This window comes from Niallia oryzisoli (genome assembly GCF_043641075.1).
GTDB lineage: Bacteria > Bacillota > Bacilli > Bacillales > Cytobacillaceae > Bacillus_BD > Bacillus_BD oryzisoli_A.
Window position 1 is genome coordinate 575,480 of record NZ_JBHZRC010000001.1, and the last position, 57,671, is coordinate 633,150.

Consider the following 57,671-nt stretch of genomic DNA (forward strand, 5'->3'; position numbering starts at 1 on the left):
GGCTTTGATTGGAATTATACTCACCCTAGTGAAATTTTTGCGGAAATGGCAAGTCTAACTCCTTTCTTCAGCCAGTGTAGCTACGATGTTCTTGAAGGGTGGAACAGCTTCCATTGGGGTTCTCCTGATGGCGCAGATACGCCGTTGCTTTATCAAAATGGCTTTAACTTCCCTGATAAAAAAGCACGATTTGGTTTATTTGATTATGTACCGCCAATGGAGTTTCCATCAGAATTTGATCTCTCATTAGATAATGGACGTCTATTAGAGCACTTCCATGAAGGTAACTTAACGCATAAATCAAAAGGACTTAATTACAAATTCCCTAAAGTCTTCGTGGAGGTATCCCATGAGCTTGCAGAAGAGCGCGGTGTAAAGGATGGTTCACTTGTACGTCTTGTATCTCCATACGGGGCAATTCGCCTTCCGGTACTCATTACAGACAGAGTGACAGGTAAGACAGTGTATGTTCCAATGCATTCCACAAGCCATGAGAGTGCTGTTAATCTGCTTACTGGAGGGGCTGTAGATGTGGTGACAAATACCCCTGCATACAAACAAACCAAAGTACGGATGGAGATCCTTGAGCTTGACGGAGAAAATCCGCTGCCAAGGTACAATCCACGAAATGCAACCCGTACTCCGCAATTGGGTCTTGAAATCTACCGTAAGTGGGAACGCGGTGATTACGTTCCAATTACAAGTGTGAACGAGCATATTAAGCCTGGTTTCTATGACAGGAGGAATGCGTAATGGCAAGACCAATTCAGACCATTCAAAAAATAGAACTTACAGAGGAACAAAAGAAAATGCAATCCCTGGAGAATCTTCTCTCCGGGGTTGCAGAAAGTCAGGATTCGTTGCTCGAAACGCTGAATTTGCTCCAGGAATTGTATGATAGCGGAATAATTGATGCTCTATATAGTCTTCTCAAAGCAAAGGAAAGCGCAGCTAAAATTGCTGTTGATCAACTTACGCGTCAGCCTGTTACAAACATGATTAATAATGCGATGGCGGCTGGCGGTATCTTAACCGAACTTAACCCAGAAACAACCGGTAAACTCGCCAAAAGCCTAACGACAGGATTGAAAAAGGCAGAGCACGGATTAAAAGACAATAGAAAGATTGGACTCTTAGACTTAATAAAAGCCATAAAGGATCCTGATATTAATCGCGCTTTTGGATTTGGATTTAACCTGTTAAAAGGGATTGGGGAAGGCTTAAAAGAGTAATATAAATAAAAAGCCCAAAACCCATTCGTTCAATTTGTAATGAATGGGTTTCCTTTTAGGAATGAAACGAATCGATTCGGAACGAGGAGGGACGTAAATGTCAAAGAACATGGAGCATCAATTTAGTATGCTTGTTCGCGAAATTAGAAAAGAATATGTAGGAAATGGCCCTAAGGAAATTACCACTAAATTCATCGGTTCCTGGGCAGTCAGTGAAATGAAAGGCAATCTGACAAATGTAGAAAAATTTATGATTCATAAAGAACAGGGAAAGCAGATGGTCCATGAAACCAGAACAAGATTTGTGAAGGAAATCTATAAAATGCCGCAGGTCCTATTAAGATTTGAAAAGTTAATGGATGCGAAGGTTGTACGGCTTTTTTCCGATATTAACATTGATGAAGATATTGCCATGACTGTATTCGTATTTGACCAGCCTATTGAGAAAAATAACTAGGAGGAAAAATGTATGAATCAGCCGATGAAATTGCAAAGCCATGTATGGCGGTACGAGGAAGGAGCCATACACAATGTTACAGATACAATCGTTACAGAATTCCCCATTACCATCATTCTAAACGGCCAAGAATTCGCTACTCTTGTATGCAGCCCTGAACACATAGAAGAGTTAATCATTGGCTTTTTGGCATCGGAAGGGATTATCCACCATTATAAGGAAATTAAAGAGCTTACCATTATTGAAGCAACAGGTCGTGCGATTATAGAAACGCATAAAATTAACAAACTGAACGTATTATTTCACTCCAAACGAATTATAACCTCTTGCTGTGGAAAAAGCAGGCAAAGTTTTTATTTTTATAATGATGCCCGTACAGTTAAGCCCATTGACAGCGTAAATGTAAAGATATCGATTGAACAATGCTTTCATTTAATGCAGCTAATGCAGGAATCGTCCGATATTTTCCAGGATACAGGAGGGGTACATAATGCAGCCTTATGTGACAGAAACGGCATCATCATCGCCAGAACAGACATAGGACGACATAATGCTTTGGATAAAATCTATGGTCATTGTTTGCAGCGTTCTATACCCCTTTCAGATAAAATCATTGTTTTTAGCGGTCGTATTTCCTCGGAAGTATTACTAAAAGTAGCCAAAATCGGATGTGGGATTGTTCTATCAAAATCAGCTCCAACCGAATTAGCCCTCCGTCTAGCAGAAGAGCTTCATATTACAACTGTTGGTTTTTTACGCAGCCATTCATTAAACATATATACAAAACCAGATCGTATTGATTTTCAGAATATATAACGGTAAATGGTTTATATGTGGTAAAAGATCAAAGTTTATAGAATAGTTATTTTAAAGAGCCATGAGATTGATCCCATGGCTCTTTTGAATTTTTTATAATAGGGTAATCGAATGAATCTTTAGAAACGGTAACATTGCGACTTTCTAGATATTTGTATTTATGAACCAGGAAAAAATTTATACAAAATAGATAATTCGTATAAATTCGACAAATTAATAGATTATGATAGACGAAGTAAGGTATAATAGTGTTCAAAGGTTTTGCTTAGGTCTAAAATTGTATTTCTACTGTTGTTTTATTTGAAACAATCAGCTTTTAAATCGATAAGTATTGCTATATAATATAATTATAAAAAAATATTTTAATATTTAAACAATAATGATACACTATAATTTGGTATTACTTGGTCCAGAAATGATGTGTGACTAAGTCGCGCCCTGGCTTGCTTGATTTCTAGTAGGGAGCGCTTACATCCTTTCTGTAAATCTTTAGGGTTAGGGATGGTTGAATATGAGTAACAGACAAACAAAGACAGATGTTATCTTAATTGGTGCTGGAATTATGAGTGCAACCTTAGGATCACTTCTGAAAGAATTAGTACCTGACTGGGAAATTACAGTATTTGAAAAGCTTTCAAATGCAGGGGAAGAAAGCTCTAACGAATGGAATAATGCCGGAACAGGGCATGCAGCATTGTGCGAGCTTAACTACACCGTTGAAAAGCCAGACGGATCTATAGATATTAAAAAAGCCATAAATATTAATGAGCAGTTTCAGGTATCCATGCAGTTCTGGTCCTACCTTGTAAAGAGCAAGCTTATCCGTAATCCACAGGACTTTATCATGCCGCTTCCACATATGAGTTTCGTACAAGGGGATGAAAATGTTTCATTTTTAAAGAAACGTTTTGAAGCGCTATCAAACAATCCATTATTCCAAGGGATGGAATTTTCTGATAACCCAGAAAAATTAAAGGAATGGATACCACTTATGCTGCAGGATCGTACTTCGGATGAACCGATTGCCGCAACAAAGATCAACACGGGTACAGATGTTAACTTTGGTGCTTTAACCAGAATGCTGTTTGATCACTTAGAGAGTAAAAACGTCAAAATTAATTACAACCATAGCGTTGATAATATCAAACGAACTAATGACGGCTCTTGGGAGTTGAAAGTGAAAAACCTAACCAGCGGTACAGTTGAACACCACACAGCAAAATTCGTCTTTATCGGAGGAGGAGGAGGAAGCCTTCACTTACTCCAAAAAACAGGAATTCCTGAAGGAAAGCATATAGGTGGATTTCCGGTAAGCGGACTCTTTATGGTTTGTAATAACCCAGAAGTTATTGAGCAGCACCATGCAAAAGTATACGGAAAAGCAAAGGTTGGCGCACCACCGATGTCTGTTCCGCATCTTGACACAAGATTTATCGATAATAAAAAATCATTGCTATTTGGACCATTTGCCGGCTTCTCACCAAAGTTCCTAAAAACCGGTTCAATGATGGATTTAATCACTTCCGTCAAACCAAACAATGTCTTAACAATGCTTGCGGCAGGGGCAAAAGAAATGTCCTTAACAAAATACCTCATTCAACAGGTTATGTTATCAAAAGAGCAGCGTATGGAAGAACTGCGTGAGTTTATCCCTAACGCTAAAAGTGAGGATTGGGATTTAGTCGTAGCAGGTCAGCGTGTACAGGTTATTAAAGATACTGAAGCAGGAAAAGGTACGCTTCAATTTGGTACCGAAGTTGTCAGTGCAGCTGATGGTTCAGTCGCTGCATTACTAGGTGCATCTCCGGGGGCTTCGACAGCTGTTTCCGTTATGTTGAAAGTAATAAACAAATGCTTCCCGCAGCATATAAAAGCTTGGGAACCGAAGATAAAAGAAATGATTCCTTCTTACGGTTTATCACTATTAGAAAATCCGAATCTAATTGATGAAATTCATACCTCAACAGGACAAGCACTTGGTTTACTTGATAAGAAACAAGAAAAAGAAGAAAGAGTACTTGAACTGGTCTAATAAGTATTTTTAGCCCTTGCTTGCGAATTTTGTTATATACAGTCGAGCTTGTTTGCGTTTTCATTGCGAAATTTGTAGATTAGTCGTTGTTTTCTGTGTTTCAGTTATCATTTTTGCTGGTTTAGTATAAAACTAGTTTTAAATACGAAACGTTAAAAAGTTGGAAATATATAGAATGAAGTTTGATAAAAAACTGCACCCAATAGTTAACATCGTTAACTAATAGAGGTGCAGTTTTTTTAATATGTAATGAGCAGATCAAAATTTAATTAATCTAATTTTGGTATTAAAAGTCTAAAATTAATAGAATATTTTTGATTTAATTATCTAAAAAGTATTGTCAAATAGATTAAATTACAATATAATAACCCTAACAAATAACATGTTAGAAAACATAACATTAATGCGAGGGGAAATGTGACATGACAGAAACGTTAATTGTGAATGAAACCGTGATTGTTAAAAAAATCAAAGAAACAATAAAAGAAAAAAGTGTTGAATTATTACATTTGCAATTTGTGGATATTGAGGGGATATTAAAGCATGTTACAGTAACAGCTGAACAATTAGAGGATGTAGTGGAAGGCAAAATCATGTTTGACGGCTCATCAATAAAGGGGTTTTCACCTATTAATCGCTCAGACCTTTATCTAAAGCCGGATATTCATACATTTGCCGTTCTTCCTTGGTCAGTCGAAGCTGGCTATTCAGAAGCACGTTTTCTATGTTCAGTAACAAATCCTGATGGAACGCTTTTTGATGGAGATACAAGAAACGTCTTAAAGAAAACAATGGAACGAGCTGGTGATAATGGATTTACCATTTCCGTTGGACCCGAGTTAGAATTCTTCCTATTCAAAACAGACGATAAGGGGTATCCAACACTAGAAATCAGTGACAAGGGTGGCTACTTTGAACCATCTCCCCAGGATTTAGGCGAACGTGTTCGTTTAGAAATTTACCGCGCTTTAAAGGCAATGGGCTTTACAATTGAAGCTTCGCACCATGAAGTGGCAGAAGGCCAGCACGAAATTAACTTTAAATATGCTGATGCACTAACTGCGGCAGACCTTGCAACCACCTACAAATGGGTTGTTAAGACCATTGCACAAAAGTTTGGTCTACATGCAACCTTTATGCCAAAGCCGGTATTTGGAATTAACGGATCTGGAATGCATGTCAATATGTCTTTCTTTGAAGGGGATGAAAATGCATTCTTTGACCCGACAGATAAACTTCAATTATCCGAGAAAGCATATCAATTTATTGCAGGAGTATTAGAAAATGTGAAAAGCTTTGCTGCTGTAACAAATCCACTCGTGAATTCTTACAAGCGTTTAGTTCCTGGCTATGAAGCACCTTGCTATCTTGCATGGTCAGCATCAAATCGTTCAGCACTGATTCGTATTCCAGCTAAAAAAGGACTTGCCACTCGTGTAGAGCTACGCTGTCCCGATCCATCATCAAACCCTTACTTAACATTCGCAGTCATTGCTTCCGCAGGTTTAGATGGTATCGAAAAAGGTCTGAATGCTCCAGCTCCGATTAACGAGGATATTTTCCATATGTCAGAGGAAAGAAGAGCAGAGCTTGGAATTACAAATCTGCCAGGCAGCCTAAAGGAAGCCGTAACGGAATTAGAAGCAAGTGAATTCACCTCTAAAACATTAGGTGACCACGTATTTACCGAATATGTTTCAATGAAAAAAGCAGAATGGGACAGCTATCGCACAGCTGTTCACGCTTGGGAAATCGAAAACTATCATTCTAAATTCTAAAAAACTTATAATCTCAGGAGGCCGGCTGCAGGCCTTCTGAGTTTTTTTATCTTGAAAAAGCCACTAACACTCCTTTCAAAAAAAATCATGATTCATAAGATCAAAGCGTATATAAAAAAAGAAGGAGGATGTTATGGAGCTATCGTTATTATTGGAATACGGTTGGGTTTTACTTATTTTGATACTCTTAGAGGGTCTTCTATCTGCAGATAACGCTTTAGTCTTAGCTATCATGTCTAAACATCTATCGAAAGAACAGCAAAAAAAAGCAATCAATCTTGGCTTATTACTTGCTTTCGTATTCAGGATTGGAGCTATATTTATCATTTCGTTCCTTTTCCATGTGTGGCAAGTGCAGGCTATCGGAGCCGGTTATTTAATTTTCATCTCGATCAAACACTTACTAAAAAAGGAAAAAGGAGAAAAGAAAAAGAGACAGACAAGCTATCGCATGACAGTTGCGCAAATAGCCCTAGCGGACATGGCCTTTGCAATCGATTCCATTTTAGCAGCAGTTGCACTGGTCATAGCTCTGCCGGATACACCATTAGTCACTATTGGCGGGATAGATGGAGCTCAGTTTATCGTCATTCTAGTAGGAGCCATTGCAGGCTTGATTGTGATACGGTTTGCAGCCAATTTTTTCGTCAGGATCCTTGTAAAAAGACCTAGTTTGGAAGCAGCGGCCATGATTATCGTGGGGTGGGTAGGGGTTAAATTATTGATGCATACATTCGCGCATCCATCTGTACACTTGATTTCTCATGAGTTTGTTGAGGGTCCTATTTGGAAAATCATCTTTTGGTCGGTAATGCTTCTGATTGCTGTAGGAGGTTGGTTTTTATCGAAAGAAGAAACTAGAGGGAATACATGAAGCAACTTAGAAAGAAGAAAAAAACGGGGGACATTTCTGTCCCCCGTGTATGATTGGAAGCAAGAGAACCGTCCCTGTGCTTATCTTACAAGCTCAGCTTCTTTTTCCTTTACAGGCTCTGCGTCTACCATTACTGGGTTAAAGTCTTCTTTCCATGGTAATCCCCATTTGTTTAGGGCTTCCATGAACGGATCTGGATCAAATTCTTCGATGTTGAATACACCTGGCTTGTTCCATTTTCCAGTCATCATCATCATGGCACCAATCATTGCTGGAACACCTGTTGTGTAAGACACTGCTTGTGAGCCTACTTCACGGTAGCATTCTTCATGGTCACAAACATTATATACGTAGTACGTTTTTTCAACGCCATCTTTCTTGCCTTTGAAAATACAGCCAATGTTTGTTTTACCTTTCGTACGAGGTCCAAGAGAAGCTGGGTCTGGTAAAACAGCTTTCAAAAACTGAAGCGGAATGATTTGTTTTCCTTCGAATTCAATTGGTTCGATCGAAGTCATGCCAACATTTTCTAGCGCCTTCAAGTGAGTAAGATAGCTTTGGCCAAATGTCATGAAGAAACGGATACGCTTAAGTCCAGGAATATTTTTCGCAAGAGATTCAAGCTCCTCATGGTACAATAGGTACATATCCTTTTCTCCAACTTCATCAAAGTTATAAACACGTTTGATTTCCATTGGATTTGTTTCAATCCATTCACCATTTTCCCAATATCTACCGTTTGCAGACACTTCGCGGATATTGATTTCAGGGTTAAAGTTTGTTGCAAATGGGTAGCCATGGTCTCCGCCGTTACAATCAAGAATATCAATTGTTTCAATCTCATCAAAATAATGTTTTAATGCATAGGCAGAGAATACGCCCGTTACGCCTGGGTCAAATCCGCTTCCTAGAAGTGCTGTAATGCCAGCTTTCTCAAAACGCTCCTTGTATTCCCATTGCCATTTGTATTCAAATTTCGCTGTATCTTCAGGCTCATAGTTTGCTGTATCCAAATAGTTCGTTTTTGTTGCAAGGCAAGCGTCCATGATTGTTAAATCCTGATACGGAAGCGCCAGGTTCATGACGATATCTGGTTTTACTTCTTCAATTAGGGCAATTAGTTCGTCCACATTGTTTGCATCAACTTGCGCTGTGGTAATTTTAGTTTTTCCGCCATCTAATTTTTCTTTTAACGCATCACATTTAGACTTTGTACGGCTAGCGATACAAATTTCTTCAAATACCTCACTGTTTTGAACGCATTTGTGGATAGCTACTGATGCTACTCCGCCACAACCAATAATAAGTGCTTTTCCCATTTTCCTATCTCCTAACATAGTAGATTTTGAAGTGCAGGGAGGAGGACGATTGAAAACTAGTAAAAAAGTTATTGGGCGAACTCCTCGAACGAATGATTATTTTCTAACAAAAAAAGCAAGTGCAAACGCCACATCGTGCATTTCACTTGCTTTTGATATATTTAATATTAAAAAGTATGTATAGCTATGACATGCCGTCATAAGTATACGTCTACGAAAAGTCCGAAGACATTTTAGCAGAAAGCTCTTTAATATTCGAATATATCATCATAGGATCAGAGTCTATATAGCAAATAATCACTTTTACCACTCTTATTGACCGTTTCACAAGTTGATGTGCAGATGCACTGGTTATAAAGTAACCAACTTATAAAATTTGAGCTTTTAACTCAATCAATAAGGCAACTAAAGTTGCCAATCGGCGCTTGACCCGGCTGTCCGTATGGCCTTAACTTCCCGTAGGAGGTGGTCAAAATTATCTGCTTGGAAAGATCCCGATATACTCAAATAGCAGCTTTCCAAATCACGTTTTTTATAATAACAAGCCTTTTAAAAAATATCAATAGAAATTTTACTACTTTTTTAAAAAAATTATTAGAGTTAGAGTTACATCATCAATTGGGATGGGTATTATGGCAGCCAGCCGATATATTCAGAAACTGTCATAAGAATTTCAATTACAATCAAAATGACGATAATCCATTCAACAAAAAGCCCGCGAATCGAATGACTTATGTTAGAAAAACCATCCATAATATTATACAAAGTCTCCGTTTTGCTCTTTAGAATTGTATAGCGATCATTAAGTTCAAAAAACTCAGACATTTTATCATAAAAATCATTTGCATCATTGCTGGTCCACGTAATATCTGGCTTATCTAGAATCATGATATAGGCATGGGTATTATATTCATGACGGACGATTTCTGCTGTCATTTTGGCCAGTCTCTTATTACCAACTCTCATTCTTCCTTTTTCAAGGCGATCAATCAACACTTCAAGCTGGTCATTAATTTTCCCAAGATGCTCTTCTGTTTTCTCGAGCGCAACAGATTTGGCAAGAACAGTAGAGATGATTTCAGGGTAAAATGACTCATATTCTGGAATTACGACAAATTCATCTGTCAGCTCGATTTCCTTAGTCTGTTCGATTTGCAGGCTGTAATCGTCCGTATAGGTATAGGCATGGGCAAGGTTTACTTCTGGTTCAAAGGATTTAATGTACTGAAAAAAATCCTTCATCTCATCTGCATGGGTTTGATTGATAAACACGACACTGCCGAAGGAGAACACGAGGATATATTGTGAATCGCCGACCTCACGGTTAAGAATTGATTTTAGAATATTTCCTTTCAAAATGAGTGGCTCTTCCCAAGTGAATTTTTTTGGTATCCCGCATTGAACAGCAATCTTATTTAGGTCAATTTCGTTTGTAATCGAAAATGCCTTAAACTTCATTTCCCTCATTGTTTCACTCTTTTCTAAATTGTTTGATAGAATATAAAAATATTTTAAAATTAAACCGATAATTTCTATTAATAATTTTACCACGAATGAATCATTGGAATGGTGCGAACATTTTAAAAAGATTAAAAAATATTGAAGGAACTATTCAGTGAAAGAGTTATGGCAAAAGAAAACAGACACCATCCGAAAGGGGACGATGTCTGCATTCTTTCTTAGCTATTATCTTGTAGCGACGATTGATTTCCTTCTATAAAACCAGGCTCCTAAAATGAATGTTACCATTCCCCAAACAACTAAAATCCCAATTCCAAGCCAGAGTGTACTAGAAAAAATACTAGTAGAATAAACCATGCTGTCTCTTAAGCCTTCAACAAAGTAGGTGAGCGGCAGGATATTCGATATAGGCTGTATCCAGTCTGGAATGGTTTCAACTGGAATAAAGATCCCGCTTAAAAACATCATCAGGAAGCTGACAATATTAGCCATCCCCATATAGGCCTCAGTTGTTTTACTGAACGAAGAAAAAAAGTAACCAAGTGCATTAAAGGAAAGTGCCCCTAATATGAAAACAACCAGCAGACTTGGGAAGTTGATGTAGAGCTTTGCACCAAAAACAAATACACCAATTAGTGATAATAAAATAATTTGAACAATACTAAATAACAAACGCATCACCATATCACTAAAGCCGAAGATATTCATGTTAGCAGGGGTCATCCGTAAACGTTTGATTAACCCTTTACGATTCATATCGACCAAATCAACCATACCGAACATACCAGCCTGTGCAATGGATAAGGCAATCATCCCTGTGAGAAGAAAATCTGTGTAATTTAATTCCTCATCACCTGATGTAATGGCTGAAAACTGCAAATCAAAGGTTGGGGGAGCGCCAGCCGCAGATAAATTTGCCCTTTGTACAAAATCATTCAGCATACCTGAAAGAGCTTGAGCCGTAACCCCTTGTTCATCCTCTTTATTTACAACTAGCAGAATTGAAGTTGCATCAGATGAACTAGGCAGGACAATCGCAGCATCTATATCCTGATTCTTGACCATCTGATCTGCTTCCTTTCGGCTAATTGGTTTGTCAGTTTCCATTTCAAGCACTGGAATTTTCTTAATTTGGCTCAATAGCATCTCAGAGGTTGGATTTGGGTTTTCATTCACAATCGCCACTTTAGCTGAGAATTCATCATCAGAGGTGCCGCCAAAGATGGTCATAAAAATAACCATTAAGATAACAGGGAAGAAAATTCCCCAAAACCAGGCCTGTTTTTCCCGTAATGTTAATTTCAATTGAGCTATGAGCATGTGCTTGAATTGCTTCATCCTGAATTAATCCCTCCATTCCTTTCCAGTAAACTCAATAAATACGTCCTCTAAACTCATATCCCGGATGGAGACCTGTTCCACTTGATAATCCTTTTCCTTTGTAAAACCAAATAAGGTATATAAAGTATCCTCGGGGTGCGAAGTCCACAGTGTTAAAGAAGCTCCATCTAATTCGCTGCGGACAACGGAGTCAAGGGTTTTCGTGAAATAATGCACTTCCTTTGCAGCTTCGGTTCCGTCTACAAAGGATAGTACAACCTCTCTTTCATTTGTTAGCTTTTCTATAAGGGCAGAAGGGGTGTCTATTGTGACAATTTTCCCTTGATCAATGATACAGACTCGGTCGCTTAATTGCTCCGCCTCTTCCATATAATGTGTTGTTAATATTGTTGTTTTGCCTAATTCCTTCAGTTGGAGGATAATGTCCCAGATGTTACGACGCGCCTGTGGATCCAGTCCTGTCGTCGGTTCATCTAGGAAAATAATATCAGGATCACTAATCATTGCGAGGCCAATTGCTAGCCGCTGCCGCTGACCGCCTGAAAGTTTTTTTACATGCTGGCGGCGGTGTTCACTTAAATTAATCATTTCCAGAATTTCCTCCGTTGAACGGGCGTGGTCGTAAAAGGTGGCAAAAAGGTTGAGGTTTTCTTCAGGTGTTAATAAATCAAACATGGCACTTGATTGAGGCTGGACCCCGATCATTTTTTTGATTTTATTCGCATGCTGACCCCAGTTTAGGTCTCCAAAGCAAATTTCTCCCTTATCGGGTGTTACTAACCCTTCAATCATTTCAAGGGATGTCGTCTTTCCGGCTCCATTTGGACCAATAATCGTAAAAATCTCACCAGCCTCAACGGAAAAGCTGACGTCCTCCACAGCCCGGACCGATCCAAATGATTTTTTTAGATTTTTCACCTCTAAAATGGTCATCCTTTTTCCTCACTTTCCTAGAAATTACAACACATTCCCTAATACGTTATACTATTCAGAAAAGTTTCACAATAGATATTCCTTCACTCGATTTAACAAAAAAAAGACATCCTGCAGAAATGTCTTTTTACAAGCTTTATTTCCTTCAAATAGACTGTTGAAAAATTTATACTATTCATGTGGAGGTAAATCAAGCCATTGATTTTTCCTTCTTTTCGATATTTGAACGTTCTTCTATTTCTCTCGATGTAAAATGCTCCTTCTCAACAAGGAACGAGACAAGCAGGCTTCCAACAATAGCCCAAAGCGGGGCACTGATATGAAAGAAGTTCACACCCGACATCCCTATAATGAGAGCAAAAAATGCACCCATTTGAAATTTACTATCTGTAAATGCTGTCTTGAGTGCGTTAATTAAAACACCAAGCATTGCAAGGCCAGCAATAACACTAACAATAACAACCGGCATAGCAACAACAAAGGGAACAACGATTGAGGCAAAAAGACCAAACGCTGAGAAAAACACGCCATTTGCAAATGTCGCTGCATACCGGCTGTCTTGTTCGCCGACTTCCTTTGCCGCACAAATGGCTGTCATGGGCCCTGCAATATTCACTGCATGGCCCCCGAAGAATGCTGCGATCAAGCCTATAAAAGAACCATTAACAGCCATTGCGGTATTAGGCGGTTTGTAGCCTAGATTCATTAATACACCTGTTGCTTGAGCATTTTCAGAGCACATAATAAGCAGGGCAAGCGGAATTCCAATCGACAATATGCTATCAAAACTAAAAGTAGGTAACATAAATTGTGGAAGGATTAATGCATCTGTCGCCACATCGCCAATCTTGAACTCACCAGTAAGTACCGCCAGCAATAATGCTACGATTAACGAGGTTAACACTGGGGGCACCTTTTTCAAAAACCGGGTTGAAAACAAAAAGACTAAAATCGCAGACCCTGCTAAGAGCGGGGAAATAGTCACCGAGGTAATCATTTCCGTGGCAAAACGAATCATCACTCCAACAATCATCCCCATTACAATGGGTACCGGTATCCACTTCATAACCTTATCGATTAGTCCTGACAAGCCAAGCAGAATAACAAGAATATGTGCAGCTAAATACGCACCAATGGCTTCATTGAGAGAATAATGAGTTAAGGCACCGGAAACTAATATAGCTCCTGCAATGGTACCAGCACCGGCAATCGGCTGGCGGTATTTCAAAGAAAGGAAAATCCCAAGTAATCCACCAAAAAAATCAACAGCAAACAGCCAGCTGATCGTTTCCGCATATGACAATCCGCCGTTCGTTCCACCACTGATAATAATTAAGGCTGGACCGGTACAGCCAAATATTGCTGCAACTAAACCTGCACTGATTGTATTTACATTTAAATTATGCCTTAAATCCTTAATGTTTTTGGAAACATTTTCTTTCATCACGCTATTTATCCTCCGCATTCTACACCAAAACGTATTAGATCTGTACATACCAATATAAAATTTATACTAATATGATAATTTAGAAAACCGTGCATGTACTCATCCAATTGGTCTGTGTAGCACTAATCCAATTAAACAAAAAAGGTGACATACACAATCCATTATAGGAGGATCGCATTGTCACCTTACTAGTTAAGGAAGCAGATAAAGAACGGAAAAGAAATGGCAGATTGTCCCGCCAAGCACAAAAATGTGCCAAACAGCATGATGATGCTTAAATAACTTCCACATATAGAAAATAGCTCCGATAGTGTAGCATAAACCACCGATGATTAATAGGACTAGACCGGTTGGATGAAGATTTGTCGCTAAATCCTTCCACACAAAAACAATTAACCAGCCCATAAACACATAGAGAAGTGTCGAGGTGAAAAGGAATTTTTTGACGAAAAAGGATTTAAACACGGTACCGCCTATAGCTAGTCCCCAGACAATGCCAAATAATGTCCATCCCACCCAGCCGTCCACAGCAAGGAACAAAAACGGTGTATAAGTTCCGGCAATAAAGAAATAAATAGAGGTGTGATCCATGATTTCAAAGAAATCCTTTGCCCGTCCGGGTGGCAGTGCATGCAAGAGCGTTGATGAAGTATACAGAAGAAGCATGGTTACTCCAAATAGCGTAAAGCTAACTACATGCCAAGCATTTCCATAAATCGAGGCAAAAACGATCAATATGACAAGTGCAGCAATGCTAAGTATCACACCAATCCCATGGGTAATTGAATTTGATAGTTCTTCTTCCTTTGAAAAGACATGTGTATTTGCCACTGAGAATAACCTCCTTTTTTTCCAACATTTATAGGATGTGGAAAAACAATGCTCAATATTGATTTCATTGCTAGCCTATTAACTATTCTTGTTTATGAAACCATAAAGAGCTTTTATTATATTCCTTTCTTAGGAGGTTAGGAAGTGACGTTTGTAATGCACGGGAGGATTTGAGGTATAACTATTGAATTTTAAGTAAAAAGAGGAAGTAACTGCATGAAGAGAAGTGATCGGGTAATGAAAGTTCTTTTTTACAGTTAAAAAGTACTGCTACATGAAGCAGTACTTATTTTTACAATCAACGTAATAAGTTATTTAATAAAATTGATTTCTCACCTTCGAAAGTAACCTTTCCACTTGGCTGCACCCATGCTTGTACAATACCTAATTTATCAAGTCCTTTACTTATTTTTCCAACACGTTCTCTGATCCTTGAAACATCAGGATTTCCTATAATATAAAATAATGTATTGGAATAATTATATTGCTGTTGAAATCTCATAATTTGTTCAAGTTGTTCGGCTAAATGAATACCTATTTCGGAACTATCGAATATGCGATCTGTTCCCGTGTGATTAACTGCTTGATTTCCACGCGATTCAATTAAAAATCTGCAAGATTTTAATTCGGCAATGAGATCGACATCAGTTCCATTTCTTGCAAATTTTACAGTACATCCTTTCTTTTCGAAAAATGCTGCAATTGCTTGATTTACCTGAATCTGTGTCATAATAAATGGATCCCAATTTTTCATAGTTGAACGTGGTATAGACATGTTTTCAAGCCCCTTTTAAAATTGTTTATACTATATATATTTGCTATTGTAGGCTATTATTCCTTCTAAACAACATGACTTTTCTGATAATTCTGTATTAAATAGGTACCATTTCTTTGTTATTGTCACAAATGACTTGAAGAGGAGAGGGAAAGGTGGAGGCAGGAACTGAAGCATAAACAGGGTAAGTGCATGGAAATATCATTAATTGCTAGAGGAAGGTTCTATCGTTTCCGGCGGAAGCAACAGAACCTTCCTCTTGCTTATTTTTTTATAAAAATAAGATGAGTCCGCCACAAACGATGAAGAAAATGAATAATGTAACTAATACGCCAATAGCCATCCCTTTAACTAAATCATGTTTTTTCGTTACAAGGAATAGGATTAAGACAAGGAACCAGAGCAGGACGGAGTAAAGCCCGATAAGAAAAGTAGAGCCAAAGATTGCCATGGTAAGAAAAATACCGCCAACAAATTGGCCTGTTTTCGTTTTCATAAATACCCTCCTTTATTTTAATAATCTATTGCATCAGATAATCTGAATAGCTGTGAAACATTTAATATTAAAAAATTATATAGTATAATTTTAGAAAATAATACAGAATTTCAATATAATGGAAGGTTAATTATATATCCTTCAACCATAAAGGGGGACTTATGGATTTTCCTATATACTTACAATTATTCGGCAAGTCGATAAACCCGCATCCTATTTTAGAAAGCTTGGCGTTTATGGTTGGTTTTCAAATCTATTTGAAGCTGAAGCGGCCAAATCATGTTCCAGATGACAAAGCAGTCGGCGTATATTGGCGCCATTATTGGCGGATTGACCGGCTCTATCATGCTCGCTACATTTGAAAATGTATCTGCTTTATGGAATTCAATCGAAAGTGGAGAATGGGGGTTCCTTATTCATGGGAAAACCATTGTGGGGGGCTTACTGGGCGGATTAATTGGCGTTGAGCTGGCTAAAAAACGAATGGGTCATCATGAATCAACAGGCGATGACATGGCTATTCCGTTAGCTGCTGGTCTGATTATTGGCAGAATCGGTTGTTTTTTGGCCGGGATGGAGGACCGAACCTATGGAATCGAAACGAAGCTTTGGCTCGGATTTGATTTTGGTGATGGGGTACGCCGGCATCCAACGCAGCTTTACGAAATACTATTTTTAATCCTGTTAATCATTTTTCTACTCTTCCTCCGGAAACATAAACCTTGGGAGGGCTTTGCCTTTCAGCTATTTATGACATGCTACTTGTCATATCGATGGGCGGTGGAGTGGATCAAACCGATTCCGAAACCATATCTTGAAATGAGTGCCATTCAGTGGGCCTGTATTGCCGGCATTCTTTATTATAGTATTTTACTAGCTAAAAAGAGAAAAAAACATAAAATAGGAGGAATCGGACATGCCTAACCGTTCTTATTTGTATTATGACTTAACAAGCTCGATTTGCTCGACCTGCTTACGGAAAGTGGAGGCAAAGGTCATCATTGAAAATGATTGTGTGTATCTATCAAAGCGCTGCATGCAGCACGGTCTTGAAAAAGTCTTAATTTCAACAGATGTAGCTTATTATAAACGGTGCCGGGAATACATAAAGCCAAGTGAAATGCCTTATCATTGGAATACTGGCATCAAATACGGTTGTCCTTATGATTGTGGGTTATGCCCTGACCATGAACAGCATTCTTGTTTAACTATTGTCGAAGTAACCGATCAATGCAATCTCCAATGTCCGATTTGCTTTGCTGAATCAAGTCCGAAACGAACAACGTGGCGGACTCTTGCGCAGATTGAAACAATGTTTGATACGATTGTTAGAAATGAAAGAGAGCCTGATGTCGTTCAAATTAGCGGCGGTGAACCGACCATCCATCCGCAGTTTTTTGAAATATTGGACAGTGCGAAAAAACGACCAATCAAGCATCTTATGGTCAATACAAATGGATTGCGTATTGCCAATGACAAAGACTTTGTCAAAAGGCTTGCCTCCTACATGCCTGGCTTTGAAATCTACTTACAATGGGATAGCTTTGAGGCGGAAGCCTTGAAAGAACTTCGGGGTGCTGATTTGCGAGAGGTACGTCGCAAAGCGATTGACAATTTAAATGAGTACAATCTTTCTACCACACTCGTTGTGACGTTAAAAAAAGGCTTAAATGACAAGGAAATTGGGAAAATCATTGAATATGGTACGCAGCAGCCTTGCGTAAGGGGCGTTACATTCCAGCCGATTCAGCATGCCGGCCGAACAGAGGATTATAATCCGGCCACAGATCGGTTGACGTTAAGCGAAGTCCGCCAGATGATCATTGACCAATCCGATATATTTAAAGAAGAAGATATCATCCCAGTTCCATGTCATTCTGATTGCCTGGCAATGGGATATGCGATGAAAATCGATGGAAAGGTGCAGCCGCTGACAGGCCTTATTGACCCGGATATCCTTTTAGAAGGCTCACGAAACACGATCGTATTTGAAAGTGATGAAATGTTGAAAAATAAAGTGTTTGAACTGTTTAGCCTGAATCACTCGCCGGAAAGCGGTTTTCATTCGTTACACGATTTATTATGCTGCCTGCCAAAAGTAAGCCTGCCTAACGGAATGGGTTACCAAAATGTCTTTCGCGTCCTCATTATGAAATTCATGGATAACTATGATTTAGACATCCGTTCTGTCAAAAAAGCATGTGTACACATTGCCCATCCAGACGGAAGAATCATTCCATTTGACACGTATAATTTATTTTACCGCGATGAGAAAGAGGATTACTTGCGAGAGTTACAGAACGAGCAATAATTATTAGGGGACGAATCACAATCATTTTCACACGTGATTCGCCCCCTTGATTTGTTAATATGGTAAAATAATGATGGTTTAGATCGTTTTAAAAGCATAATCAAGGTAAGTTCGTTAAATATATAGGAGGGAGGTAAATAAAATGGCAAAGAAAAAGGAGTCATCCCGTACTGTTGAGCTTATTGTATCCAATGCATTAAAGATACCCGGTGTAAAAGTAGAACGTAAAGAATTTTTAACCAAAACGTTCGCAAATGAAATGGATTCTGAAACGTTAAGTTTGTTATTAACAAAGGGGCCAATAGAGGCCGGAATCAGTCCGGAGAAAATCAACAGAATGGCCAAATCACTCATAGAAAAGCGTACCTTTCAAAGCTCCAGCGCCTCCTTCGCTGCGGGTTTACCAGGCGGATTTGTGATGGCGGCAACAATCCCGGCCGATACACTCCAATTCTTTGGAGTCGTTTTACGTTTGGCACAAGAGCTTGCATATTTATACGGATACAAAGACATATGGGAAAATAATGAATTGGACATGGAACGAGTTAGAGGCGAATTAATATTATTCCTGGGTGTTATGTTCGGTGTCGGCGGTTCAGCTGCTGCACTGAAATTACTTACAACCAAATTATCTGAGCAATTATTTAGGAAACTGACACAGCGCTCATTATCTAAGACCATTTCTTCTGCTATTATTCGTAAGGTTGCTGCTCAAATTGGTATAAAGCTTTCAAAGGACACATTTGCAAAGGGAATATCAAAAGTCGTTCCGATTTTAGGAGGAGCTGTATCCGGAGGCATTACCTATGCAACAATGAAAAAAATGGGGGCACGTTTGAGTACTACCTTATATGAGTCCCTTGACTACACACCGCAGGACTATGAGAAAGATTTGCAAGAAATCAAACAGCAAATGCCTGACATTATCGATGCAGAAATAATCGGAGTAGAAGACGAGATTCTTCATGAGGAAGCAAAATTATAATCTGATTTGCAAAAACGCCAAAAAAGCGCTTCTGGTACCAAGAAGCGCTTTTTCTTTTTAACGCAGCAATCGGCTGCTGCTAATACTTTCCATTTTTTCTATTAAGTTTTTTATTGGTATTTTAGTGATTTGATCTTGATCCTCACCCCTTTCCTGTATTATTTTTTTATTGATCACCTGGACCTATAAAGCGTAATGCGGCAGGAGAGCATTGCACAACTTTTCTTTTCGTTTCCTCCATTTGTATTCGGATCCAACCTGTCAGTTTTCCGCCTTCCTGTGACATAAAGATGCTTTGTAAAGCCTGCATATTAAATGCTCTGACTTCCTTGTCCATTGCTTTCAGCATGGTTAGAATCTTCATTGGAATCACCGCTTTCCGGACCGGTATATTTGTTCCTTCTCCTTTGTTGATGGCGGCTAGAACAGGAACCTTTCGACGACGTAGAATAAGAAATATCATTCTTTCATCACTACCTTTCCGAAAAGATATAAGGGGTTTCTTTTTCCCATGGCTTAATAATTCAACATTTACCTTCTAAGTCCTTTACTTTCTGTAACTTTTTCCTTCGTCAATTTCCTTTGTATATCGCTTGTTATCTAGTTTTTGTGAGAAAAGAAGCGAAAATCTATTATCAAAACCAATAGGATAATGAGATATGCTGTTGAAAACAAAGCCTGCCCGAAAGAAAAGGACTAAGGCAGTATCCTGCTCTCTATGCAGTGGGATTCACAAAATAGGAAGACATTCCTATTTTTTTAGTACTATACAGAAAGCTATTTATCATAGAGAATAAGAGTAGTTCTAGATTTCATTATTTTTTATAGAATAGTTATCATTTATAGATGGATGTCAGAATGATTAATGGATTCTTTCCACTGCAAAAGGAGGATATTATGCTAATTCAACCTGCATTGTTTCTAAGTTTACACGATCAATTCTTTCACTTTTTCGGCAAACTATCTGATAGTATTATGGTCGTGAACAGGGCAGGAATGGTTGTATACTTGAATCCTGGCGCAGAAAGCTTGTTTCGTGTCGGTTGTAATGAATGGGCGGGCCGCTCTGTCCATATATTCATTTCTGATTATAAAATGGATGATCATCAAAGTAGATCGGTGTTTATCGGTATAAGAGAAAATAAACAGCATTTTTCATTACAAATACAATCGAATTCTTTATCTATTGAGAAAGAACTATATAATGTTATGCTTTTGACTGACCTTCAGGAAATACTATCTAAAGATGATCACATGAAGACATTATCTAAAGAATTGGCTGATATTAAATTAGCCCTTGATTCATCTACCATTGTTGCTATTACGAATGAAAAGGGTATCATAACTTGGATAAATGATAAATTCTGTGAATTGTCTAAATATAGAGAGGAAGAACTGATAGGACAAAATCATCGGATTTTGAACTCTGGATATCATTCAAAAGTATTCTTCCGCGAAATGTGGAAGACAATCAGTAGAGGGGAAATCTGGAAGGGTGAAATCCAAAACAAAGCTAAGGATGGCAGCCTGTACTGGGTTGATACAACCATCGTTCCGTTTCTCAGTGATGATGGTAAACCCTACCAATATGTCAGTATTCGTACAGATATCACAAAGAGAGTACAAATGGAGATTGAACTTCAAGAAGCCATGAAAATGGATTTTAATGCAACAATGAAAAACCTTCAAAATGGAATATTCAAAATGAAAAAAGATGAAAATGGCTGTTTTATCTATACAATGGCAGAAGGGAAACTGCTTGATGAAATTGGATATAATTCAAAGATACTAGTAAATCATACACCACATGATGTATACCCAAATGAAATAGCAGAATTGAAGCGGGCACATTATAAAGAAGCGTTTGAAGGTCAACGAGTCTATTATGAAATAGAATTAAATGGAAGGCTTTTATATGTTGATGTTACACCTGTCACGCACGAAGGAACAGTCGTTGAAATAGTCGGATCTGTTCACGATATGACAGAATTGCGATTAACACAAAAAGAGCTTCTTGTAAATCAGCTGCAATACCAATCCCTATTTGAGTACAGTCAGGATTTTGTGGTTACCTTTGATTCGAAAGGCCATGTCATTGATATGAATCCAACTGCTTTGGAATTTTACGGCTTTCAAAGAGAAAAAATCTCAAAGCTTACAATGGGGAACTTAATTTCCAAAAACTATAAAGATATGTGGGAAAACTTATTTCTTAAAGCAGTTCTAGGTAATCCACAGAATTCTGAAATTGAAATTAATAATAAACAGGGAACAAATAAGTTTATTAACGTAATCCTGCTTCCAATTATCTTGGACAATCAAATTAAAGGTGTTTACTCGATTGGTAAAGATATTACGGAACAGAAAAAAATCCAGGAGACCAATGCTTATTTAGCTCATCATGACGAGTTAACGAAGCTTCCTAATAGAAGATGGATTGAGCAAAAGCTACGGGAATCCATTTCAATGTCTGAACAAGAAGACCAGAAATTGGCTGTTTTGTTCATTGACCTAGACCGGTTTAAATATATTAATGATTCACTAGGACACATAGTTGGTGACCGACTCTTAGAACAAATTTCAGATAGATTGCTAGAGAGCATTGATACCGGAAAACAGCATGCTGCTCGAATTAGCGGTGACGAATTTATGGTTCTTTGCACGAACATGAATAAACAGGAAGAAGCAGTAGATATCGCGAGAACCATTTTGCAAAATCTTACGACTCCTATTCATATTGCTGATTTTGAACTATTCGTAACCGCAAGTATTGGGATTAGTTTTTATCCATCGGCTGGTACCACTGTCATGGATTTAATGAAAAAAGCAGATATTGCACTCTATAAAGCCAAAGAAGGGCGCAATATGTATCAAATTTATGATCAATCAATGGATGAAAGAGATTATAACTCTTTTGTTTTAGAAAGAGATCTACGTAAAGCGATACTTAACGATGAATTTATCGTCCATTTACAGCCGCGTGTCGATGCCAAGACAGGGAAGACCATTGCTGCTGAGGCTCTTGTTCGCTGGATGCACCCCCAGATTGGCTTAATCCCACCTGGGGAGTTTATCCCCTTAGCGGAGGAATCAGGCTTAATTCTTTCACTAGGGAAACTGGTCAAGAAACGAGTATGTGAGCAACTAGCTGCATGGAAAAAGGCGGGAATTCCACTTATACCGATAAGTGTAAATATAAGCTCGAAACGATTTTTACAAAGAGAGTTTTCTCAGGAAGTACGTCGTTTACTTACAGAGTACGACATTGAGGGAAAGTGGCTGGAAATTGAGATTACTGAAAACTCATTAATGAAAAATGAAGAATACATTCTACAAACCTTACATGAATTAAAGGAAATGGGCATTAAAATCTATATTGATGATTTTGGTACCGGTTACTCTTCCTTTAATTATTTAAAGTCATTTAAATTAGATGGGGTAAAAATTGACCGCTCATTTATTTGCAACATTTCTGAGGATTCCGAGAATGCTGGCATTACGACAGCCATGATCAAAATGGCTCAGCATCTAAAAATGGAAGTAATTGCAGAAGGAGTAGAAACCGAAACAGAGCTAGCTTTCTTACTCGACCACGAATGCCACCATGTCCAAGGCTACTATTTTGGAAAGCCTTGTTCAATAGATGAGTTTGAAAAAAGGTATATGCAGGGGGACGGTTCTCTTGCTTCCACGTCATTAGATCAATATGCTTAATAATAGGCTAAAACTCTCTATGGATTCCTCTCCATAGAGAGTTTTTTGAATGGTTGGGTGCACTTCGACGGTTCTTTTCTTTATTAACTTGTTTTTTCGGGTTTGGGATTGTTCCGCTTGCATTTTAGTTAGGATAGAGTACAAACTAAATCTTATTATCAAAGGTGATACAAACAATTTATTGAATTGCACTTTATATTAAAATTGGTCGGTTCACTTGTATACAATAAAAACTGCTCAAAAGCAAAGGAGGCCGCTTTAATAATGAATATAATTGACCAAGCGATTGTGTTTGCTGCAAATGCTCATAGGGGACAGACTCGAAAATCCTCTAATATTCCTTATATTACACATCCTTTTTCTGTAGGAATGCTATTACAAAAGGAAAATTGCTCAGAAGAGGTGATTGTAGCGGGAATTTTGCATGATACTTTGGAGGATACCTCTACGACATACAAGGATTTGTTAGAGCAGTTTGGTGCCAGCGTAGCGAATTTAGTGCAGGCTGCATCTGAACATGATAAAAGTCTGCCCTGGGAAGATCGAAAAAAACATACAATTGAAAGATTAAAAGACGCCACAGTTGAAGAACTCCAAATTACAGCTGCAGATAAATTACATAATTTGAGAACCATAAATGAAGACCTTCAAACGTTTGGAGAGGACGTATGGAATCGTTTCAAACGTGGAAAACGTGATCAGCACTGGTACTATGCGAATATTGTAAAAGAAATGAATTCAAAAAGAAGTGAAGTAATGCTTATTCAAGAACTTGAAAAGGAAGTGGAAAGTGTATTCGGGTCACTGGAAAGTCCCTATTAATGTCATAAAATAAGGTCCATTTTCCTAATCCTTACATTTTGATATTGATGCATGATTTAAGACGTTCCTTGATTAAGGAACGTTTTTTCTTATTTAGTATACAAAAATTCTATTACATCCAAAATGTTATTTATAAATAACTTCACCTTGAAATAAAAACGTAAAGAATAACGTGACAAAAGTACGGTAGTACACAATTAATCATCGCAATATAATATTACTATAAATATCTTAATATTTAAAATTTTTGACTAAATTAATAGATTAGGAGTACAGCTATGGCAAACGCAATTTATGCGTCAATTTGGTTTTTTATCTTATGGAAATGGGGGGACTGGAAGAATTGGCAGAAATATTATCCAACTATTTTATTCTTTATTCTCGGGGATTTTATTTATCTTTACTTATTATCGGACCATTATCCAATGTGGAGATACAATCCTTCTGAAGGTGATCGTGCCCACGGCTTGACTAATAGCCATATTTCACTATCAATCATTTTAATCAAATATCCGGCAACAGCATTAATTTTTTTATCCAAGTTTCCAGAGCATAATTTTATAAAACAAAGTTTATACATAGCCTTTTGGGTATTCCTTTATACCGTTAATGAACTAATCGATTTATACTTTAATCTCATCAAATATTATAATGGCTGGAACTTAAAGTGGTCTATCGTGTTTAATTTTGTTATGTTTACCTGCCTATATATTCATTTTCGCAAACCTTTCATTGCATGGATTTTTTCCATAGTCTTCATCCTATTTCTATGGAAAACATTTGATGTTCCATCCAATGTTTTCCGCTAAATCATGGGGACGGTTCTCTTGCTTCCATTGAATGGAAGCAAGAGAACCGTCCCCATGATTTTTTATTATAACTATTTCAATACAATAAAACTTCTATATTTGTAAAATCTTGTCTCTATTTTTACAAAATACTCTATTAGTTTACAGAATACTTTTTACGTGAAAAGAAATTGTTATGTTTATTAAGGTAGTTAATATCTTATAGTAATATTTCTTCTATATAATAAGAGTCAGATGGTTGGTAAGCCATTGAGATATTCCTTATAGAAGTAATTGATGAGATCAACCAGAGACTCCCTTTCTGGTTGATCTTTTTTTTACTCCCAATCCTTAAACTTCCTAATGATTTGTTCCTTTTTCCTTTGTAAAAAGGACTTTTTGCTGCTGTCCTTTTTCTGTTTTTGAAGTTCGTAGGAGCTGGCAAAGCCAATTAAGGTTAAACCAGCAATAATGAGATAGCCCCACCACGGGAAGTTGCCCCAGTATGGTTTTGTTTGCAGTAATACATTCAAGAGTAATACACAGATGCCAACAAAGAAATAAGCTTTTATACGATAATGCATGCCACTTAAGATAGAGGCGAGTGACAGCACCCCGATCATAATCGCATCATAAATCGTATTGCTGTACAAGGCATCAGAAACGAGGATAATGGTAACAATCAGCAGCACTACTAATTGAATAATCCTCATAATCTTTTTATATTCCTTCCACGTATGTCTGCTCAAGAATATCGTTAAGACGATAAACGGCAGGGTGTACAGCTCTGTTTCAATGTATTGGTTGATCTCTAATTCAGCCAGAGTGACATAATATGGTAATAATACAGAAGCAGCTGTGATCGTTTTGACAATCATCTTTTCTACCATCCAATTAAAACGATTAATTAGACTATATAAGAAATAAACCACCAATAGTGAAGGAACTAGTTTAAGCCATAATGGATCACTGCTTGGAATAACGACAAACAACATGATTACATAAATACTCGACATAATCGTGTACCAATCAATTCTCAGCGGCTCTAATGAAACGAGACTTTTAAAAGCATAACGGCCGAATAGATGGAGTGCCAAATATACAACTAACACCAAAACAATCTGCATCCATTTTTCGAAAAAGGAAAGTGTAACCGAAAAGTAAACTGTTGCTAGCAACAATGGAAGGATGGTAAACATCTGCCAGCTTCTGCGGTGTAACAAATATAAGGTTACTACTGTATACAAAATAAATAGTAGTAGACCGGAAACGTTTAGCCCATCAACAAACGTAATGAAAATTAATAGCCCTAAACAGGCTTGCGGTACCAAATACCAATCAATTCGTTTTTTCCACGTTTCATTCCCAATCAGCCATATACCCAAAATGATTCCTGAGACGATTAAAAATAAATGCTCGCCCCTGAATAATTGGTCCCATTGATAAAAGCTGATTGTCACATAAATGATAAATGGAAAGGTACTGAAGCCAGCATATAAAAATAACTTTACTTCCCATTCCTTTTTTCGGTTTAGTGTACTGTATATATAAGGAACTAACCCAATTAATAGAATGGCAGGCTGTAATTTTGCAAAGAAAATATAAAAGATAGAAACAAGCAGCACAGGTACTAAAAAGGCATGTGCTGTCCAAAAGAAATAAGGCTTTAACTCGTTTACGTTTCTGCCGATAACCTCATATACAGCTAATAGGATAACTGGAATCAGTAAGAAATGCATTACTGCAAATGTATTATGATTTTCAAACCCGAATACATGTGCTAAGGCTGCAAGGAAGGCGAGAGACGTTATACTGACTAACGTCCACAGAATAGGGCGCTTTACTTTATAGACAAGCAGTACGTATTGGGCAATTCCAACCGCATAGATGAAAGCTGTCATAAAAGGATGCTCAAAGCCTTCTAACAGAGTAGATAACATCCCCAGCGTGTAAACAGATACCGCTGTTAAAAACGTACTAAAGTCTAGCGCTAGTTGGCTTCTTGATTTCCAAACATAGCTTATAGCTAATAAAAGTAATCCGCCAATTGCTAAATGACCCATAATTTCGATCTGATAACGGTAAAATGCAAAGTTTCGATCGAAATAATCGAATAGGCAAATCCATGAACATCCCCAGCTAACAGCGTAAACCCAAGAAGCTACTTTTTTTATCTTTTCGTACAAAGGGAATTTATAGGTCAAGAGTGCAATAAGACCAAAAGTGAACAATAGAATGGAAGCATGTGTTAATTCACCATTTCCGACAGCAACAAGAATCATCAGGACCATTGCTGCAAGAGAAACGATAAAACTACTGATCTTAATTGGGATTAGGTAGGTAAAACTGTTTTTTATATAAAAAATAAAAAATATAATCATTGCATAAGTAAACAAATATATATCCACATAGTTTTCCTCGACACCTTTAAACAAAACAAAATAGCTTTGCAGGCCTGCTATCATAAGGAAAAAAGGAGCTAAAAAGCGGAATATCCGCTGGTTCGAGATATTGGACAAGTAGATATAAGTAGCTGCAATGGTGATATAGGCTGCAAATAAAACGGTCGAATCTTCATCAGAACGTAATAACAGCCCTTGATAACTAATAAATAGAAAGGCACAAAATGAAATAATCGCGCTTGTGATCTGAAAAGTCCTTTTTAGACTATCTTCTTTATTTAAATACTTTTCCACCATCATATACAGAATCCCAATCAAAGCGAAGCCTATATAATTAAGATGGTGAAGGAAGGAATTCTCTATTAATTGGTACATTCCATATACAAAGAGTAGCGTGAAAATATAATGATAATGCTTTGTACGATTGACATAAACCATCGAGATGTAGAGTGCAGCAGTAATTAAAATATTAAAACTGTAAAAGGTAGCATTTTCATAGAAAAATAGCATAAGTAAAGTGCTGACAATTAAATTTAATTGAGCAAAAATCGGTAATTCTCTAATAAATAGTTCAAATTTCTGATTATACTGCCATTTGTAATAGCCAAATAATAACAACGCATTATAGAGCATGATCCCGAAATAGAAAAAATCACGCGGTAAATAGGTCATCCCCAATAAAAAGCCGACACTGATTGTGGCAGTTAGATAGGAAAACCAGACAAATAAACGGTGCTTATATTTGGCAGCGATATAGGTATAAAGAGGTAAGCAGAGCATGCTGCCAATAAAGCCTAATAAATATTTTCCGCCGCCGTAAAAGGACAGCCAGTTTCCCAACAGTTCAAAAAATCCAATTGAAATAATGGAAATAGGAAGAAATAGACTTCCTAATGTCATAAAAGCAAATGCTGTTTTGTGTATGTGGAGGTGTTTATCTGCAACATAGCTGCTGGCAAAGAATACACCCGATACCATAGAAACTAGTAATACTTTGAACAAATTATTTAACGAGCTCCAGTTACTGGTGCCAAAAACTAGCCCTCCGATAAATAAGAGAATGACACCGAGAATCAAACCCCAAGAAATATTTCTTTCTCTTATTTGTTCTTGTGTCAGAGCAGTTTTCGTTTTAATTGGTTTTTGTTTTTCCTTCTGTTGCTTTTTTAAGGCAGCGGCCTCAATTATTTGCTGCTGTTCATCCATATCCTGTACATATAGATTGTAAGCATGGTTTATTTTTTGATAATCCTGTTCATCCACATAACCATTTTCTTTTAAATGACGTAATTCCTCTCTAAAAGCCTGCCTTCGAGAATAGGGAACCCCTTTTTGCATATAATTCGCCTCCTTATTTAACGCTTTGATAGATAGCTTTTCATACAATAACATATTAGTTCAAAATATTCTCTCTTCAAGTTCATTATATCAATGAAAGAGATGTGAATCTCTTCTTTTTAGCAAGTTTAGCACCGGGGAATATGTAGCCTATTTTGGGTTCTGGGAAAAAGTTGAACTGACATCTGTATTCTTGTATACTAGTAAACTGTCAAAGGAGAGAGATACGTGGCAAAAAAAAAGAAAGAAAAGTAGAATCCTTTTGCAGCTTATACATCAAAGTATAAAAAGGAAGATTTTCTTACATATTGATAGCTAGAACAATTGTTGGTTCGACCAAATGAATTAAGTAAAGTAAACTTACTAGGATAAATTAGAAAGAGGGATACGTTTGAAGGAGAAAAAATCAGCATTGATTGCCGGTGCAAGCGGTTTAATTGGTAATGAATTGCTTCATAATCTACTAGATGGAACGGAATACGAACGAGTGACTGCTATTGTCAGGTCTCCATTAAACATGCAGCATCCAAAATTAGAGGAAAAAATCATATCCTTTGATAACATGGATAAATATCATCACATCTTTGCTGTTGATGATGTGTTTTGCTGCTTAGGAACTACAATTAAAAAGGCAAAAACGAAAGACTCTATGTACAAAATAGACGTCAATTATCCAGTTCAGATAGCAAAGCTTGCAAGTAATAATGGTGCCAAACGTTTTCTTATTGTTAGTTCCATGAATGCCAATCCTGAATCCTCGATTTGGTATGCAAAGATGAAGGGAGAACTGGAAGAGAAAATAAGCATGATTCCATTCGAAAGCATCTCCATTATGCGTCCATCCTTACTATTAGGTGAACGGAAAGAATTTCGTTTTGGAGAGAAGGCAGGCGAGCTCTTTTTTATTATTTTCCCATTCCTTTTTATTGGTCCGCTGAAAAAGTACAAAGCCATTCAAGGAAGGACAGTTGCCGCAGCTATGTACAAGATTGCTCAAATGGATAAAAAGGGAATAGCTATTTATCCTTCGGAGCAAATTGAACAGGTCGCAGGCAGATAGAGGGTTACATTATTCCAGCACTAACAGATATTGAACGATATTTGGCGGAAAAAACGTCACATTCATCACTTTATAACCAATACTTAAGTGCTGGGACAATGTTTCAGCACAATTTTTTCGAATCGATTCAATCGGTGCATGATAGCTTGTATGAACATGTAATACCGAGTTTGTATCATATTGACATTGAATTATCATAACATGTCTGCCGGTCCACGCCAGACCAATCATAGTAGGATGATTTCGGTAAAAAGTGATCATTTTTTCACATCCTCATTATTTCTTTTTATTATATTTTATGAAAATAAGCTGAATTCGTTCGAAAAACAGCATTAACAATAAACCAAATTCTCCTTATTTAAAAAATCAGAAAATTCTATCTAATTACATCATGTGTTAATTACACATTAAACAATTAAATTTCCTCGCCCAATTATATAATGAAAACCATTTTTTAGATTCACGTGTAAAGCAGTTAACCAAAAGGGGAATATGAAGAGAGAGTTTAAAAGTAAAACAAGTCAATAAATGGAGGCTTTTTGAATGCGGGATATCATCCAAGCGACAAAGGAATATGTAAAACAAAAATTATCAGCTGAAGTCACAGGGCATGACTGGTGGCATATTAAGCGCGTCTATGAAAACAGCATACTTATCATGAAGGAAACGGCAGATCCCCTTCAAAGGGAAGTAGTGGAACTGGCAGCTCTCCTGCATGATATCGCTGATTGGAAGTTCCATGATGGAGATGAATCGATCGGCCCAAGAGTAGCAAGAGAATGGCTTGAGTCGCAGCAGGTACATGAGAAGGTAATCCGTCATGTCTGTCAAATCGTGAAAGACATTTCATTTAAAGGAGCTGGAACACATAATTCTATGAAGAGTATAGAAGGACAAATTGTCCAGGATGCTGACAGATTAGACGCACTTGGGGCAATTGGCATCGCCCGGACCTTTGCGTACGGTGGATTTAAGGGAAGAGAGTTATTCAATCCAATAATAGAACCGAAAATGCACAAAACAGCAGAGGAATATAAATCACAGCAATCAACCACGATTAATCATTTCTTTGAAAAGCTCTTACTGCTGAAGGATCGAATGAACACGCAAGCTGCGAAAAAGCTTGCTATAGAACGGCATCAGTATATGGTAGAATTCCTAAAAAAATTCTTTCAGGAAAGCCAACATGAAGGTTCTCATCATTACAAACTTTTATCTTATTACAATTGAATGCACAGGAGGCCATCGCATAAAAACTTTCTTATGCGATGGCCTCCTGTTTGCTATTTCATGAATCGTTCACAAATCTCCTATCTGCAGTCATATGTATTATTATGGTAATATATTATAATTTGATAGAATACATAATTTTACCATTTATCGTAAAGGAGTTGAGCCAAATGTTTGAAAAAATGAAAAACTTAAAAATTGTTAATGTTGTAACAATTTTGTCCGTTATTGCCATTGTATTTATGGGCATCATTGGTTTCTTTAGTACGAATAGAATGGCCAGTATGAATGATGATAACCGGCTGCTCTACAATGAAAATTTAATCCCTCTAACACAAATTAGCAGTATGAGAGGAACATTTTCTAATATAAGAATTAGTGTGAGAGATTATTCGACAAGGAGGGATGCAAAGCTTCCTGAATCTATCCAAGCAGATTATATAAAAATAACAGATCTTATTGATTCCTATAGCAGCTCTCGCTCTAATTATATTAAAGGTACTCAAAGTGAAGAAGCGATGCATGTAAAAAATGTTACGGATCAATTATCGTTATATTTGTCAACTTGGGAAGAAGCCAAAGTTGAAATAGATACAACCGGTAAACTTTCTGACAGCCATTTTGATGAACTTGACTTAATTGGAACCGACCTGTATTCCAGCTTAACTGCCTTAAAAGAAATGAACGAAAAAGAAGCTAAAGCAGCAAATACCAATAGTTTACAAACCTATGAAAGCAGCTTTAAAACTATTTTATACATATTTATATCTGTTGCCATCATTTTTTTGTTGATCGTTGTGATCACGGTTATTTCTATTAAACGCTCAGCAAAAGAAATGATTTCACTTTTAAATACAGTGGCGAACGGAGATTTCACTCTTAAAATTGATCGAAGTTATAAAAATGAATTTGGCCTTATGAAGAAAGCACTATCAGATACAGTTGAAGATATCAAGAACATGATTCTAACAGTCAAAGAAAAATCAAAACATATTGAGAATCAGGCCGATAACTTAGGCATTGTTTTCGAGGAAATGTCAGCTGCAACTCAAAATGTTTCGCAATCGATTAATGAAGTAGCACAAGGAACAGGCTCGCAATCTGAGAATTTAGCTGATATTACGAACATTTTAGAGGACTTCCGAATGGAAATGGATAAGATTGTCATATCTATTAACGAAGTAACAGACAGTGCAGATCATGTGGATGGCATGGCTAAAGACAGCAGTACCAAAATGACTGTATTGTCTGATTCGATTATTGAAGTAAACTCTGCTGCTAAGGCATTAAAAGATAAGATTTCAAACCTTGAATCTAGTATTAATAAAATCAGTAATATTACAAATATTATTAACGGGATTGCAGACCAAACTAATTTATTAGCACTCAATGCCTCGATTGAAGCAGCTAGAGCCGGTGAAGCAGGCAAGGGATTTTCTGTCGTTGCAGAGGAAATTAGAAAATTGGCTGAGCAAAGCAAGCTTTCTTCCGAAAACATAAATAAGCTGGTTGTTGAAATCTCCTCAGATACGAAGGATATGGTTAATACATCTGATGATATGATTAAAGATGTAAATGATCAAATTGAGGTTGCCAATACTTCGGTGATCTCCTTTAAAAACATTATAGGTGCAATTAACGAAATCATTCCTAAAATGCAAGGCATTAATGGTTCGATGTCAAAGCTTCAGAAAAATCAGGGTGTCATTGTTGACAAGGTACAGGGCGCTTCAGCTGTTGCTCAGGAAGTGGCTGCATCAGCTGAAGAAATTTCCTCATCCTCCCAGCAAATGAATGCATCAGCTGAAGAAGTTTCTGCTTCAGCAACTCAATTGAGTGATATCAGTAAGGATGTTATTGTTGAAATAGACAAATTTACATTATAAATCCTATGTGAAACCACTCATCATAGATTGTCCATTTTTACCATAAACTAATAAAAAGAGAAGTTGATTCAAATCATAAAATGAATTGACTTCTTTTTTTATTTTAAATTTTGGCAAAAAAACTATTGCATTCCAATAAATATTAGCATATAGTGGAATTAACAAATAACGATTAACAACTTGTTAATTAATAAACCAACGAGAAAGCTGGTGATTGAATGTCTAGTTTTCATTCCAATGATGAAGCCTTAAAGCATTATGATTCGAATAAGTATCGAACTCCTGATGGATATACATCTGATATTGCGGTGTTTACGATTATTTCAGAAGAGGTTGGGGCCTATAAGCCGCCTAAGAAAACTTTGAAGCTGATGCTGATAAAAAGGGCAGCATTAAATAGTGAAGGACATCCGAATATAGAAGGCGGAAAATGGGCGCTTCCTGGGGGCTTTATACAACCGGATGAAACAGCCTATGAAGCAGCCGTACGTGAACTTGAGGAAGAAACAGGTGTAAATGGGGTAAAAATCAAGCATTTCGGTGTATATGATAAATTAGGCAGAGACAGGCGTGGCTGGATTATTTCAAATGCCCATTATGCCATTGTGCCAGAAACATTTTTAGAAAAAAGAAAAGCAGCAGATGATGCCACTGAGGTTGAATTATTTGATATGAATGAACTAACTGAGCTCGATCTTGCATTTGACCATGCGAAGGTCATTGACGATGCCCTATGGTTCATTAAAAAGGATATGTCGCTAACGACATTGGCGAGAAATTTCCTTCCAAAGGAATTTGTCCTTTCCGAGCTTCAGGGGGTATTATTGACCGTATTAGACGAACCCTGGATTAAATTAGATGCACAGTTTTTCAGAAAAGCACCGTCCTTGCCCTTTATCGAAAAGGTCATGGTTAACGGTGAGCCCAAAAAAACAAATAAATGGTCAAAAGGAAATGCTCAGCTTTATGCATTTAATGATTATGAGCCATTTGTTTCCATTTACAGTGCAAAATATTAACGAGAATTTTTTTTAAAGAAATTAATTAACATTTCATTAATCGTTAATTATTTAAAAGGGGAGAATAAATGATGAAAAAAGCATTAATTTCAATTGATTATACCGTTGATTTTGTTGCAGATGAAGGTGCATTAACCTGCGGAAAGCCTGGTCAGCAGATTGAAGAAGCTATTACAAGCATTACAAAGGAATTTATTGAGGAAAATGAATATGTAGTATTTGCCATTGATGCACACCGAAAAGGAGATCATCTTCACCCTGAATCCAAACTGTTTCCGCCTCACAACATCATGGGGACAAAAGGTCGAAATTTATTTGGTTCATTAAACAGCCTATACGAAGATAATAAGCAAAAAGAACATGTTTATTGGATAGATAAGACACGTTACTCCGCCTTTGCTGGAACAGATTTAGAGTTAAAGCTGCGTGAACGCGGAATTACAGAAGTTCATTTAACAGGTGTTTGCACAGATATTTGTATTCTACACACTGCTGTTGATGCATATAACAAAGGCTTTAACATTGTCGTTCACAAGCAGGCGACTGCAAGCTTTAATCCACTTGGTCATGAATGGGCCTTACAGCATTTTGTTTCCTCTTTGGGTGCAAAAGTTGTTTAATGGGTCATAAATTTACCCTTTTTGTAAAAAATAACATTTTAAGAACGTACGGACAAAACTAAGCAGGAGGACTCATAATGAAAGCAAATCATATAGATGACAGTTTAACTCTTCATACCGATTTATACCAAATTAATATGGCTCAAACCTATTGGGAGGATAAGATTCACAACCGCAAGGCCATATTCGATCTTTATTTTCGCAAAATGCCTTTTGGAAACGGATTTGCCGTTTTTGCAGGTTTGGAAAAAGTGATTGCGTATTTAAATGATTTCAGATTTTCAACGACAGATTTAGATTATTTACGGGAGCAAGGTTATAAGGAGGATTTTCTAACGTACTTAAAAGATCTTCGTTTTACAGGTAACCTTCGTTCCATGCAGGAAGGTGAGCTCGTATTTGGAAATGAACCGATCATTCGCGTCGAATCCACGCTGGCAGAAGCACAGCTGATTGAAACAGCACTTCTAAATATCGTCAATTATCAAACATTAATATCGACAAAAGCAGCTCGTATGAAGCAGGTTACCGGAAATGATATTCTCATGGAATTCGGCTCAAGGCGGGCTCAAGAAATGGATGCAGCCATTTGGGGTGCAAGGGCGGCCTATATTGGCGGATTCGACGCAACTAGTAATGTAAGGGCAGGAAAATTGTTTGGAATTCCGATCGCTGGTACACATGCCCATTCCTTTGTACAGGCATATCAGGATGAGTATACAGCTTTTCATAAATACGCAAAAACTCATAAGAATTGTACGTTTCTAGTTGATACCTATGACACGCTAAAATCTGGTGTACCAACAGCCATTAAAGTTGCACAGGAATTGGGAGATACCATTGATTTCAACGGTATTCGAATCGACAGCGGCGATTTAGCTTATCTATCAAAGGAAGCACGAAAAATGCTAGATGAAGCAGGCTTCACAAGCACAAGAATTGTTGCATCCAATGACCTTGATGAGCTAACAATCATGAATTTAAAACAAGAAGGCGCAAGAATTGATAGCTGGGGTGTTGGAACAAAGCTGATCACAGCATTTGATCAGCCTGCATTGGGAGCAGTCTATAAACTCGTAGCAATTGAAAACGAAAACGGGGAGCTCGAAGATACGATTAAGATTTCTTCAAGTCCTGAGAAGGTTTCAACACCAGGTAAGAAAAGAGTATATCGAATTATTGATAAAAAAGATAATAAATCAGAAGGTGACTATATTACGTTAGAGGATGAAAATCCTAATGAAGAGGATAGCCTGCACATGTTTCATCCCGTTCATACGTATATCAGTAAAATGGTTACCAATTTTGAAGCAAGAGATCTGCATCAGGATATTTATCAAGATGGAAACTTAGTTTATAAGCTTCCTGAATTAAAAGATATCCAACAATTTGTTAAAGAAAACCTTGCCATACTCTGGGATGAATATAAACGACCATTGAACCCTGAAGAATATCCAGTCGATTTAAGTCCAAAATGCTGGGAAAATAAAATGGAGAATATTAAGAAAGTAAGAAAAAAGGTAGAAAGTCTATAGTTCCAACAGGAAAGGAAGAAAATTATGGGGCGTTACGGTGTGTTTGGTTCTGCATGTGATCCTATTACCATAGGCCATCTCGTCACGATGGAAATGGTCATTGATAGACGAAAGCTGGACGGTATGATCCTTGTACCGTCTTCTATTAAACGGCGAGACAAGGGAAGAAATTTAACCTCTAATGAACATCGCTTGAACATGGCTAGGCTTGCCACTGCTGATAACCCAAGAATCCAGGTCAACCCAATTGAGATGGAAGCAGAAGGCTGGGAAACCTATACGTATGAAACAATGAAAAAGCTGAAACAGGAATATCCGAATGATGAATTATTATTTGTCATGGGAGCTGATAATCTGCAAAGCATTGTGAACTGGCATAAAGGGTATGAGCTAATTGAAACCAATCGCTTCATTGTAATGGGCCGAGAGGGCTATGATATGGCAGATATAATCGCAAAAGACTCATTTTTGATAAAAAATGAACATCGTTTTGATTGTCTGAGCAAAGGTGTCAATATTGAAACCAGTTCAACGCTTATTCGTTCGAGGATTAAAGACGGTCTGAGCGTGAGATACTTAGTGCCGCAGCCTGCGTTAGAATATGCACTTGAGCATGAATTATATAAATAGAAGTAATACTATTTGCACAAAAACTGCTTCACAACTGATTATAAAAACAGAGGTTCTCTTGGTAGGATGCAATAGAACCTCTGCTTTTATAGATTTCTTTTTATATCATTAATGCGACCACAATATACAGTGCAGCTGCAATAATTGCCCCTAAAGTAGAAATTTTTAATTTATATTGAGCATATTCAACCAGGTCCATATCTAGAATAGATGCCGTGGTAATCGTTGTGTCACCTAATGGGGATGTAATGGCACCGAATGCACCGCTTGCAAATACTGCTCCAACTGTCAATGGAATAGAGGCATCTGTTGAGAGCGCCAAGGCAATCCCTAATGGCATAAATAATCCCCAAGTTCCCCATGAGGAGCCAATAAAATAACCAGTAATCGAACCTATCACAAAGATAATAGCAGGTGTCATAAATCCAGGTAAAAATGATCCAAGTGTTGAGCTAATGAATTCAGAAAACCCCAGGTCCTCTGCAGATAAAGTAAGTGCCCAAATCAGGATGAGCAAACTAATCGCCTGCATCATCTGGTTCCCGCCATCATAAAAATGATACATGATTTCGTTTAATTTCTGCCGCCTCACTATATAAAACACAAAGGTAAAAATGAGAGTGATGAACACAGCCAAAAGCATGACAAACGTTGCATCAGCCATAGCAAATGCTTCAAAAACTGTTTTGGCCCCTAAAGAAGTTCCATTTTCCCAAAGGAGATAGAGCGATAGGCACAGCAGCAAGAACACTGGGATTATCAGATTCCATGGCTGTGCTTTTACAAGCGACAGCTCCTTTTTGATTCCAGCCCGGTGAAACTCGTGCTCCTCCTCATCAAGCTGCTTATGATTAACGTCCTTGCTGAGATTATTTATATTTTTCGAAGGCCAAACCGTTTGGATGATTCCAATTAAGAGCATGACAATCGCATAAAAATTAAACAAAATACTTAATAAAAAGACCTCATACGGAGTCATCCCTAAGTTAAGATCTCTAATACCGCCTTCCACTAGTGATACCATAAAGCCAACAAATGCTGTTGCTACAGGCAGAAGAACGATAACAGACTCTGTTGAGATATCAAGCGTAACTCCAACCTTTTCTTTTCGAAGGTTCATTTTTGTTATCAAGGATTTTACAATTGGCCCAATCATCATTATCCGAAACATCGGCATCATAAAGGTAAAGGGCAGTGTAAACCAAATAATTCCTAATACTCCGCGCTCCGATTTTATTTTAGCACCCATCCATTCTGAAAAGCCTTTAATCCCTCCTGCGATATTCATCATTCCTACTAATCCACCAAATAAATAGAGAAAGCTTATAATTTTGATATTATTATCATCTGACAATGTCGTAACCATATAGGTAATGGATTGCTGTGTTCCCCCCAGTATATCCGATTTCACGATAACGGAACCCACAAGCAGACCAACGACAAGTCCCGGCAAAATATCCTTTAACCAGATAGACATCGAAATCACGATTAGAAATGGTATCAGAGAAAGCCACGTTTGCTCCAAATCTCTTCCCCCTACTGTTTATATGCACAATCAATGCAAATCACTACGTTAGTATTGCCAAATATATTAGATCATTATTACAGAAGGATGAGGGTGTCTGACATAAATTAGTCAAGATTGGAAGACAAAAAATATCCCTGCCGCTTCCAATTTTCTCCTTTTTGAACAATAATAAAAGTAAGATAATAGAAGCAAGGAGGGGTTTGGATGTCTATAAAAGAAGGGTTTGTTGAGGTAACAGGAGGGAAGATATGGTATCAAATACACGGCAGTTCGCAGCAGAATACTCCTGTTATTATCCTGCATGGCGGTCCTGGTTCTTCCCATTATTCCTTACAGGGTTTAAGAATATTGGCAGAAGAACGACCTGTCATTTTTTATGATCAATTAGGCTGTGGGAAGTCTGATCGGCCTGCTGACACATCTTTATGGAGACTAAACCGTTTTGTGGAGGAATTAGGACACCTGCGAAATACTTTATACCTTGATGAATTCCATATACTCGGTCATTCGTGGGGAACAACATTAGCCGCAGCCTACTATCTCGCTCATCCGAAAGGTGTAAAAAGTATAGTCTTTTCAAGCCCTTGTTTAAGTGCACCCTTGTGGGCGAAAGACCAAGAGAAAAATCGGAAGAGGCTGCCGCCCGACGTGCAGCAAATCTTAACAGCCTGTGAGGAAAACGGAACAACTGATTCAGCGGAATACAAGGAAGCAACAGCCGTTTTTAATTCTTATTTCGTCTGTAGACTGGACCCAAACCCCGTGTTCCTTAAGAATGGTGCACAATATAAAAATCCAGACGTTTATCAAATCATGTGGGGACCTTCAGAGTTTCATGTGACAGGGAATTTAAGAGATTTTGATTGTACCTCCAGCTTAAAGGACATTCTGATTCCGACTTTATTTACATGTGGTCGCTACGATGAAGCTACACCAGTTTCAACTGAATATTTTAGTTCTCTTACACCAAACGCAAAATTTCATGTTTTCGAGAAGAGTGCCCATATGGCCTACCTTGAAGAACAAGAAGAATATGTTAGAGTTATAAATGATTTTTTGAAAAATCAGGATTAAGATTTGATTAATCATTTGTCAGCAAAATGCAGCTAATCACCACATGGCGATTAGCTTTTTTTGTCTTTTGTGATTGCTGTTGAATAATTTGGAAGTATCATCAATAATTCCCTGCCTGTATGTAAATACTAGCCAAGATTATACAAACGAAAGGGAAGAGTTAATATGGACGATTTAGTAATAGCACGGTCTATGTTTGGGACAACGATGGCCTTTCATATCATTTTTGCTACGATTGGTGTAGGATTGCCATTTATGATTTTAATGGGTGAATTAATGTACCAAAAGACAAAGGACTTTCAATATGCTGTTATGGCAAAACGGTGGACGAAAGCTTTTGCTGTTTTGCTTGGAGTAGGTATCCCCACTGGTACGATTGCTGGAGTACAGCTTTCTCTGCTATGGCCGGGATTTATGGAGGTTATTGGTAGAGTCATGGCGCTGCCCTTCCAGATTGAAATCTACGCATTTTTTATTGAAGCTCTATTTATGTCCATATACGTGTATGCGGCAGACCGGATTCCTCCATGGATGAGAATCGTTAGTCTCACGTTAGTGGCGATTGGTGCACTTGGCTCAGCGGTCTTAATCACGAATGTTCATGCATTTGAAGGAACTCCTGCCGGGTTCCGAATCGAGAATGGGGAAATCGTAGATGTAGATCCTTGGAAGGCATTTTTTAATCCAAGCTTCTTTGTGACAGCAGGACATGTGGCACTGTCTGCTTACACAACAGGTGCATTTGTTGTTGCTTCAATTGCAGCATTTAAGATGTTAAAAAATACAGTAGATTCAAAGCTCTATCTTTTCCACAAAAAAGCCTTGCTGTTAAGTGTGGTTATTGGAGGGATTTTCGCATTACTTACTGCTTTAAACGGACATGAGTCAGCACAGTATCTACATAAATATCAGCCTGAAAAATTGGCTGCTGCAGAAGGATTATTCGAAACACAGACACATGCACCACTGGCGATAGGCGGATTTACAGATAAAGAAACACAGGAAGTGAAATGGGCAATTGAAATTCCATGGGCTTTAAGCTTTCTTGCAGGGAACAGCTTCGATACGAAAGTAATCGGATTGAATGACTTTCCTGAAGAATGGTGGCCGCCATTATTTATACACACCTTATTCAATGTAATGGTTGGGATTGGCTCGCTCCTGATCCTGCTTGCTGCACTTACCATATTCTGGAGTAAATGGTTGGAAAAGAAACATTTTCCAAAATTACTCATGTGGCTGTTGGTCTTTTCTGGACCGTTATCCGTCATTGCTATTGAAAGTGGTTGGATTTTCGCTTGTACCGGCAGGCAGCCTTGGACTATCTATCGAATTCTTTCGACTGCGGACTCTGCCACAACAGCAGGAAATCTTGGCGTTCTCTTTACCTTTTTTATCATTGTCTACGTGATTCTCGCTGCAGCTGTATTATTCGTCCTGCTTTATTATTTTAAAAGAAATACAGTTGAGGATGATCTTCTTAAAGCAGAAGCGAAAGGTATCCCATCAATTAGTACGAATACTTAAAGGAGGGGAATTATTGTGTCAGATGCAATCATTGCCAGCATTGTACTTTGGGGGTTTGTGTTTATTTATTCAGTTATGGCAACGATGGATTTTGGCGCCGGCTTTTGGTCGATGGTCTATATTAATCGAACAAAAACCGGTGCAACGAATATTGCCAATCGGTATTTATCCCCCACATGGGAGGTTACCAATACCTTTATTGTCGCATTAGTCGTTGCCGTATACAGCATGTTTCCCGGGGCAGCTTATACTCTTGGTACCATTTTACTTATCCCTGGGAGCATCATTTTATTATTACTAGCCCTAAGGAGTGCATTCCTGGTATTTTCGCATATTGCAGAAGAGTATAAGAAAATCCTTACCTATATCTCAGGAATTGCCGGGATTTTACTACCTGCTTTATTAATCAGCGTACTACCCATTACACATGGGAATTATGTTATTTTTACTGAGAACAGCCAAACACTTGACCTAGTAAAATTGTTCACAAGTCCAAATGAGTATGCCTTCATCGGGTTTGCAATTAGCAGTACATTATTCTTATCCTCATTATTACTATCAGACTACTCAAAGGTTTCGGGTGAGTTAGAGGCCTATCGGATTTATCGGAAGGATGCAATGATTACAGGACCTATTTCACTAGTCATGGCCTTTCTCATCATGCTGACATTAAAACAGGAGGCGAATTGGATTTATGAAAAAATGATGAATGACCTGCCTCTTTTGATTCTATCCGTCATTTGTTTCATCATCGCTGGTGTCGCGCTATATATTCCTAATTTTTCTAAGAATAGAAGCATGGGTATACCCCGTATTGCTGTAGTTGCTGTAACACTTCAATATTTACTAGCAAGCTTTGTCTATGGACGTGCCCATCTTCCATACATGGTATATCCGCATGTCACAATCGAATCAGGATTCACTGATCCAAATTCATTCCATGCTATCTTCGCTACCTATATAGCGGGTTTTGCCATCCTGTTTCCCGGATTTATTTACTTTTGGAAAATGTTTATGCATGACAACCGATATTTACAAAAAAAACAGCAATAAGGAGCATGTGCCTCACGCTCCTTATTGCTGTTTTTTTGTATAATTCAGATAAATACTTGATTATAATTTCGGCATTCTATATTATATAGTTAAGCAAACTTAACATTTTAAAATTATAAAATATTAACTCAAATAAATTAAGAATAAGAATGATTATAGATAGGTGTGAGCATGAAATGGATATGAAGAAAATGCTAGTGGAAGCAAATCAGTATTCTGAAGAGATTAAGCTTATTTTTATTAAAGAATATAAAAAAATTCTAGATGAGCATGATTTATCATCAAAGCAATCTTTAGTATTAAGCATTTTAGAGAAAAAGAGAAGGCTGACAATGAATGAGGTTGCGGAACTCATTAACGGTACTCCAAGTGCTGCCAGTCAATTTATCCGTAAGCTTGAAAGCAACCAGTATGTGAAAAGGGAAGTAAACAAAGCGAATCGAAGGGAAGTCTTTGTATCCTTAGATAAAAAGGGTGAAGAGTTTTTCGAGGAAATGAATGCTGCAGATGATATGGTTTTTGAGAAGTACTTTATAAAGCTATCACCGGAAGATATCCAGAATTATTTTAACATATTAAAGAAACTTCATGATATTGTCATGAAAGAAGACATGGGAAGGGAGCAGTAGTATGCATCCAACAGTACATGATCAAAATGATGTTCATTCGAACAGCGAAGTACAGTTTACCTATCACAAGGAGTCCGGCTATACCGGCTTTGTGTGGGCGATGACTTCTGTCTCAATTATCGAGGCTATAGGCGTGTCCTTTCTTCTAATTAAATGGAGCCCTATTCTGCACTGGATTCATTTAAGCCTCTCTATAACAGTGATTGTTTTACTTCTGGCTGATTTACGCGCGGTTAAAAAACATCCTATTAGACTTAAAAACGAAACCTTGGCATTAAAAATTGGCATTCGAAAGACAGTAAACATTCCTATTAAACACATTATAGAAATTAGGAAAGGAAATCTCCACTACGAAAACGATCGGAAACATAAAGATGTGCTTGATTTATCCTTACTAGGTTTGGCCGATCCGACCTTTGAAATAGTTTTAGAAAAACCTGCCGAAAGTAAAGATCTCTTTGGAAAGCGAAGCTATAAAAAACGGATATTCATTACAATTGATAATCATCATACGTTCTACAACATTCTTAAAAAGAAACAGCAGACACTTCAATCATAAACCTTAGGAGGAAAGTGAATGACCATTCTTTATTGGCTTTTCATTGTGTTTCTCATTACGTATGAACCTATTTATGGCTATGCTGATTTTCAAAGGTTTAAATTAAAAGTCCGCAGCTATCCTCTTGAAAGAATCAGCTACTATAAGAAAGTCATGTTAGGACTTTGGATTCCCTCATTATTTATCATAGGATTAATCATTTTTGGCCCGATCACTCTACAAGACATTGGTTTACAAGGAATTACGATAAATCCTGCAGCATTAGGCAAATGGCCCACATACATTACATTAGGATTAGCTGTCCTCTATCTAGTAAGCATCCTCTATTATGTAATCGGCTCAAAAATTAGCAAAAAAATAAAAAAGAATCTTTCAGACGCTCAAAAGAAACAATTAGAAACAAGTACATTCGCAGATATTCTACCTGTTTCAAAAGAAGATAAAAAGGTCTGGACGCTTGTATCCTGGACTGCTGGAATAACAGAAGAAATCATTTACCGAGGTTTTTTAATTTTTGCTCTTACACAACTGTTTCCCAATTTTACAATATGGCTTACCTTAGTTATTTCTTCGGTATTTTTTGGCCTTGCGCACACGTATCAAGGCATCGGGAATGTTATTAGGACTACTCTTATTGGCCTTTTCTTTGCCGTTTTGTATATAGGACTGGGCTCCATCATTCCTCTGATTCTTTTCCACTTTCTTGTGGACTATCTAGCCAAAATAGGAGATGAAGCAGCAGATCAGACTAAATTTGATGATTCAACTAATAACATTCATTTATAAAAAAATGAATAAATCAATACTTAAACTAATATAAAAAAACTTAAATAATCTAACAGGTGATGACAAGTAATTGACTTTAGGGGGTGGTGTTATCATGAATAATCAATTTAACCAAGGAAATCAACAACAATTTCAACAAACTACTGGATTTAGTCAATTTGGTATGTCTCATCCTGCTTTCCAGCCTGGATTCTCCAATACCAATGCCCAAGAGGTAAGACAGCAGAATGCTCAGTCCGCTCAAGGAGGCAGTAATGTACAACAATCCGGAGTAGATTTCGGTGGTAGTGGTTTTGATCAATTCAGCGGAACCCATGCTGCTTCCCAACCTGAGTTTGCAGGTTCAAACGTACAAGAGGTCACACAGCGAAATGCCCAATCCTCGCAAGGCCAGAGCTTTAATAATATATTCTAATTAGTTAAAAAACCCCTTAAGATTGGTGTTAAATTTTTATTAATACCATCTAAGGGATTTTTTTATTTTATAAAAATTTATAGATCAGTGATCTGCCAATCAATTTCTTCACTTCCCATGTCACGTAAAAAAGAATTGGTTTGTGAGAAAGGCTTGCTGCCAAAAAAGCCTTTCTTAGCTGATAGTGGGCTTGGGTGCGGTGACTTGATAATTAAATGCCTTGATGACGTAATCAAGCGCTGTTTTTCTTGGGCAAAACGTCCCCAAAGGATAAATACTAGCGGCTTATCTCTGCCATTTAGTATTTCGATGACTCTATTCGTCAGAGTTTCCCAGCCAAGTGATTTATGTGAATTAGGCTCGCCATTACGAACTGTCAATACTGTGTTAAGTAGCAGAACCCCTTGCTTTGCCCATTCCAATAAGTACCCGTGATTCGGAATAGAACAGGCTAGATCAGACTGAAGTTCCTTATAAATATTTTTCAATGATGGGGGGATTTTAACTCCAGGCTGCACAGAAAAGCTTAACCCATGTGCTTGTCCAGGTCCGTGATAAGGGTCCTGACCAATAATCACCACTTTCGTATCCTCAAAAGAGGTTAAATGTAATGCATTATAAATATCATTATGATCTGGATGGATCGTCTTTGTCTGATATTCTTCCTGCAAAGCATTTATTAAATGATGATAATACGGCTTTGCAAATTCCTCCTCAAGTAATAGAGCCCAATCATTTTTCAAATGAACCATGATAAAACACACTCTTTTCCTTATCATTAGTTTAGCTATATAAAGATGCAAATAATTTTTACTTTTTACATACTGGTTTACAGACTACAATTGGTAGTATGATAGTATTATGTTGCTTGTTGGAGGTTTTTTCAATGTATAATCGAATTTTAGTTGCAATAGATGGTTCAGAAAAGAGTGAGAAAGCATTAAAATCTGCGTTACAATTTGCAAATGAAAGATATTCAAAGGTCGGAATTATTCATGTTAAAAAAAATATTACCATTTACGAAACGATGTCTTCAGAAGTCGTTGATGAGATGTATTCCGAAATGAAAAAAGAAGCAGATGAGCTTTTTAAACGTGCTCAAATACTAGCAGATGATTATGGAGTAGAAATTGAAACACATTATGAAATTGGGGAACCAGCCATTCTAATCGTTAAGATGGCTGAGGATAGAAATTATCAGCTGATTGTCATGGGAAGCAGAGGCCTCGGCGGCATCAAAAGCCTTATGCTAGGCAGTGTCAGCCAACGAGTCTCACAGCTGTCCCATTGCCCAGTGTTGATTGTAAAATAGTATGAATAGGAAGCAGAGGGACGGTTCTCTTGCTTCCTTTTTTCATAACTGAAGCAAGAGAACCGTCTGCTACTTTTTAATCTTCGATCGGGAACCAGCCGGGGGTGTTGATTATGGCTTGCCAAAGTGGGTCGGGTACTACTAGGCGGTTTTGGGCATCTTTTTTTAATTTTGTTTCAATCTCTGATTCATTTCCTTCCTTCACTTTCATCACCCAATCCGGGTCGATAATGATTTCACGGCCGATTGCTATCATATCTACACCGGTCTCAAACGCTTTTAACGCATCATCTGGTGTATAAATAGAACCAACCCCAATGATAGGTACTCTATTCGCCACTTTCTCCTGAATCACTTCAAGTCGTGTTCGGGAATCCTCTATTCCTCGTCTCGGTGTTGACCAGTATTGATTTAATGACACATGAAGATAATCAAGGTCTTTATCCGCCAATACATCCACCAGCTTTAACGTATCAGCCATTGTAATACCAGGTGTTTCAGGCTCCTCTGGTGAAAAACGATAACCAACGAGGAATGGTTGGCTTGCATGATCTGCAATGGTCCTTTTCACTTCATCCACAACGGCCAAAGGAAAGGTTAGTCTTTTTTCCAAGCTGCCGCCATATTGATCATTTCTCCGATTCGAATGAGGAGAGAAGAACTGCTGGATTAAATATCCATTTGCTCCGTGAATTTCAACCCCATCAAATCCAGCCTCAATTGCTCTTCGAGTGGCAGCGCCAAAATCCTGTATGATTGATTGGATCTCTTCTTCAGTCAACGCATCTGGTATTGTATCTGATGAAGTGCCTTGTTCTGCAGGAATCGCACTGGCACTGACAATTCTGCCATTTGGAACTAAATCAGGAGGACACATTCTACCGCCATGAAAGATTTGCAAAACAGCTTTTGCACCTTGTTCTTTAATCGTAGAAGCTAAACTTTGCAGGCTTGGAATGAAATCATCATGATCACAAGCAAATTCTCCTGGAAATCCTTTTCCGTTTCGGGTCACATAGGCGCATGCTGTCACAACCATTCCAACACCATTTGAACGCCTCCGGTAATAAGCTAATTCATCCTCTGAAACGGTCCCGTCCGGGTTTGAAGAGAAGTTAGTCATCGGTGCCATCACAACACGATTCTCAACTTGAATTCCACTCCTTAGGCCAATAGACTCAAAAAGCAGGCTATATTTTGTATTCATCTCTTACCTCCATTTTATTAACCTAAAACATATATATAATTTATCATCATAGAACCAAATATTCATGAACGCTAGAAACTATTTTATAGTGTTTATCTCAAGCAGCAGGATAGCTTAATTTTTATAGGAGTTCAAACTGCTGTCTTTTCGAAGATATCCTTTTCATCGAAAACCCTTTGATATTTATAGGGTTGTATGATAATCTAATATATTATTATTCTATAACGTTACATATTTTACCTTTTACATAAAGAAACAAGGAAGTTGAAAGGGGCTCTATTTAGTGGATTTACTCTTAATTGTATTACCGGCCTTTTTAATATTTGGAACAGGCTTTATCGGACAAAAGTTACTTAAACTAAACGTAAAGTCTATCTCAACCATGTCTTTATATTTAATGCTGCCGTTTTTAACCTTTGATACCTTTTATACGAAAGAACTTAACATAGAATATTTTTATATGTTTCTATTTTCGCTTCTACTAGTCCTAATTATTATCGGGGTCACAAACCTGTTTGGTAAATGGATGAAGTCGGATAAATCAGAGCTATCAGCTTTGCAATTAGGAACCATCTTTCCTAACAGTGGAAACTATGGTGCTCCTGTTGCACTGTTTGCCTTTGGATCAGCCGGATTTGATTATGCCGTTATAATCATGGTTATCCATGCCTTGTTAATCAATACTATCGGAATTGTTATTGCTTCTTATGGGAGCGGACAATCAACAACCGTCAAAGACGCATGCAAGAGTGTGTTAAAAATGCCTGTAATCTACGGAGTAATACTTGGTGTCACTTTTCAAATAGCCAATGTCGAATTGCCGCCAACTATTTTGGAAGGAATCAGCCTGGTAGGGTCAGCATCCATTCCTACCGTTATGCTAATTCTAGGAATGCAGCTTGCTGAAATTAGATCAGCTAAGTTTGATCTAAAATATGTAAATACTGTTACCATTATCCGAATGATACTATCACCCATCATTGCCGTCATACTAGTAAGCTTTATGCCAGTTAACGACCTGATTCATAAAGTGTTTATCCTATTAGCAGCCATGCCAATCGCTGCCAACACAACGATGCTGGCTGTCCAATTCAATGTAAAACCCGAACTGCTCTCATTTACAACCTTAGTCACCACATTAATCAGCCTCCTCACCATACCAATTACCATCTTTTTCATAAGATAGGAAGCAGGGGGACGGTTCTAATGCTTCCTTAAAGAATCACAAATAAGAAATACCAAACAGACCTCTCTGTTTGGTATTTTATTCTTTACATATCGCTTTACATAGCCTATTTGGAAGCAGAAGAACGACCCTATGCTTCCAAATAGGCTATTACTCCAGCATGGTCGGAGGTCCAAAGAGCGGTCTGGGTTCGATCTTGCTGTTCTGCACCAATGAGTTTAGCAGAAATGGGCTTCCAGCCATTTTTATATAGTATGCAGTCAATTCGTCTGCTTAAGGTGGAAAAAGCATTTAAAAGATCAGGATCTTGGCAACATGTTAGACCTTCACCTTGACCAACCTCCTTCCAAACATCTTGAAATCCGAAATGGAGTAAATTACCGTAAGTTGTTGGCGGGCCTGCGATTTCATTATTTACGTTAAAGTCACCAAGAAGGATTATAGGCAATGTGGTATTTACCGGCCCATCTAGTAGTTCATTACCTTGTCTTAAATTGACTAGAAGAGAAGACGCTTCTAGTCGAGTTGAAATGACCCTGAAGATACGGTTGCGGAAACTGACATCTACAGTTGACCATCCTCGAAGCAACTCAAAAGGCAGACCGCCTAGTTGAGTGATCATATTAGCTTTGAAATTGGCTTCCTGTTTATTCAAAACCTTTAAACCGGATTCCTTTCGAATTAATATCGTATCTCGATCCAGCAGATTTACGAAATTACCTTGGCTAGAGCGCAGTTGTAGTGAAATGTTATGATTGAGGGCTGCTGTTTCATAAATGATTCCTTTTTCCTGAAGCTCATTTAACAGAATCTCAACGTAATCAAATGTAACGTAAGGAAAATGGGGATCCATCAGCTGCCGCAGCTGCCAAAAAGCGGCTTCCTGCAGTCCAATTATGTCAGGCTTATATTCAGCAATCTGCTCAGCAATCTTTTTTACTCGATTGAAATAATTTGTAGCCATAAATTGTCGATAGACCTCTGTAACCCTGCGGGGAATTTCTTCAAGTATAGTTGTAGAAAAAAGTGGGGATAAGTCCGCACCAATAAATAGATTCCAAGTCATAAAGGAAATCGAATCTTTCCTTGTATGATCGTTCTGATCATCATTGGAAGAGAAGTTATCACCTTCACAATCGCAATCCTTGATTTTTTCATCCACTACCATTCACCTTTTTCTTTCTAAAGATACATTATATATATTAAAAGATTGTCCATCGTGAAACGGCAAATGAATCAGAGGGCGCTTCTCCTGCTTTATTTTCATTTGGTAAAGTGCAAAGGAGCTTTGCTAAAGAGTTGAATCCAGCCAATTTAGTAAGTAAAAGTAAGGTTACGGAGGATTCTCTGCTGATAAGGAAGCAGAAGAACCGTCCCCATGCTTTATAAAATAACTTTAAATCGACAAATAATTGTCGAAAATTAGAATATTTCAAGGTAAAATAAAAAGAAAGGTTTGCAATAAAGGATCGTGGTTTATTGTAGCTGTAATACTTCAGACAGGAGAGTGTTCAGGTATGTATCAATCAAGAAAAATATTATTATTGGGTTCAGGTGAACTGGGTAAGGAGGTAATTATTGAAGCTCAGCGCCTTGGAATGGAAACCATTGCGGTCGATCGCTATGAACATGCACCGGCTATGCAGGTAGCACATCGAAGCTATGTTATTGACATGCTTGATCCCGATATGGTAAGAGAAGTAGTTGAAAAGGAAAAACCGGATCTGATTGTTCCAGAAATAGAAGCCATTGCTACTTCTGAGCTTGTTAAGTTGGAGGAGGAGGGATTTAAGGTCATCCCTACAGCACGTGCAGCGAAATTAACAATGGACCGTGAAGGTATTCGCAGATTAGCATCTGAAACACTTATGCTTCCTACTGCTAATTATAAATTTGCCGATACATATGTAGAATTTGTTAAAGGCGCTAAGGAAATAGGTTTCCCATGTGTCATCAAACCAATCATGAGTTCTTCGGGAAAAGGCCAAAGTGTATGCCTTACTGAGGGACAATTAGAGGAATGCTGGAACATTGCCATGGAAGGGGGCCGTGTCCAAAACGGTCGTGTCATTATTGAGGAATTTATCCGCTTTGAATCAGAAATTACTCTTTTGACGGTAAGAGCAGTGAATGGAACCATGTTCTGTGCCCCAATCGGACATATACAACAAGATGGTGATTACATTGAATCATGGCAGCCCCATAATATGACTGAGGAACAAATTAAAGATGCCAAGAATATTGCCAAAGCCATTACCGATGAGCTTGGCGGTTTTGGACTATTTGGTGTGGAATTGTTCTTAGCCGAGGACAAGGTTTATTTCAGTGAAGTATCACCGCGTCCACATGACACAGGCTTAGTTACACTTGTCACTCAAAACCTTTCTGAATTTGCCCTGCATGTCCGCGCTATTCTAGGATTCCCAATCCCGGAAATTACGCAGCTGTCTCCAGGTGCAAGCAGACCATTGAAAGCAAAAGTAGAGGCAAACGAATATACCGTTACAGGCTTAGAAGAAGCATTGGCGGTACCAAACACGCAGGTACGTGTATTTGGTAAACCAATCACGAAGGTTGGACGCAGAATTGCTGTTGCTTTATCAACTGCCGATACGGTGGAGCAGGCAAGAGAATATGCAGGTCAGGCATTAGAGAAATTACAGATGAAGGAATCCTGAGGGAATATCTAGAATATAATATCGTATCATGTTAAAACGACCAAAACATATAAGATTTGGTCGTTTTACTTTGATCAAATTCGCCCGTCGAATTTGCGTCCGGATTTTTTTCGAGCTCGCTCGAAAAATTACCTTTAAAAAACCCGTGACATCCGCCAGAGACTTAGTTAAGTCTTCAAATACTAACAGAACCTAATTCTTATCCATTTTTCCCTTTATACGTAAGATACGCTGCTCCTAATGCAATGAGTGGAAGGAGGAAAAACAAACTAAACAATCCCCTTTGTGTGCCAAGAATGATTGAAGGTATGATAATAGCTGCCCCACTCCAAACAAAGGCTTTCCAAGACTTTTTCAGGAGACCCCACATCGTAAGTAATACAGACACTAAGATTAATCCCCAGAGAAAGACAGCAACCAAAAATAGACCCATCTAAAACTCCCCCTTAGATAATTCTGGGTATGATTCCTACCATATTCACTAAAGCCAAAATCAGTTCATTTAATAAGTAAACTATCATGGTTATTTTTCTTCTTCGCTAATAATTTTTCAGCATAACATCGACTCTACTAGATTTGAGTAAGAGCATGCGTGAGAGTTCGGTAGAAAGCGATTATAATCTGGGGAGGATTTTCATGAAAAAAAGCGCAAAGAACATCATTAGCATTACTGGAATTCTGCTGGTCCTCGGTATCATTTGTCTCAATTATTGGTTCGACTATACCTTAAATAATATGACTGTACTCATTGTAGTAAAAAGCGAAGGCTTGGACATTCAAAAACCTCTGGACGAACAAACAAACCTCTTAGGAACGGAGGAATTTAAAACAGAAGAAGTAAAAAAAATGAAAGAGGAATACGCCACAAGCCTTGAGCAGCTACAAGGTAAAACGCTAAACGTACCAATAAAAATCGGAAATCCAATTCCCCTTAATGCATTGGAATAGAAGCAAGGGTCAAATTTTTCCGCTTCCAACGAAACTAACAAACCTTCACATCCATTTTTTTGCTATACGTATTACTCTTTGTCCATTTTCGAAGCTTAAAATGGGCTTTTTTAATAAGTAATTCCGATTGACAATCCCGAGTATTTTTATTAGTATTATTAGAAAAATAAGATTAAAAACATTTTCTTTTCAGAAGAGGTTCAGTGACTGGCCTGATAAGGTCTCAGTGACCACATAAACGAAGCAGGTGCTAATTCCAGCAAAGATTCCTTTGAATGACAAGAGGAGCTGTCTTTTTCTATATAAAAAAAGTTTCTTTTTAAAGAAAATTATGTGTTTAAGAGAGGAGATTTTGTATGTTTAACAACGAAACTTCCTTAGAGGTAAACGATTATCTGGACTTATATATACTTGCCCGGAATTTAGGAGATAATGACTGGCAGCAGGACATGATTACGAGGTTGCAAAGACATATTTCCAATAGATCCCTCATACTTCATACCCTCTGGAGAGAGTATAAAAAAGTAGATGAAGAAATACATGAGCTTTACAGCCAATTACCGAAACAAGCTTCTAGTAAAGAATTAAAAGAAAAAATCTTAAATTTAAAAAAGCGAAAGTTCGATATAAGCAATAAAATTCAAATGGAAGAAAGAAGAAGCGCTAAGGATGCAAATTCATAAAATGGATGAAATAGCTGACTAGATTACTGGAGGCTCTTTAACTAAGGTAAATGTACCTATTAGAGAGCCTTTTTGTTTACCATAAAAAATTTTCAAAGGAGAAAGTTACATTGGATGATTTATCACAGGTTCCTTCAGAAAATGACAAAGGCTTTCTAATCAATCAGTTAATTAATAGCGGAATATATAAAATTAACAATTCCCATTTATTTGAATTAAGCCTTACTGATTTGGCAAGAGAGTATCATAAACTTCAGTATAAAGAAAGCCAATCATATAATATAAAAAATAATGATTAAATGAGTAACCACCCTAGGCAGGTTCTTACTCATTTATCATCATTTTTACGTTTCTCATTTCTACCATTCAGCTCTTCAGAAAACTCTGTTGCAAAGCGATCCTTGCGGGTAACACCGGGAATATAACTGTCTGCTGTATTGGAAAAAATATGTTTTTTGACGTATAGATGAAAGACTGCTTCAATAACAGCAATCGCAAAGGCTGCTATGAATGTAGAGGTCAGCCGATTCATATTCGCGTCAATAAATAGGTAGCTCATCACCCATAATAGTCCAAACGATAAAACAAAGTCACCAAGAGTTGCAGCGAAATTACCCATTCTTCGCAGGACAAACAAATCTCCAATAAAATAAGCAACAAGTGTAGTGACTAACGACATCATAACAAGTGTAAATAAATCTGCATTGAAAATACCATATATAGATAATACAACCGTTCCAACAGCAGCAAATTTTATCAATAATGCCCATAGATGCTTCATAAAAAACCCCTCCTAAAATAACCTCTGATAACTTATACTTAATTTGCCTTATTCCTGATTCCTTATACGCTGACAAACTTTTTCATGTTCGTCCATTGTTAAATAATTGACCTGCCTGATTTTGTGATAGGATACTATTAAAGAAGGAAAATCGAAGAGGAGGTCAATAAATGAAACCACGAATTTCAGTCATAACAATCGGCGTAGATGACCTAGAGAAATCGCTGACATTTTATCGTGATGGTCTAGGACTTCCAACTGAAGGCATCGTAGGGAAGGAATTTGAACATGGAGCCGTTGCGTTTTTTGATTTGCAGCCAGGACTAAAGCTGGCAATCTGGAAACGAAAGGATATCGCCCATGAAGCAAAAGTAGAACTCTCACCCGGAAGCTCTACAGAATTCACGCTTGGGCATAACGTAAGCAGCAGGAAAGAAGTCGATAAAGTCATGGAACAAGCACAACAAGCTGGTGCCATCATAACAGATCCAGCACACGAAACCTTTTGGGGCGGCTATTCAGGACATTTTCAAGACCCTGACGGCCATCTTTGGGAAGTTGTTTGGAATCCTCAATGGGAGTTTGCAGATGAATAACTTAAATAAAAGTTGTATATGAAAGGTAAGAAAAATGCACAAGATATTGATTATAGAAGATGATTCTAAGATTGCTGATCTTTTGACTTCACATATCAGTAAATACGGTTATCAGGTTTACCATGTAACAGATTTTGAACATATCATGGACGAATTTCATCAACATTCTCCAGATCTTGTCCTGCTTGATATTAATTTACCAAGTTTTGATGGTTATTATTGGTGCAGGCAAATTCGAAAGGAATCGATCTGTCCAGTCATCTTCATCTCAGCAAGAATTGGTGAAATGGATCAAGTAATGGCCTTGGAGAATGGTGGAGATGATTTTATCACGAAACCGTTTCATACCGAAATCGTGATGGCCAAAATACGCAGTCACCTTCGCCGTGCATATGGAGAATATGCGAAGCAGACGGAAGAAAGAGTACTTGAAAGAGAGGGGCTTAAGCTATATCCAGAAAGAATGGAGATAACGTTTGGACCAATCACCGCTTCCTTAACCAAAAAGGAAGCTGATATTATTGAAAGCTTAATGGACCGTTATCCCCGTGTCGCTGGTCGTGAGGATTTACTTGAAAAGCTATGGGACGATCAAACATATGTTGATGAAAATACACTAAATGTCAATATTACAAGAGTAAGAAAAAAATTTCTGGAATTAGGAATCAAGGATGCTGTAGAAACCGTAAGAGGCGCAGGTTATCGTCTGAATGTCTCATGGACAGAGGCGGGGGAGGTATGAAGTTATTCTTTAAAGAGCATATATTGTTAATTTTTGTTCAACTGTTACAATTTATTATCATCCTTTCTATCCTCTGGCTTGATGGACATCAACAATTCAGCACCGCACTCTATGCTTTTTTTCTCGGTTGTTTTTTTCTAAGCTGCTATCTTTTTTACCACTATTACAGTCGAAAAAAGTTTTACAATCGGCTCAGCATGACGCTTACATCCCTTGATGAATCATTTAAAAAGACAGATGAAACGCCTATTTCTGAAGCTCTCGATCAATTATTACGTGATCAATACAAGCTCTATCAAAATCAATTAAAAACATTGGAAAAACAGCAGAATGAACATTTAAAGTTCATGGACCAATGGGTTCACCAGATGAAAACGCCACTTTCCGTTATTGAATTGACTGCGCAAAATCTGGATGAACCTGACTCGTCAAACATCCGTGAGGAAACGGAACGCATGAAAAATGGATTAAATACGGTTCTCTATATGGCCCGCCTGCGTTCCTTTGAGCAGGACTTTCATATTAAACCAGTCACCCTATCTTCATTAGTTCATGAAGTAAACCAGGACAATAAACGCTTCTACATCCGAAATCATGTATTCCCTAAACTCGAGAATAGAAAAGATGGAATTACGGTTGAAAGTGATGAAAAATGGCTGTTTTTTATCGTTACACAGCTAATACATAACGCAGTTAAATATTCCAATGGGAAAAACAGCATCGTAATCACTATCTATGAAAGTGGAGAAGAAGCCGTTCTCGAGGTGACTGACTTTGGGGTCGGAATCCCTGAAGTGGATAAGAAGCGAATCTTTGATCCATTTTATACGGGCGAGAATGGCCGTAAATTTAGAGAATCTACCGGAATGGGGCTCTATTTAACTAAGGAAGCAGCTGATCGTCTTGGACATCGAATAGAACTGGATACAAAGGTTGAAGAAGGCACAAGTTTTCGAATCATTTTCTCTTCTTCGCAAAACCTTACAAACATGTAAGATGAGTGAAAGAAGAATCGATCGTTCTTACAGAGTCTTTATAGATATACTGATCACAGATCAAATAAGCTGAGAGGGGATCTTGTGATGCTTAAAGTAATGCAAGTCAGTAAAATTTACGAAGGAAATATTGCATTCCGGGCGTTAACGGATATCAATTTAACGATTGAAACAGGAGAATTTGTCGGAATTATGGGACCTTCAGGCAGCGGGAAAACAACCTTGCTAAACATGATTGCTACGATTGATGAACCGACCACAGGGGAAATTTTCATAAACGGAAAAAATCCGCATCTTTTAAAAAAGGAAGATTTGGCTAAATTCCGCCGTCAGGAATTGGGCTTTGTTTTTCAGGAATTTAATCTTCTCCACACCTTAACAGTTGAAGAAAATATCGTGCTTCCATTAACATTGGACGGAAAAAAAGTGAAAGAAATGAAAGAAAAGGCAAAGATTATAGCGGAAAAATTAGGCATTCAAGAAATCATGAAAAAAAGAACATACGAAATTTCCGGCGGGCAGGCGCAAAGAGCCGCTGTGGCCAGAGCCATGATTCATCATCCAAAGCTAGTGCTTGCAGATGAACCAACCGGAAACCTTGATTCTAAGTCATCGAAGGATGTCATGGAAATGCTTGAATCCATCAACAAAAAGGACTTTACAACAATGATGCTGGTGACGCACGATCCGTTAGCTGCAAGCTACTGTAATCGGGTTGTCTTTATCCGTGATGGAAGGTTTTTTTCCGAAATTCACCGGGGTGATAATCGGCAGACATTTTTCCAAAAGATTATTGATACTCTTTCACTGATGGGAGGGAATGCACATGACCTTTCGTCAATTCGCGTTTAATAACGTCATTCGCAACAAAAGATTATATGCTGCCTATTTCCTAAGCAGTATGTTTACCGTGATGGTCTTTTTTGCCTTTTCTCTCTTTGCCTTTCACCCGGAACTAAGCGGGAGTGGTATGAACTCCTATGTAAAAATCGGAATGATTACTGCAGCAGGAATCATCTATGTTTTTTCTTTTTTCTTCATTTTATATTCCATGAGTTCTTTTTTACAGTCCCGCAAGAAAGAATTTGGCTTATTAATGATACAGGGAATGTCGATGAGACAAATCCGTTCTATGGTTTTCTTGGAAAATATGGTAATCGGCTTTTTTGCCACAGTCAGCGGCATTCTGCTGGGGTTAGTCTTCGCTAAAGGAATTTTATTATTAGCGGAAAATGTATTAGTTATCGAAAACTTACCTTTCTATATCCCCATTCAGGCCATCCTATTAACCTTTGTATCTTTTATTGTTTTATTCTTCTTTATTTCATTGTTTGTGTCATATGTTCTACGAAGCAAAAAATTAATTGAATTAATTAAAGGAGATCAAAAGTCAAAAGGGGAACCAAAGGCTAATCTGTTTTTAACGATTCTTGCCGTAGCTTTGCTTGCAATCGGTTATGGTGTTGCCTTGTTTGTAGAGGGGCTGACCGTCATCGTGGTTATGATTCCGGTTATTATTGTGGTCATGATTGGAACCTATCTCTTGTTTACACAGTTAAGTGTCTATGTAATTCGATGGTTAAAGAATAAGGAAAGTTTCTTCTGGCATAAAACGAATTTGCTGCTTTTTTCTGACCTTTCTTTTCGAATGAAGGATAATGCACGAACCTTCTTCATGGTCGCTATGGTATCGACAGTGGCTTTTTGTGCCATAGGATCATTATTTGGGTTTGAGTCTTTTCTTACATCTACGTTAAAGAATACCAGTCCATACTCGATAGCTTACCAAACGTATGAAAAAGCGGAGGAACAAGCAGATGTCGCATTGATTAATGAAATCTTGAAGGAAAATAATATTGAAGCAAAAACTGAGCAAGCCCTGCTTCGTTACAATCGAATAGGTCAAGAATACTTTTTAATCGCTAAACAATCAGATTTTAACCGTTTTGCTAATCTGCTTGGTGAGGAACCGATTAAGGTTAGGGATGGAGAGATATTTGTTGTTGAATTTGAAGGGACAGATTTTGGGCAGACAGATGAGCTACTAGACCTAAAGCTTAAGCTGAATTCGGGTGAAACATTAGAGCCTGAAGAAGTCATCTTTTCCAGAGCATTACCAGCAACTGATTCCTATTTTGTTGTTTCTGATCAAGATTACGAAAGTCTTCCGGCCCCTGATAATGAAATGAGCTATCATGTCTGGAACGTGACAGACGGAAAGGAAGCTGTTTTTGAAGCATCGGAAAAAATGTATATAGAACTTCCGTCTCATAAACTTCAAGCTCGAGATTATGAAGTCTTTCAAATTAATCAATATTATGGAGCAGTCTTATTCATTGGATTATTTATCGGGATTGTCTTCTTCGTCGCAGCTGGCAGTTTTCTCTACTTCAGATTGTACATGGATGTCGATGGGGATAAACAAAAATTTAAATCCATCTCCAAAATGGGCTTAACAGATAAAGAATTAAAGCAGGTACTGACTAGACAGACCATGATTCTTTTCTTTGCACCAATCATCGTTGCGCTTATTCATGGTGCTGTAGCTCTCACAGCCTTATCGCATATGTTCTATCATAATCTACTTACAGAATCTGTAACGGTTCTAAGTGTCTTCTTTGCCATTCAAGTGATCTACTTTTTCATCGTCCGCTTTTTCTATACCAAACAAATAGAAGCAGCCATTCACTAATGGTGTCAGGCACCACGAAAGGACAAAGTACTTAATCTGTCCATTTGTGGTGCCTGGCACCATTGTTTCTTATTTTTTGCTCATTATCTGTCCTAAAACTTTTGTTAATATCTTAGGTTTCATTAATATAGTTATCGGTTGAATAAGA

At 37.8% G+C, this 57,671-nt stretch carries 57 protein-coding genes (2 of these 57 running past the window's edge); 39 read left to right on the forward strand and 18 right to left on the reverse strand.

The window, feature by feature from the left end; translation table 11 throughout:
• From fdhF to ACHUFV_RS03035, 7 genes are all read left to right on the forward strand, one after another.
• Positions 1-753 carry the final stretch of a formate dehydrogenase subunit alpha gene (fdhF, locus tag ACHUFV_RS03005; protein ID WP_394232125.1) on the forward strand. It extends 2,220 nt beyond the left edge of the window, so 753 of the gene's 2,973 nt are visible here — the last part of the coding sequence; the start codon falls outside the window, past its left edge; its stop codon occupies positions 751-753.
• Positions 753-1,232, forward strand: a complete 480-nt coding sequence (locus tag ACHUFV_RS03010; protein WP_394232126.1) for a helical membrane plugin domain-containing protein — start codon at positions 753-755, stop codon at positions 1,230-1,232. The genes fdhF and ACHUFV_RS03010 overlap by 1 nt, the downstream gene beginning before the upstream one ends.
• A gap of 97 nt (positions 1,233-1,329) precedes the next feature.
• Positions 1,330-1,689 carry a Na-translocating system protein MpsC family protein gene (locus ACHUFV_RS03015; RefSeq protein WP_394232127.1) on the forward strand — a complete coding sequence of 120 codons (360 nt, stop codon included), beginning with the start codon at positions 1,330-1,332 and terminating at the stop codon, positions 1,687-1,689.
• A gap of 12 nt (positions 1,690-1,701) precedes the next feature.
• Entirely contained in the window at positions 1,702-2,505 is an 804-nt protein-coding gene (gene fdhD, locus ACHUFV_RS03020; protein WP_394232128.1) for a formate dehydrogenase accessory sulfurtransferase FdhD, read from the forward strand.
• A 511-nt stretch (positions 2,506-3,016) separates the two neighbouring features.
• Positions 3,017-4,537: a malate:quinone oxidoreductase gene (locus ACHUFV_RS03025; protein ID WP_394232129.1), complete on the forward strand. Its 1,521-nt coding sequence runs from the start codon at positions 3,017-3,019 to the stop codon at positions 4,535-4,537.
• 422 nt (positions 4,538-4,959) lie between these two features.
• Complete coding sequence (gene glnA, locus ACHUFV_RS03030; protein WP_394232130.1) at positions 4,960-6,315, forward strand: type I glutamate--ammonia ligase; 1,356 nt, start codon at positions 4,960-4,962, stop codon at positions 6,313-6,315.
• A gap of 133 nt (positions 6,316-6,448) precedes the next feature.
• Positions 6,449-7,189, forward strand: coding sequence for a TerC family protein (locus ACHUFV_RS03035; RefSeq protein WP_394232131.1), 741 nt, complete (start codon positions 6,449-6,451; stop codon positions 7,187-7,189).
• 80 nt (positions 7,190-7,269) lie between these two features.
• Here ACHUFV_RS03035 and ACHUFV_RS03040 read toward each other — a convergent pair whose 3' ends face one another.
• The 8 genes from ACHUFV_RS03040 to ACHUFV_RS03075 form a co-directional block, all read right to left on the reverse strand.
• Entirely contained in the window at positions 7,270-8,508 is a 1,239-nt protein-coding gene (locus tag ACHUFV_RS03040) for a saccharopine dehydrogenase family protein (protein WP_394232132.1), read from the reverse strand.
• 630 nt (positions 8,509-9,138) lie between these two features.
• The gene (locus ACHUFV_RS03045) at positions 9,139-9,966 is read right to left on the reverse strand and encodes an RMD1 family protein (protein WP_394232133.1); all 828 of its coding nucleotides are present in this window, start codon (positions 9,964-9,966) and stop codon (positions 9,139-9,141) included.
• Between the two features lie 228 nt (positions 9,967-10,194).
• On the reverse strand, positions 10,195-11,307 hold the full coding sequence (locus ACHUFV_RS03050) for an ABC transporter permease (RefSeq protein WP_394232134.1): 1,113 nt from the start codon (positions 11,305-11,307) through the stop codon (positions 10,195-10,197).
• Positions 11,308-11,313: 6 nt separating this feature from the next.
• Complete coding sequence (locus ACHUFV_RS03055; protein WP_394232135.1) at positions 11,314-12,243, reverse strand: ABC transporter ATP-binding protein; 930 nt, start codon at positions 12,241-12,243, stop codon at positions 11,314-11,316.
• A gap of 190 nt (positions 12,244-12,433) precedes the next feature.
• On the reverse strand, positions 12,434-13,687 hold the full coding sequence (locus ACHUFV_RS03060) for a benzoate/H(+) symporter BenE family transporter (protein ID WP_394233360.1): 1,254 nt from the start codon (positions 13,685-13,687) through the stop codon (positions 12,434-12,436).
• Positions 13,688-13,882: 195 nt separating this feature from the next.
• Positions 13,883-14,521, reverse strand: coding sequence for a PAQR family membrane homeostasis protein TrhA (trhA, locus tag ACHUFV_RS03065; RefSeq protein ID WP_394232136.1), 639 nt, complete (start codon positions 14,519-14,521; stop codon positions 13,883-13,885).
• 298 nt (positions 14,522-14,819) lie between these two features.
• Positions 14,820-15,275, reverse strand: a complete 456-nt coding sequence (locus ACHUFV_RS03070) for a hypothetical protein (RefSeq protein WP_394232137.1) — start codon at positions 15,273-15,275, stop codon at positions 14,820-14,822.
• Between the two features lie 292 nt (positions 15,276-15,567).
• On the reverse strand, positions 15,568-15,792 hold the full coding sequence (locus ACHUFV_RS03075) for a hypothetical protein (RefSeq protein WP_394232138.1): 225 nt from the start codon (positions 15,790-15,792) through the stop codon (positions 15,568-15,570).
• A gap of 161 nt (positions 15,793-15,953) precedes the next feature.
• Between ACHUFV_RS03075 and ACHUFV_RS03080 the strand changes: the two genes are divergently transcribed.
• The 4 genes from ACHUFV_RS03080 (at position 15,954) to ACHUFV_RS03095 (ending at position 19,088) form a co-directional block, all read left to right on the forward strand.
• Positions 15,954-16,154 (forward strand): hypothetical protein, encoded by a 201-nt coding sequence (locus ACHUFV_RS03080; RefSeq protein WP_394232139.1) that lies wholly within the window; start codon positions 15,954-15,956, stop codon positions 16,152-16,154.
• The gene (locus ACHUFV_RS03085; RefSeq protein ID WP_394232140.1) at positions 16,081-16,716 is read left to right on the forward strand and encodes a prolipoprotein diacylglyceryl transferase family protein; all 636 of its coding nucleotides are present in this window, start codon (positions 16,081-16,083) and stop codon (positions 16,714-16,716) included. The genes ACHUFV_RS03080 and ACHUFV_RS03085 overlap by 74 nt, the downstream gene beginning before the upstream one ends.
• Positions 16,709-18,103: a radical SAM protein gene (locus ACHUFV_RS03090; protein ID WP_394232141.1), complete on the forward strand. Its 1,395-nt coding sequence runs from the start codon at positions 16,709-16,711 to the stop codon at positions 18,101-18,103. The genes ACHUFV_RS03085 and ACHUFV_RS03090 overlap by 8 nt, the downstream gene beginning before the upstream one ends.
• Positions 18,104-18,245: 142 nt before the next feature.
• Entirely contained in the window at positions 18,246-19,088 is an 843-nt protein-coding gene (locus ACHUFV_RS03095; protein ID WP_394232142.1) for a bacteriochlorophyll 4-vinyl reductase, read from the forward strand.
• Between the two features lie 166 nt (positions 19,089-19,254).
• Here ACHUFV_RS03095 and ACHUFV_RS03100 read toward each other — a convergent pair whose 3' ends face one another.
• Positions 19,255-19,551, reverse strand: coding sequence for a hypothetical protein (locus tag ACHUFV_RS03100; RefSeq protein WP_394232143.1), 297 nt, complete (start codon positions 19,549-19,551; stop codon positions 19,255-19,257).
• A 434-nt stretch (positions 19,552-19,985) separates the two neighbouring features.
• Here ACHUFV_RS03100 and ACHUFV_RS03105 point away from each other — a divergent pair, with 434 nt between their 5' ends.
• The 3 genes from ACHUFV_RS03105 to ACHUFV_RS03115 all read left to right on the forward strand — a co-directional run bounded on the left by ACHUFV_RS03105 (position 19,986) and on the right by ACHUFV_RS03115 (position 24,433).
• Positions 19,986-22,802, forward strand: coding sequence for an EAL domain-containing protein (locus tag ACHUFV_RS03105; protein WP_394232144.1), 2,817 nt, complete (start codon positions 19,986-19,988; stop codon positions 22,800-22,802).
• A 264-nt stretch (positions 22,803-23,066) separates the two neighbouring features.
• The gene (locus ACHUFV_RS03110) at positions 23,067-23,624 is read left to right on the forward strand and encodes an HD domain-containing protein (protein ID WP_394232145.1); all 558 of its coding nucleotides are present in this window, start codon (positions 23,067-23,069) and stop codon (positions 23,622-23,624) included.
• Between the two features lie 278 nt (positions 23,625-23,902).
• Positions 23,903-24,433: a CBO0543 family protein gene (locus ACHUFV_RS03115; RefSeq protein ID WP_394232146.1), complete on the forward strand. Its 531-nt coding sequence runs from the start codon at positions 23,903-23,905 to the stop codon at positions 24,431-24,433.
• A gap of 317 nt (positions 24,434-24,750) precedes the next feature.
• Here ACHUFV_RS03115 and ACHUFV_RS03120 read toward each other — a convergent pair whose 3' ends face one another.
• The gene (locus ACHUFV_RS03120; RefSeq protein ID WP_394232147.1) at positions 24,751-28,152 is read right to left on the reverse strand and encodes an SCO7613 C-terminal domain-containing membrane protein; all 3,402 of its coding nucleotides are present in this window, start codon (positions 28,150-28,152) and stop codon (positions 24,751-24,753) included.
• 391 nt (positions 28,153-28,543) lie between these two features.
• Between ACHUFV_RS03120 and ACHUFV_RS03125 the strand changes: the two genes are divergently transcribed.
• Positions 28,544-29,212, forward strand: coding sequence for an NAD-dependent epimerase/dehydratase family protein (locus ACHUFV_RS03125; RefSeq protein WP_394232148.1), 669 nt, complete (start codon positions 28,544-28,546; stop codon positions 29,210-29,212).
• A 9-nt stretch (positions 29,213-29,221) separates the two neighbouring features.
• Here the strand turns inward: ACHUFV_RS03125 and ACHUFV_RS03130 are convergent, their stop codons facing one another.
• Positions 29,222-29,473, reverse strand: a complete 252-nt coding sequence (locus ACHUFV_RS03130; RefSeq protein WP_394232149.1) for a hypothetical protein — start codon at positions 29,471-29,473, stop codon at positions 29,222-29,224.
• 282 nt (positions 29,474-29,755) lie between these two features.
• On the opposite strand from ACHUFV_RS03130, the gene ACHUFV_RS03135 reads away from it, so the two are divergent.
• The 6 genes from ACHUFV_RS03135 (at position 29,756) to nadD (ending at position 36,132) form a co-directional block, all read left to right on the forward strand.
• Positions 29,756-30,442: an HD domain-containing protein gene (locus ACHUFV_RS03135; protein ID WP_394232150.1), complete on the forward strand. Its 687-nt coding sequence runs from the start codon at positions 29,756-29,758 to the stop codon at positions 30,440-30,442.
• A 170-nt stretch (positions 30,443-30,612) separates the two neighbouring features.
• Positions 30,613-32,328, forward strand: coding sequence for a methyl-accepting chemotaxis protein (locus ACHUFV_RS03140; protein ID WP_394232151.1), 1,716 nt, complete (start codon positions 30,613-30,615; stop codon positions 32,326-32,328).
• 218 nt (positions 32,329-32,546) lie between these two features.
• Positions 32,547-33,347, forward strand: coding sequence for an NUDIX domain-containing protein (locus ACHUFV_RS03145; RefSeq protein ID WP_394232152.1), 801 nt, complete (start codon positions 32,547-32,549; stop codon positions 33,345-33,347).
• 71 nt (positions 33,348-33,418) lie between these two features.
• Positions 33,419-33,967 carry a cysteine hydrolase family protein gene (locus tag ACHUFV_RS03150; protein ID WP_394232153.1) on the forward strand — a complete coding sequence of 183 codons (549 nt, stop codon included), beginning with the start codon at positions 33,419-33,421 and terminating at the stop codon, positions 33,965-33,967.
• A gap of 77 nt (positions 33,968-34,044) precedes the next feature.
• The gene (locus ACHUFV_RS03155) at positions 34,045-35,502 is read left to right on the forward strand and encodes a nicotinate phosphoribosyltransferase (protein ID WP_394232154.1); all 1,458 of its coding nucleotides are present in this window, start codon (positions 34,045-34,047) and stop codon (positions 35,500-35,502) included.
• A gap of 24 nt (positions 35,503-35,526) precedes the next feature.
• The gene (gene nadD / locus ACHUFV_RS03160; protein WP_394232155.1) at positions 35,527-36,132 is read left to right on the forward strand and encodes a nicotinate (nicotinamide) nucleotide adenylyltransferase; all 606 of its coding nucleotides are present in this window, start codon (positions 35,527-35,529) and stop codon (positions 36,130-36,132) included.
• Between the two features lie 100 nt (positions 36,133-36,232).
• Here the strand turns inward: nadD and ACHUFV_RS03165 are convergent, their stop codons facing one another.
• Positions 36,233-37,657 (reverse strand): Na+/H+ antiporter NhaC family protein, encoded by a 1,425-nt coding sequence (locus ACHUFV_RS03165; RefSeq protein WP_394232156.1) that lies wholly within the window; start codon positions 37,655-37,657, stop codon positions 36,233-36,235.
• Positions 37,658-37,864: 207 nt separating this feature from the next.
• On the opposite strand from ACHUFV_RS03165, the gene ACHUFV_RS03170 reads away from it, so the two are divergent.
• From ACHUFV_RS03170 to ACHUFV_RS03200, 7 genes are all read left to right on the forward strand, one after another.
• Positions 37,865-38,734, forward strand: a complete 870-nt coding sequence (locus ACHUFV_RS03170) for a proline iminopeptidase-family hydrolase (RefSeq protein WP_394232157.1) — start codon at positions 37,865-37,867, stop codon at positions 38,732-38,734.
• 165 nt (positions 38,735-38,899) lie between these two features.
• Positions 38,900-40,261 carry a cytochrome ubiquinol oxidase subunit I gene (locus ACHUFV_RS03175; protein ID WP_394232158.1) on the forward strand — a complete coding sequence of 454 codons (1,362 nt, stop codon included), beginning with the start codon at positions 38,900-38,902 and terminating at the stop codon, positions 40,259-40,261.
• Positions 40,262-40,276: 15 nt separating this feature from the next.
• On the forward strand, positions 40,277-41,314 hold the full coding sequence (locus ACHUFV_RS03180; protein WP_394232159.1) for a cytochrome d ubiquinol oxidase subunit II: 1,038 nt from the start codon (positions 40,277-40,279) through the stop codon (positions 41,312-41,314).
• 176 nt (positions 41,315-41,490) lie between these two features.
• Positions 41,491-41,943 (forward strand): MarR family winged helix-turn-helix transcriptional regulator, encoded by a 453-nt coding sequence (locus ACHUFV_RS03185; protein ID WP_394232160.1) that lies wholly within the window; start codon positions 41,491-41,493, stop codon positions 41,941-41,943.
• A 1-nt stretch (position 41,944) separates the two neighbouring features.
• The gene (locus ACHUFV_RS03190; protein ID WP_394232161.1) at positions 41,945-42,502 is read left to right on the forward strand and encodes a hypothetical protein; all 558 of its coding nucleotides are present in this window, start codon (positions 41,945-41,947) and stop codon (positions 42,500-42,502) included.
• Positions 42,503-42,520: 18 nt separating this feature from the next.
• The gene (locus tag ACHUFV_RS03195) at positions 42,521-43,288 is read left to right on the forward strand and encodes a CPBP family intramembrane glutamic endopeptidase (RefSeq protein ID WP_394232162.1); all 768 of its coding nucleotides are present in this window, start codon (positions 42,521-42,523) and stop codon (positions 43,286-43,288) included.
• A 70-nt stretch (positions 43,289-43,358) separates the two neighbouring features.
• Positions 43,359-43,703: a hypothetical protein gene (locus ACHUFV_RS03200; protein WP_394232163.1), complete on the forward strand. Its 345-nt coding sequence runs from the start codon at positions 43,359-43,361 to the stop codon at positions 43,701-43,703.
• A gap of 77 nt (positions 43,704-43,780) precedes the next feature.
• Here ACHUFV_RS03200 and ACHUFV_RS03205 read toward each other — a convergent pair whose 3' ends face one another.
• Entirely contained in the window at positions 43,781-44,455 is a 675-nt protein-coding gene (locus ACHUFV_RS03205) for a uracil-DNA glycosylase (protein WP_394232164.1), read from the reverse strand.
• A 134-nt stretch (positions 44,456-44,589) separates the two neighbouring features.
• Between ACHUFV_RS03205 and ACHUFV_RS03210 the strand changes: the two genes are divergently transcribed.
• A complete protein-coding gene (locus ACHUFV_RS03210; protein WP_394232165.1) occupies positions 44,590-45,015 on the forward strand; it encodes a universal stress protein in 426 nt (141 codons plus the stop codon).
• 76 nt (positions 45,016-45,091) lie between these two features.
• On the opposite strand, the gene ACHUFV_RS03215 is transcribed toward ACHUFV_RS03210, so the two are convergent.
• Entirely contained in the window at positions 45,092-46,222 is a 1,131-nt protein-coding gene (locus ACHUFV_RS03215; RefSeq protein WP_394232166.1) for an NADH-dependent flavin oxidoreductase, read from the reverse strand.
• A 283-nt stretch (positions 46,223-46,505) separates the two neighbouring features.
• Here ACHUFV_RS03215 and ACHUFV_RS03220 point away from each other — a divergent pair, with 283 nt between their 5' ends.
• The gene (locus ACHUFV_RS03220) at positions 46,506-47,408 is read left to right on the forward strand and encodes an AEC family transporter (protein ID WP_394232167.1); all 903 of its coding nucleotides are present in this window, start codon (positions 46,506-46,508) and stop codon (positions 47,406-47,408) included.
• 130 nt (positions 47,409-47,538) lie between these two features.
• Here the strand turns inward: ACHUFV_RS03220 and ACHUFV_RS03225 are convergent, their stop codons facing one another.
• Positions 47,539-48,570, reverse strand: a complete 1,032-nt coding sequence (locus tag ACHUFV_RS03225) for an endonuclease/exonuclease/phosphatase family protein (RefSeq protein ID WP_394232168.1) — start codon at positions 48,568-48,570, stop codon at positions 47,539-47,541.
• Positions 48,571-48,925: 355 nt separating this feature from the next.
• Here ACHUFV_RS03225 and purT point away from each other — a divergent pair, with 355 nt between their 5' ends.
• Complete coding sequence (gene purT, locus ACHUFV_RS03230; RefSeq protein ID WP_394232169.1) at positions 48,926-50,086, forward strand: phosphoribosylglycinamide formyltransferase 2; 1,161 nt, start codon at positions 48,926-48,928, stop codon at positions 50,084-50,086.
• A 199-nt stretch (positions 50,087-50,285) separates the two neighbouring features.
• Here the strand turns inward: purT and ACHUFV_RS03235 are convergent, their stop codons facing one another.
• Positions 50,286-50,519 carry a hypothetical protein gene (locus tag ACHUFV_RS03235; protein WP_394232170.1) on the reverse strand — a complete coding sequence of 78 codons (234 nt, stop codon included), beginning with the start codon at positions 50,517-50,519 and terminating at the stop codon, positions 50,286-50,288.
• Positions 50,520-50,722: 203 nt separating this feature from the next.
• Between ACHUFV_RS03235 and ACHUFV_RS03240 the strand changes: the two genes are divergently transcribed.
• The 3 genes from ACHUFV_RS03240 to ACHUFV_RS03250 all read left to right on the forward strand — a co-directional run bounded on the left by ACHUFV_RS03240 (position 50,723) and on the right by ACHUFV_RS03250 (position 52,016).
• Positions 50,723-51,034 (forward strand): hypothetical protein, encoded by a 312-nt coding sequence (locus tag ACHUFV_RS03240; RefSeq protein WP_394232171.1) that lies wholly within the window; start codon positions 50,723-50,725, stop codon positions 51,032-51,034.
• Between the two features lie 356 nt (positions 51,035-51,390).
• Complete coding sequence (locus ACHUFV_RS03245; RefSeq protein WP_394232172.1) at positions 51,391-51,717, forward strand: hypothetical protein; 327 nt, start codon at positions 51,391-51,393, stop codon at positions 51,715-51,717.
• A gap of 110 nt (positions 51,718-51,827) precedes the next feature.
• On the forward strand, positions 51,828-52,016 hold the full coding sequence (locus tag ACHUFV_RS03250) for a Fur-regulated basic protein FbpA (RefSeq protein WP_394232173.1): 189 nt from the start codon (positions 51,828-51,830) through the stop codon (positions 52,014-52,016).
• A 29-nt stretch (positions 52,017-52,045) separates the two neighbouring features.
• On the opposite strand, the gene ACHUFV_RS03255 is transcribed toward ACHUFV_RS03250, so the two are convergent.
• Positions 52,046-52,498, reverse strand: coding sequence for a YndM family protein (locus ACHUFV_RS03255; RefSeq protein ID WP_394232174.1), 453 nt, complete (start codon positions 52,496-52,498; stop codon positions 52,046-52,048).
• A 170-nt stretch (positions 52,499-52,668) separates the two neighbouring features.
• On the opposite strand from ACHUFV_RS03255, the gene ACHUFV_RS03260 reads away from it, so the two are divergent.
• The 5 genes from ACHUFV_RS03260 to ACHUFV_RS03280 all read left to right on the forward strand — a co-directional run bounded on the left by ACHUFV_RS03260 (position 52,669) and on the right by ACHUFV_RS03280 (position 57,523).
• Positions 52,669-53,094 (forward strand): VOC family protein, encoded by a 426-nt coding sequence (locus tag ACHUFV_RS03260; protein WP_394232175.1) that lies wholly within the window; start codon positions 52,669-52,671, stop codon positions 53,092-53,094.
• 34 nt (positions 53,095-53,128) lie between these two features.
• Positions 53,129-53,836 carry a response regulator transcription factor gene (locus ACHUFV_RS03265; RefSeq protein ID WP_394232176.1) on the forward strand — a complete coding sequence of 236 codons (708 nt, stop codon included), beginning with the start codon at positions 53,129-53,131 and terminating at the stop codon, positions 53,834-53,836.
• Positions 53,833-54,831, forward strand: a complete 999-nt coding sequence (locus ACHUFV_RS03270) for a sensor histidine kinase (RefSeq protein WP_394232177.1) — start codon at positions 53,833-53,835, stop codon at positions 54,829-54,831. The genes ACHUFV_RS03265 and ACHUFV_RS03270 overlap by 4 nt, the downstream gene beginning before the upstream one ends.
• Positions 54,832-54,918: 87 nt before the next feature.
• The gene (locus ACHUFV_RS03275) at positions 54,919-55,683 is read left to right on the forward strand and encodes an ABC transporter ATP-binding protein (RefSeq protein ID WP_394232178.1); all 765 of its coding nucleotides are present in this window, start codon (positions 54,919-54,921) and stop codon (positions 55,681-55,683) included.
• Entirely contained in the window at positions 55,658-57,523 is a 1,866-nt protein-coding gene (locus ACHUFV_RS03280; RefSeq protein WP_394232179.1) for an ABC transporter permease, read from the forward strand. The genes ACHUFV_RS03275 and ACHUFV_RS03280 overlap by 26 nt, the downstream gene beginning before the upstream one ends.
• A 69-nt stretch (positions 57,524-57,592) precedes the next feature.
• On the opposite strand, the gene ACHUFV_RS03285 is transcribed toward ACHUFV_RS03280, so the two are convergent.
• A protein-coding gene (locus tag ACHUFV_RS03285; protein ID WP_394232180.1) for an FAD-dependent monooxygenase crosses the window boundary here: on the reverse strand, positions 57,593-57,671 show its 3' portion. It continues 1,265 nt past the right edge of the window; the window shows 79 of its 1,344 coding nt (coding positions 1,266-1,344); its start codon lies off the right edge, out of view; its stop codon occupies positions 57,593-57,595.

Excerpts from the sequence above, each read along its gene's own strand:
- ACHUFV_RS03010 (WP_394232126.1), top strand. The coding sequence starts at position 753 with ATGGCAAGACCAATTCAGACCATTCAAAAAATAGAACTTACAGAGGAA.
- ACHUFV_RS03015 (WP_394232127.1), top strand. The coding sequence starts at position 1,330 with ATGTCAAAGAACATGGAGCATCAATTTAGTATGCTTGTTCGCGAAATT.
- fdhD (WP_394232128.1), top strand. The coding sequence starts at position 1,702 with ATGAATCAGCCGATGAAATTGCAAAGCCATGTATGGCGGTACGAGGAA.
- ACHUFV_RS03025 (WP_394232129.1), top strand. The coding sequence starts at position 3,017 with ATGAGTAACAGACAAACAAAGACAGATGTTATCTTAATTGGTGCTGGA.
- glnA (WP_394232130.1), top strand. The coding sequence starts at position 4,960 with ATGACAGAAACGTTAATTGTGAATGAAACCGTGATTGTTAAAAAAATC.
- ACHUFV_RS03035 (WP_394232131.1), top strand. The coding sequence starts at position 6,449 with ATGGAGCTATCGTTATTATTGGAATACGGTTGGGTTTTACTTATTTTG.
- ACHUFV_RS03040 (WP_394232132.1), bottom strand. The coding sequence starts at position 8,508 with ATGGGAAAAGCACTTATTATTGGTTGTGGCGGAGTAGCATCAGTAGCT.
- ACHUFV_RS03045 (WP_394232133.1), bottom strand. The coding sequence starts at position 9,966 with ATGAAGTTTAAGGCATTTTCGATTACAAACGAAATTGACCTAAATAAG.
- ACHUFV_RS03050 (WP_394232134.1), bottom strand. The coding sequence starts at position 11,307 with ATGAAGCAATTCAAGCACATGCTCATAGCTCAATTGAAATTAACATTA.
- ACHUFV_RS03055 (WP_394232135.1), bottom strand. The coding sequence starts at position 12,243 with ATGACCATTTTAGAGGTGAAAAATCTAAAAAAATCATTTGGATCGGTC.
- ACHUFV_RS03060 (WP_394233360.1), bottom strand. The coding sequence starts at position 13,687 with ATGAAAGAAAATGTTTCCAAAAACATTAAGGATTTAAGGCATAATTTA.
- ACHUFV_RS03070 (WP_394232137.1), bottom strand. The coding sequence starts at position 15,275 with ATGAAAAATTGGGATCCATTTATTATGACACAGATTCAGGTAAATCAA.
- ACHUFV_RS03075 (WP_394232138.1), bottom strand. The coding sequence starts at position 15,792 with ATGAAAACGAAAACAGGCCAATTTGTTGGCGGTATTTTTCTTACCATG.
- ACHUFV_RS03080 (WP_394232139.1), top strand. The coding sequence starts at position 15,954 with ATGGATTTTCCTATATACTTACAATTATTCGGCAAGTCGATAAACCCG.
- ACHUFV_RS03085 (WP_394232140.1), top strand. The coding sequence starts at position 16,081 with ATGACAAAGCAGTCGGCGTATATTGGCGCCATTATTGGCGGATTGACC.
- ACHUFV_RS03090 (WP_394232141.1), top strand. The coding sequence starts at position 16,709 with ATGCCTAACCGTTCTTATTTGTATTATGACTTAACAAGCTCGATTTGC.
- ACHUFV_RS03095 (WP_394232142.1), top strand. The coding sequence starts at position 18,246 with ATGGCAAAGAAAAAGGAGTCATCCCGTACTGTTGAGCTTATTGTATCC.
- ACHUFV_RS03100 (WP_394232143.1), bottom strand. The coding sequence starts at position 19,551 with ATGATATTTCTTATTCTACGTCGTCGAAAGGTTCCTGTTCTAGCCGCC.
- ACHUFV_RS03105 (WP_394232144.1), top strand. The coding sequence starts at position 19,986 with ATGCTAATTCAACCTGCATTGTTTCTAAGTTTACACGATCAATTCTTT.
- ACHUFV_RS03110 (WP_394232145.1), top strand. The coding sequence starts at position 23,067 with ATGAATATAATTGACCAAGCGATTGTGTTTGCTGCAAATGCTCATAGG.
- ACHUFV_RS03115 (WP_394232146.1), top strand. The coding sequence starts at position 23,903 with ATGGCAAACGCAATTTATGCGTCAATTTGGTTTTTTATCTTATGGAAA.
- ACHUFV_RS03120 (WP_394232147.1), bottom strand. The coding sequence starts at position 28,152 with ATGCAAAAAGGGGTTCCCTATTCTCGAAGGCAGGCTTTTAGAGAGGAA.
- ACHUFV_RS03130 (WP_394232149.1), bottom strand. The coding sequence starts at position 29,473 with ATGATCACTTTTTACCGAAATCATCCTACTATGATTGGTCTGGCGTGG.
- ACHUFV_RS03135 (WP_394232150.1), top strand. The coding sequence starts at position 29,756 with ATGCGGGATATCATCCAAGCGACAAAGGAATATGTAAAACAAAAATTA.
- ACHUFV_RS03140 (WP_394232151.1), top strand. The coding sequence starts at position 30,613 with ATGTTTGAAAAAATGAAAAACTTAAAAATTGTTAATGTTGTAACAATT.
- ACHUFV_RS03145 (WP_394232152.1), top strand. The coding sequence starts at position 32,547 with ATGTCTAGTTTTCATTCCAATGATGAAGCCTTAAAGCATTATGATTCG.
- ACHUFV_RS03150 (WP_394232153.1), top strand. The coding sequence starts at position 33,419 with ATGAAAAAAGCATTAATTTCAATTGATTATACCGTTGATTTTGTTGCA.
- ACHUFV_RS03155 (WP_394232154.1), top strand. The coding sequence starts at position 34,045 with ATGAAAGCAAATCATATAGATGACAGTTTAACTCTTCATACCGATTTA.
- nadD (WP_394232155.1), top strand. The coding sequence starts at position 35,527 with ATGGGGCGTTACGGTGTGTTTGGTTCTGCATGTGATCCTATTACCATA.
- ACHUFV_RS03170 (WP_394232157.1), top strand. The coding sequence starts at position 37,865 with ATGTCTATAAAAGAAGGGTTTGTTGAGGTAACAGGAGGGAAGATATGG.
- ACHUFV_RS03175 (WP_394232158.1), top strand. The coding sequence starts at position 38,900 with ATGGACGATTTAGTAATAGCACGGTCTATGTTTGGGACAACGATGGCC.
- ACHUFV_RS03185 (WP_394232160.1), top strand. The coding sequence starts at position 41,491 with ATGGATATGAAGAAAATGCTAGTGGAAGCAAATCAGTATTCTGAAGAG.
- ACHUFV_RS03190 (WP_394232161.1), top strand. The coding sequence starts at position 41,945 with ATGCATCCAACAGTACATGATCAAAATGATGTTCATTCGAACAGCGAA.
- ACHUFV_RS03195 (WP_394232162.1), top strand. The coding sequence starts at position 42,521 with ATGACCATTCTTTATTGGCTTTTCATTGTGTTTCTCATTACGTATGAA.
- ACHUFV_RS03205 (WP_394232164.1), bottom strand. The coding sequence starts at position 44,455 with ATGGTTCATTTGAAAAATGATTGGGCTCTATTACTTGAGGAGGAATTT.
- ACHUFV_RS03210 (WP_394232165.1), top strand. The coding sequence starts at position 44,590 with ATGTATAATCGAATTTTAGTTGCAATAGATGGTTCAGAAAAGAGTGAG.
- ACHUFV_RS03215 (WP_394232166.1), bottom strand. The coding sequence starts at position 46,222 with ATGAATACAAAATATAGCCTGCTTTTTGAGTCTATTGGCCTAAGGAGT.
- purT (WP_394232169.1), top strand. The coding sequence starts at position 48,926 with ATGTATCAATCAAGAAAAATATTATTATTGGGTTCAGGTGAACTGGGT.
- ACHUFV_RS03235 (WP_394232170.1), bottom strand. The coding sequence starts at position 50,519 with ATGGGTCTATTTTTGGTTGCTGTCTTTCTCTGGGGATTAATCTTAGTG.
- ACHUFV_RS03240 (WP_394232171.1), top strand. The coding sequence starts at position 50,723 with ATGAAAAAAAGCGCAAAGAACATCATTAGCATTACTGGAATTCTGCTG.
- ACHUFV_RS03245 (WP_394232172.1), top strand. The coding sequence starts at position 51,391 with ATGTTTAACAACGAAACTTCCTTAGAGGTAAACGATTATCTGGACTTA.
- ACHUFV_RS03255 (WP_394232174.1), bottom strand. The coding sequence starts at position 52,498 with ATGAAGCATCTATGGGCATTATTGATAAAATTTGCTGCTGTTGGAACG.
- ACHUFV_RS03260 (WP_394232175.1), top strand. The coding sequence starts at position 52,669 with ATGAAACCACGAATTTCAGTCATAACAATCGGCGTAGATGACCTAGAG.
- ACHUFV_RS03265 (WP_394232176.1), top strand. The coding sequence starts at position 53,129 with ATGCACAAGATATTGATTATAGAAGATGATTCTAAGATTGCTGATCTT.
- ACHUFV_RS03270 (WP_394232177.1), top strand. The coding sequence starts at position 53,833 with ATGAAGTTATTCTTTAAAGAGCATATATTGTTAATTTTTGTTCAACTG.
- ACHUFV_RS03275 (WP_394232178.1), top strand. The coding sequence starts at position 54,919 with ATGCTTAAAGTAATGCAAGTCAGTAAAATTTACGAAGGAAATATTGCA.
- ACHUFV_RS03280 (WP_394232179.1), top strand. The coding sequence starts at position 55,658 with ATGACCTTTCGTCAATTCGCGTTTAATAACGTCATTCGCAACAAAAGA.